Genomic DNA, 48697 nt, shown 5'->3' on the forward strand with positions numbered 1-48697 from the left:
TCCACCCCTTCTCCTTCTCATAGTCTATTGCTGTAAAGTTCAATATATGTATCGCTATCGTTCTCTTCAGATCTCTATACCTCCCTCTTGCTCCTATCTGATTAGAGTACACTCTTGCCCAACCATACAACCCTCTCTTGTGATAGTCCAGCTCATCTGCCAGCTGCATCTCTACCAAAAAGTACGTCCCAGTATGCTTGTTCCTCGCCTTAACATCTAAAATAGATAGCTTATCTTTCTTAAAGTTTCTTTCGTTGTACGGATTCAATATCTCTATTTCGCTTATCTGATCTTCCTCAGATACTATAGAGTTTAGCAATGATATCAGTATGTCAGAATTGGCCTCAACCCCAAAAATCTTCTTAAAGGCGACGTCAATGAGAGGATTGATCATGTACACGTCGTCGTACTTGAGCCGCTTTGTTTTGCTTGCTTTTTGCTTCACCTTGTCATCACTGTGTGTTTCTATGTAATGACATTATACATCATACGTCACTCCTTGCAATGGCTGTTGTGTGCCTTGGCTTGATTTCGTATGATGATCACTAGAGGGCCTAGAGTATAGTCTAGGGCCTAAATGCTATAGGACATCATTCCTGCCGCTTCTCACGCTTCTTGGTCAGCTTGCTCTCCTTGCTCTGCAGCTTCTTCTTTAGGAGGCTTCTTTGAAGTGATCGATGCCTTTGCTTTTACTGGATCGTATGGGTCCTGTTGAGGTACCTCGATGGCTGGAAGCAGACGCTTCTTGAAGAAATTGTCCTTAAAATGTACTATCTTCTTAGACTTTATAGGCGGACAAGACTCTATTAAAAGAATCTGCTCGTCCCTAGGAAGGGTAATCACTTCTTGTGGCAAAAGTAGTGCTCGCTGCGTTTTGGAAACGTTCAATGATCTAGAAGCTGGGTTGAAGTCCAGGTACTTTGGTTGGTTGGCAGAAACCTGATCAACAGTTTTATTGCCTATCAACTGTGAAATAAGATTGGCAGTTTCTACGTTGTTTGCTGCAAAAGTAATCCGATACGTTGAGTTAGATAAAAAGGAGTTCATCCCAGACTCCTCATATATTCCCTTTAGCTGCTCCGTATCCTGTACGACCAGAAACAAACGCACGTTATATCCCCTAAAAAATGCAATTCCAGTCATGAATTGTTCCATTTTACCCAACGTTGGAAACTCATCCATAAGAAAAAGCACACCATATGGTTCATCATCAGTTGGCAGCTTTCTTGATAAAAACTCCGTGGCCTGTTGGTAAAAAACCTGCATCAAAGGTTGCAACCTTTTGATGTTGTCAGGTGTTAATCCAACGTATACAGTTGTTTTGACTTTTTTAAACTCTAGTATATTAAAATCACTGTAAGCTGTAGCAGTGTCAATCAAAGGGTTCGACCATAACTCCAAGTTAGAGTTCATCGTTGAAACAACACCAGATCTCTCCTTGTCCGCTTTTTGTAGAAATGCAGCGATGTTCATATATGCTACAGGGTGGATGTCGTTCCCCATGGTATCCAAGACTACCGCTAAATTGTATACCACATCATCGCTACGCATTGTTCTAACGACTTCTCCAAACGACTTGATCTTGTCAGGTGCAGCGATGAGATACAATACCACTCCAACAAACAGTGCCCTTGCTTCGTTATTCCAAAACTCCTTCTCCGGCATTATTAAGTTTGCTATCTTTTGAACATCATCCACCATTTGACCAGACTTTTTACTCACCCAATCTATCGGATTATAACAGTGCGTGATTCCATCTGGATCGGCAGGGCTCCAACAAAATACCTTCTGACCCATTTTGGCACGCCAACCACTAGTTGCCATGAAGTTCTCAAGCTTAATGTCGTGCACAAATACCGAGTCCTCCCAAAATAGAAGATTTGGTATTACGAACCCAACACCCTTTCCAGATCCTGTTGGTGCAAACAAAAGTGCGTGTTGGTAACCGTCTGCTATCAGATAACCCTCATCGTCACGTCCTATCATCATACCCCTCTTGGAACGCAACCCAGCTTTTGCAATATCCGCTTCCGTAGCCCATCTTGCGTCTCCATGCAAAGATTCATCAGGTTTGAACGGTCTATGCTCGTAAATCTGGTGCCTGTACTTCCATATCAACCAAATCGTTAGCAAGCCAGGTAAAGTAGTGCACGCTAACAGTTTTGCAATTAAATAATTATTGTAGTCGATGCGTATGGTGCCAATATTGTGAAACCACCAGGCATAGTTGTTGTATACAGCAATGAGTGGTCCAGTCGACATGATGAAATCAATATCTAACGCACCGGTACCGTATTGCGATATACAAAATAAAGCGCTAGACGTTTGAATGACAAGTAGCGAAATAAAAACAATCGCTAAGACAGAAACTATGAAATTTTTGACAAAAAAAACTAATCTTTCCATAAAATTTAATTATACTAGCGCTACTGTTGATTATGAGCCTGACGGAAATATACCTCGGAAATGTATCTCTTGCCCTTTGCTCCACGCTTTAATTGCACTACAATATCAACTACATGCATAATGTAGTCTTTAATTTCGCTCGGTGGCATCCCTAGTCCTGCCTGCATTACCATTAGCTTTAACTGTTCTATAGCCATTAACGGGGTATCAGCATGAATTGTCGAGATTGAACCAGGGTGGCCAGTATTAATTGCGCGAAGAAAGCTAAATGCTTCACTACCTCTAAGCTCCCCGACTATGATTCTGTCAGGTCTTAAGCGCAAACAGGCCTCAATTAAATCTTGTATTGTCACTTTAGCACGCCCCTGTCCACCCTTGGAAGCTAATAGGTGCAGTCTATTTGGCTTTTCCTCTATTTCAATCTCCCTGGCATCCTCACATGTAATTAATCTTTCATCGTTTGGTATGGCTTTTAGCATCGCATTAGCAAATGTCGTCTTTCCGGTTGATGTTCCTCCACTTATGATGATGTTTTTTCTAGATATCACCGCTAACTCCAAAAACTCTTTCATCTTTTTCTGCTCCAAAAGCGATAGAAGCTTTTTATTGCTTTCGTCCTGAACCTCATCAATCGCCGTACTGTCAAAGGCACCAAATTTTTCGTAGTCGTTCAAATTCATCTTAAGCACAGACGGTTTACGGATTGACATACCTATAGTTCCAGGTTCACACGCTGGAGGAATCACTATCTGTATCCTGTATCCATTTGGTAAAGTTGCAGATAACAGTGGATTCTCTTCGCTAATCTTCTGTTCAGTTGATTGTGCAACGAGCAATGCTAAGCCATGTAGGTGCTGAAAATCTAGGACAGGCATATTTTCATATCTAATATCACCTAGTTTCTCTACCCAAGCCTCCAGAGGCCTATTAATGGAGATCTCATTCACACCATCTTCGCCAAATATGTTCTTTAAGGGCTCTAAATATGTTTCTAGTGCCGTTAAGCTCATTTAAGTACCCGCGTAGTATTTCCAGTATATGGTATGGCAAATACCAAGTCTTTTTGTACTAAAATCGTAATTTTTGTACCTTGTGGTACTCTAATCGTTGGATTAACGGGAAAAGCAGACGTGACAGCATCTTTAACGATATCCGAGAATTTCTTAGAGCTTTCCTGTGCCTGTTGGGCACTTACCGTGCCAGAAGATGTAGTAGTAGTTCCAGCTGCTCCCTGTGTGACAGTAGTGGTATTGGTTTGGTTACCCTTAACGTTCCCTATTCTGTTGGCTGCTATAGGTACGACATATGATACAAGAAAAGCTGTGCCAATTCTGGTCCAAAACTTGTTATCAAGTATACCTGACACACCCGCTCTACCTAACTGATCTGTACCTGCAGAGTCTACGGCAATATCGATACCATCTGGCCTCAATACTCTGTGCCATATAATACTGACCCTGGTTTGACCATCTTTGACAGATGAGTCATACGTACCAAATATTCTTGAGCCTTTTGGTATCAACACATCTTTTCCAGCTTCTGCGTATACGTCTCTTGAAATGATCGCTCTCAGATCTCCTGGTAGATCTGTATTAATCGCTGTTTCAAGAACACCTGAGATGATTTTGCCTTGAGCCACCATCTTGTTCAAGTTTCCCACTTTTGTGGCGCTTACTTGTACTGCAGCACTCTTAGCCATAGAAACGTCATCTAGTGTACCATCTCCAAAACCCATAAATTCTACGTTGTTTCTTTTGGTACCAGTCGAGTCTTGCGCTGTCCCAGATGCTTGTGCCTTGAGACTTTTCATACCACCAGCACCACCACCTGTGACAATAATATTTGCTTTCCTTCTAGCTTCTAACTTTTGTCTCTCCGCATCGCTCATACCTTTATTCTCTTTACCTTCCATCAGACTACTGCTCACTTGTTGTATTACCGAGCTTAAAGGAACAGCAGGGCTTGGTGCAAGTTGTGGAGGAGGAGGTGGCGGTGGCGGAGGTGGTGGCGGCGCTACAGGCTCATTCAAAGGTGGAGCCTCAGGGGGTTTGATAGATACCTCAGTAGGCTTTTGAATGTCAGTGTTTTGAGGTAGTGAGGACACAGATTTATCTTTTTCCTTTGAAGCTATAATCTCCTCACGTCTCTTTGCTGCAAGGTCCTTAGAACTAGGAGGACCACTAAAGAGCACGTAATACATCGCAGCTATTCCGCAAGATATTACGAGTAGTAACATCACCTTGTTGCGTTTTGGAGAAGTAGCTACAACCGAAAAACCCGAATTGCTTTTGCTACTGCCTACAGAGTCAGTAGAAGCACTATCTCTTTTATCTTCCAGTGACGTAGTAGTATTGCTTACATTAACGTCTACTACCCCTTTTTCCTGTTCATTTTGCATAATGGTACATTAACTATTGTTATGTATGCTGACCACATCTTTGTTAGATGTAATTTTCCACTCCTTGGCAATTTTACTGAATACAACGTATTTGCCTTTCTGTTTTGGAATCACTTCCACGTCATCACTACCGTTTCTTATAAAGAAGTGTAGCGGTCTTTGTACTTTTGGACCAAGTTCAAAAAAGGTGTTAATACCGTCGTCAAATACTTTAGTAATTTGCAAGCTGCCAACGTTTGTAAACTTATAATTAAAATTAAATGGCTGAATCACAGGCAAAGTCTTTTGATCGACTTCTGTCTTATCCTTTGGTAAAGGTGTCACTTGGTCTTCTTCATCGTCTGGATAAAAGAATCTGATCACAAAGACTAACTCTTCATCAACTGAGTTAGATAAATCCTTAGATTGCAACTCAAATTGATACGTTCTCAGGTTCGTTATGATCGTCATATTTGTTGCAATGTTTTCTTCGAGAGGCTTGATAAATAACCGCCTACCCACAGGATTAAGCTGCCACGCAAAACTATTGCCAACCGATATGGTCTGCACTTCTTCCCCGTTTGCAAATTCTATGCTCGTTTGGTATCCGTAGTGTAAAATGATCCTAAAAATTTCATTTTCACTGTACACAAAAGTCTTAATTCTGCTATCAATCGCAAGTGGTGTTTCTGCTCTTACGTGATTGCAGATAGATCCTAGAGATACCGATACTAATATCGATAATAGCAATGTCTTGGTCAAATTATACACCTGTTTACCCTCCCATTCTTTCATCTTCAATTCTATACAAATCCACCACAAATCCCAAAGGATTGATGAGCCTTTCATCATCGTTCATACTAAGATCCCTAAAGGCAAATTGTATGAAGACTATTTTATCAGTATGTCCTGCATTTTGCCCACCTGTTGCTTCAAGTGATATACGAACCTGTGCAGAGTGCTCTGTAGGAAAAATGATTGACTTCAGCAACACTTTTCTTGTGCCAATTTCACCAAATTGGTTATAGGGACTGTTGGGGTTAGACGATGTAAATTTGGGTCTGTAATCCCCGTAGTATACGTTATCGGATGAAAGAACTCTTACAACAGTGTAGTAATTCGTATCGTATGCCGCTCGAGAGTATTCTTCTCTTGCACGAATGTATTTCATAACAAAATACCGTTTGATCGCATCGTTTGAAGAATACGCTCTGATCGTCAAAGGATCGACAACAGTTGGGACGCCAGTTTTTGGCTCTATCTCTATGACAAATGGTTCAACTGTCCTCCCACTTTTGACATATCTGATCACTAAAACAGAAGCTGCGATGGTGATAATCGCAACAGTCATGACAAACACAAGAACATTTCGTTGAATCAGTACACTCTCGTATCTATCAGAATACCAGTTCCGCACAGACTCTAGGTCGTGCTGAACCTCTTCTGCTTTTTTAATACGACCTATGATACCGCTTAAAAATCTTAACATCCCTCCCCCTTATCATCTTGTACTAGTTATTCCTTTCCAGCTTTTAAATTCCCCTCAGCAAATGACCAATTTATCAATTTTTCAATGAAAACAGTTAAATAATCCGCTCTCTTATTTTGGTAATCAAGATAGTAAGAGTGCTCCCATACGTCAACTGTCAGAAGAGCCTTATAACCAAGGACAAGAGGTAAGTCTGCATTGCTTGTCTTGATTATCTGCAGTGCGTTTTGAGAATCCAGTACCAACCATGCCCAACCGCTTCCAAACTGCGAGAGAGCAGCCTCTTTGAAACGTGCGACAAAAGTCTCAAAGTCTCCAAAACCTTGAGCTATCAGTGCAGCCAACTCTCCAGATGGGCTGCCGCCACCATTTTTTTTCATCGAATGCCAAAAAAACGTATGATTCCAAACTTGAGCAGCGTTGTTGTACACAGAGACTTTGTCAGGCCTGTTATATGTATCAGTAATGATATCCTTCAAAGCCATATCACAATAATTGCTGTCGCGTATCAGCGTATTAAGGTTGGATACATATGACTGATGGTGCTTACCATAATGAAACGAAATGGTGTGTCCGGAGATATGAGGCTCCAGGGCGGACTGTTCATATGGCAAGTCAGGCAAAATAAAGATGCCGTTTTGCTTTTGAAAATCTTTTAACACTTTGCTATTACTCCTGAATCTAAGCGGCAGTTGAATTAACTACTGAACGCAATTAAACCACTATTTAATAGTTCTAATAGCCCTATAAAATTTTTGCAAGAGGTAAAAACAGTTTCGTTAAATTAACTGGATACAGGGCAATATCTTCCTTGTGATAAAGAAGTCGCGTCAAGCATTCTAACGTTGGATAATTTGCGCATTCAGGTTTTTATACTACGGCAATAAATATGCTCAAAGGTCTTGTGGGCAACTCTATGCCGCTCTGGCACCCCCTGTTCCTGACTTCCTGATATCCCTTATAAAAGATACTTGATTATATAGTACAACAAGTAGTACTATACGGTCATGAGATATCCTGTATAAGATAAAGTTATGGAAATATATACCACAAGTCAGGCAAGACATGATCTATTTAAATTGGTTGATTCAACGAACCAAACTCATCAACCGGTTTATATAGTTGGAAAGCGCAATGAGGCTGTGTTGCTTTCTAAAGCTGATTATGAAGCAATGGTTGAAACCATCCACATTATGTCTGTTCCAGGACTGAAGGAATCTATTCTTGAGATGAATAACAAACCCCTCGAAGAATACTCAGAAGACGTGGATTTGTGACATATCAGGTAATGTTTTCAAAAGCAGCCCAAAAAGATGCAGAAAAAATCAAAAATTCTAATTTGGCAGTCAAGTGTAAAGAATTAATCGCGGTTCTGAAAGCCGATCCGTTCACGATAATCCCGCCCTTTGAAAAGTTGATCGGAGATCTAGATGGCTTCTATTCTAGGCGGATCAACGTACAACATAGACTTGTTTACAGCATAGATCAAAAAAATAGAATAATCAGAGTACTCAGGATGTGGACTCATTATCAGTAACAAGTGCTTGCAATAAAATGCTGCTAATTTGACTCCTCATAGCAAAGGTCCTACTCATAATTATGAGTATGCGATAGTGTTTAGCTATTTTCTTGATGCTAATTTGGTGCTGTGGTTTACAAAAAATTTATGATATAGTCGAGCTTAAAATTTTATAAATTTTTATAAATTTGCAATGTTCAAAAAAGAACAAATTCTAGCTGGTTTAAGTAACGCATTGCTTACATCATTGATTTATACCCTTTTGTTTCATTTGCCAGTTGCTTATAATCGTGCAGTGCTTGGTTTGAATTTTCATAGCAGTGACAAAACGCTCTATGTTGCTGTTATTGAGGTTGTTGGCGCATTGTTCCTAAACTGGATATTCTTTTCATTACTCAGTGTTTTTAGATATTTTTACCTGGTTTTTATTCCAGTCTTTTTTTGTTTTGGTGCAGCTTCTGATTACTATGTATTAAATTTTGGCAAAAGCTTTGATATCGGTGTTTTGCAGGATATGATAGGCGTAGAATGGGATTTGGTTCGCGAATATTTAAGCGTCAGGCTAGTGCTTGGATTAATCGCTGCTTTATCCTTTGGAATCTTGCTAAGTCGTTATAGAACTAACCTGCTTATGCAAGCCAAAGGCAAAGCTTTAGCGCTTACCATCATAATCCTTTTTGGACTATCTGGGTACTATGATTATGCTAAATATGGATTCTATACAACTCGACTGGTAAGTCAGGCTTATATGCCATTTAGTGTTTTTTATAATTTAGATTTATACTTTAGAAAGTATGGAATCTTCAAGCAAGAAGTAAAAACTAAAAAAGATATCTCGCAGCTGTATAAGTTTAATTTAAAAAGAAAAAGTCAAGACCCGATAGTAGTAGTCATGGTAATCGGAGAATCTTTACGTGGCGATATGTTTTACCCCAATGGAAAAACTACATATGAAAATGCTCCTCACCTTATGCAACTTAAAGATTTTGTGAGTTTTAAAAATGCCACTTCTAGTTCTAGTTCTACCAGAGTGTCTATTCCATACATGATGACACGAGCAATCCCGAAAAACTGGGAGCAAGCAACTTCAGAAACAAGCATTATATCAATCTTTAAAAAACTAGGGTTTAAAACCGCTTGGATTGGGACACAAGGCGCATTTAGAACTTATGATTTTAGCTACGGTTCTATCGCGATGGAAGCAGACAAGACAATTATAAGAAGTGATATAAGAAGAGACTCTGGTGAAGAGAATGTGTATGATGAGTACTTGCTACCCTATTTAGATCAGTTTCTAAAGGATAACCAAGGCAATAACTTGTTTATTACTTTACACATGATGGGAAGTCATTGGATATTTGATCAGCGGTATCCTGAAGCTTTTAAAAAATTTCATCCTACCTGCAACTCTAAATCTCCCAGCAATTGTGAAAGAAATGAATTACTAAATTCTTACCATAATTCAGTTCTTTATTCCGACTGGGTGTTAAAGCAAGTTATTAATCGTCTTGAAGACCAGAAGGCATTCTTATTATTTGCTTCCGATCATGGCTATTCTTTATATGAAAAAGGTTATTTTGGTAATGCTTACGAAGGTGAAGAAGAATTAACAGAGCAATACGATATAGCGATGTTCGCATGGGCTTCTGAAAAATACTTACAAGAGTTCAAAGCCAATTACAATCAGCTAAGAAAGAAAGACAATGTTTCGCATAATAATTTGTTTCATTCCTTGCTTGGATGCGTTGATGTTCATTCTGATATACTTGAGCCCCATCTAAACCTTTGCCAATAACCTTTATAACTCTTATTATACTTGATCACAGAGATATAAGGCTAAATAAAGGCATCTTAGCTACAAAGGAAGCAAAGATTAAAAGCTTTGATTATTCTAATGTTTTTAAAGCCCGTATATGCATGTTTTAGAAACAGTCTTAATCAAAGCTATAAAAACTGTTGCCGGACTGCAAAAAATTCACAATAATCCCGTGTACAAAAGTGCCAACTCACATTGCACCACTTTAATGGTTCCAAAAAGTTTTTTATATGACAAGGACAAAACGTTTGAACAAGGCCACTACACTTATTTTAGTCACATTATGCTTGTTAAGCTTGCCTGCCTATTATTTCAAATCACAGCAAGTAAAAGATTATTTTTATGGAATATATTTTAGTTACATAAAAAAGAATAAAATAAAAAGTTGGTTTAATAATGAAGCTTTAAACCACCATCCCGAGAACTTGCACCATGGTTCAGCATGGGGTTATTTAACAGCAGAACAATTTAAAGAAATGGTGCTAGATGGTATCTCGAAAATGCACCCTCAAATTAATAAACATCACAAAATATTTGAGCTAGGTGTAGGGGTAGGAGCAGCACTAAAAGTGATAGAAAATCACATTGGCGATGATCAATTGGAAATGGGAGGATCAGATATTGCGGAAAATGCAATCGATCAGGTGAAGAAAGCTTTCCCAAAACAAGCTGATCATTTTTTTGTATGGGATATGACGCAAAAACATAATAATATTCCAGACAATTATTACGATCATGTATTAAGTTTTGGAGCTCTGGCGATGTATTTAACGAAAGATGATATGAAAAAAGCAATAAAAGAAGCCGTCAGAATGACGAAACCTGGTGGCTCTTTGTTATTTACCCATTTTATTGCACCCGGTGGAAAAAGTGTTGGTAGTATTGTATCAAAAATCGAACCATCTTTTTTTGAAGAAAACGCGAAAGAATGGGGCATAGAAGATATTAAAGTATATGGCATGCAACACCAAGGAGATAGGTACCAAGTTACGTGCAAAAAACAAGGCTAATTGACCCTAAGAGTACGTCCGCAAATTAATTGGAATGAAAAGGATTCGGGCAAAAGTAGTATGTTAAGTTGTTGGCAAAAGCAGATGGATGCCCGTTTTCACGGGCATCACAAAGGAGGGAGCGGGCATAACAAGGAAGTAGCGGAATGGTAGAGCAGAGAAGCGGCAAAGGAGGAGAGGCGTAGGATGGAGGAGAGATGGGCACGACAAAGGAGAGGAGCCTGGATGTTTGTCTCAACACCATCCAGACCCACCAACATATCTCATACCAAATTTCAGATTAAATCAGGCAAATGGATTTGAGGATGAGGCTGCATAAGCGTATTGAAATATCTGCCCAGAGCCGAGTTTCACAAAATCCGTTTTGAATCATTTAAAAATGAGATTTGGCCCTAAGATCTTCTAACGTTCTTCCAACGTATTTACATTCCGCAAAATTGGTATAAGTGAGTGCGTGAATTCCATCAGGACAGCCACTCTGAACTTACCACTGCTGCTGGAATGCTTTAAGAATCTGCAGTAATGGGGATGCAGATTAGGCTGATATAGATGACGTTGTAGCAATCGCTTTCTGCTCCTTAGATAATCTCTCCATAGCGTAGCGCAGCGTGGTCTTAGGCATTTGTTTCCCATGAGCAGCAAGGAAAGAGATTAGTTGAGCCTCATCTTTCTTGCCTGCTTCGCGGAGCATCCAGCCAACAGCTTTATGGATCAGATCATGCAGATCATGTCCCAACAACTTGGCGATCCTAAATGTCCATTCTAAGTCAGATTTTTGAATAAAGTACCAGGTCGCCACAATTGCTATTCTGCGCTCCCATAACACATCAGATGCTGCAATTTTAGTGAGCATCGATCTGTCCTTATCCCATAGATGATGCCCTAGAATATGGTGAGCTGAGCTATCCACAAGGTTCCAATTATTAACACGATCAAGGTTGTTAATGTAAAATGAACACATCTTTTCTTGAAGATTAACGTCACCTTTTTGATATTGATGCACCAGTATCAGAAGTGCTAATAAGCGCTCTTCGTTATATTTGGAATGAAGTAGCTCTTTGATGACTTCTAGCTCAATATTCTTATATATTTTTGCAATTCTTCGTAAATTAGGTACAGTAACGCCTAAAAACGCATCACCAGCCCCATAGCTGCCTTCCGATACTTTAAAGAATCTTTTTGCGGCTACAGGGTCCAATGTTATATTTGCAGCGCATTCAGTTCTTATCTCTTCAACGATTTTCAGCACAACAAGATTAGACATTTCCGGCGCTTAATAAAGGATTAAATTCAAGCATGTGATGCGCAATGATTTCAAATGATTCTTGGTCGATTTCTAAAAAACCATAGCGAAAAACATAGCCCCATGAATTTTTATTTTTGATAAAGGGCAGACACGGCACAAGCGGTTTGATATCTGTATGCTTTGCCTCAAAATAACGGATACCGCGCCTAAATGGTTTGAATCCACTTCCCATATCTACCTGGTATGATGTATCGTCAATGACCTCGCCAATTGCAGTAAATTTTTGACAAAGCTCAGCTCCCGTCATGGTAATTTTAGACGAATAATAAATGAGGAAATCACGACGTGATAAGCGTTTGCTAGGGGCAGATTTACCGTGGCAAAATTGGCAAATGCCTAGCTTAACTCCGTTTTCTACATGCTCTTGACAGGCGACACCAATCCAAAACTTCACTGCTTTATTTATGTGCGATTACTTTGCGGTTAGCTTCCTTAAAATATGTACATTGACTATAAGAGTCAATGATTATCCATTTCAACACATTTTAGTGCATGTCCGCAAATTAATTGGAATAAAAAGAATTCGGACAATAGTTGTCTGTGAAATTGTTGGCAAAGTGGAGGTGCTTTCGAATCAATCTCTATCGCTAGTCCGGTTGTTGTTAAGTAAGGTATTATGTAAATCGCGTAATGTTTTGCAGATATTTGTTATGAAGTATAATTGGTAATGATAATTAATTGATTTTTTGGCAAGATGTGGTACCTTGTCATGATGGGGCACAATGTGTCGCAAACTATTCTTAGCTGCAATCCTATGAATTAAGCTTTTTAGAGCACTTATCATGGTTAAGCTCAGAACAAATATGAGGCACGGCTCTGTCGTCAACAGCTGTGGTGTATCATTAATGTCAAATATATGATATGCTATATACATATGATACAAGATGTTTATGAAAAATAAGTTTTATAGTTTTGCGACGTTTCCGTTCAAAATATCAACAAGAATTAATCGCTTTGGTTTTATCATCAATACCGTCTTAAACACCCTATTAATGTTGTTGTCCACGCTATTGATCGTTACGTTATGCGTGGTAATGTGTCTATCTGACGGTTGTCATGCTCAAGATGGGCTCCGTCTATTTACAACTCAATCATGGCTTTTTGGTATATTATACGCCGCGACATTCATTCGCTATTTCACCACTTCAATCGTGCTTCATATATCAAGGTTACATGATATAGGTTACAGTGGATATTGGCTGCTTTTATCCTTGATTCCATTTGTTGTTATCATCTTCAGCTTGATACTTTGTCTTGCTCCAGGAACAAAAGGTCAGAATATATTTGGCGAACAACCAGCCCCGCCTAGTAATATTGCAGTAGCGTTTATAATAGGGACCATTGCACTCTGTTTCCTTCTATTCCTAGTGGGTTCGCTCGTGTTCCATATCAAAACATTATCGCATTATATTGGGTAATCCTGCGGTATAATCAACTAGATTCACCATTCCCAAGATTCGGAGCCCCAAGTAAAAATGTGTCCATCTATACCATCAGCTCCTATAGAGTTATCTAAAGCACATTGTTGGTACATGTCTTTTTGATGAATTATACCAAGTTTCAGATTAAATCAGGCGAATGGATTTGAGGATGAGGCTGCGTAAGCGTATTGAAATACCTGCGCAGAGCCGAGTTTCACAAAATCCGTTTTGAATCATTTAAAAATGAGATTTGGTATGATACCCCTTTAATCATCAATACGTACATTATACAATAAAATTGTATAAACAATCAACGAACATGCGACAAAAATAAAGATTTATTTACAAAAGCGACAAAAGTGGCGCTGGTATGTAGAAAATGAACTGGAGAGATACGATATTGGATGAAGACGGTGCTAATCTAAGGGAGGATGGTTTAGTGCGGTATTTAAGAGAACGTTGCACCACAATAACAACCGATTGGTATCGTTGTCTTGCGGGGGAACACATACAACCGCTCCATTTACCTTTGCTAACAACTTAACAGACCACTTTTGCCCAAATTTTTTCCAATTCATTTGCCGATAGGCTCTTAATCGCAAAACAACCTTTCCAACACTCTTGGGAAACAGTCCCTACATATGACTCGCAAAAACGATAATATCGTCTGCATAACGATCGTATTTTTTCACGTTTTGGACTTTGGCTGAATTATGGTTAATATGTTTCAAAGGAATCGTAGTCTGTGAGGTCGAGTATTTGGGGTCTTTGGCAATGCTTTGCCATCTAGCAAATACTTTGTTGATGTACACCTTGGCTTTTTGGGAGCGACACGAGTGATATCGACCAACTGCAGATGCCCAATCGTTTGTTCTTTGAAAATGGGACTTCAAAAACTGTGCGGCATATCTGGAATTGTGTTTTGGATTAATTATTTGATCAATATTTGAAAAATTTTCACCATGATGCCGTATACTAATCTGATTACAGCCTACATCTATATTTTTCACTCCACTTTTTAACTTTTCTTTTATAAAGTTAACTGCTTCACGCTTATTGGAAAAAAAGTGGGAAATTCCATCTATATTGACGGTCCAAGGCCACGGATACCATTTCTTCGTGGTACGGTCCCACTGACCAGATTCTACTATCGCTATTGAACGAAGAAGGTTAGTGGGTATACCGTATTCCTTTTCGTATTTGCTAATTGCGTTCACACACTGTTCTCCATCCACTACTCTTGCTTCTGCAAACACAGTATTAGCAACAAGGACCAAAAAAAATGCACACACTAGGCTGTTTAACACAACTTGACTCACTTTGTAAGATTTTAAATTCCTGGCAGTATACCCTAAGTGCATTATAAAGTCATCGACAAACTGCATAGCAAAAATTTAAAGTGATCAAAGCCTACTTAAAGCTCACCTAGATTGATACGATCTTGCTTATACTCACTGACTGAGCCCACTGAATTCTGTAAAGCAGCCAAGTGTATCAATTAAGAATATTAGTGAGCTTCTTTTTAATACTATCCAATGTTTGCTCTACTTTAATTTTTAGTCCCATATTAGATTTTATAAAACTAGGGTATAACTGATTGAAAATCGCATACATCATGCTTGATGTATCAGATGACCTCAGATCTTTAAGGTGTAGTTCTGGTATAGTTGCATCTAACTCCAATGCACCAGGAGCTTTCATGTGAACAGCTGTATTGTTAAGCTTGAGCAGTCCAACGCTAACATTCCATTCCTTAGTAGCATGTTGGTGCTGGTGTTGATGAGACGACTGCCCATGTCCATCATGATGGTCTACGTGATTATCATGATGATGATCATCATCAGCAACCTTGGAACTATCGTGAAGATTTTGCATAATGTCCATATAGTTCCCACCATTTTGATTAAGCTCTAAATTGATCTTTAATGAGTCAATTTCTATCAAGTTAATCTCTAGATTTGATGTCAAGATCGACAATGGTTCCAATACAACACGCATAGATGGTGCTTCCAAGAAGTGTGGCGCACTATACGTTTTAGGGTTATGAACGATTATATTTGTTATCTTCACCTCACCACTGAAGAACGATACGCTGAGGTCATCTAGAGTCACTGGCACTTGCATTAGTTGGTTTGCCTTTCGAACGACCAAAGTCTTTGCAACGTAACCAAAGGAGAAAACACCTACTGCGGTTACTAGCCCTACAACTACCAAAGAAACACCAAGGCATTTTGTCATCTTACACATAATAGCGCATATTTGTACGGTTATAATTTATGATATATAGTGTGCCAACAAATTGCTTTCTAAGTCAATCTTTTCTTTTAGGAGTTTTAGGAGCTGGCGTTGATCAGTAGAATGTGATATGGGTTCTAGAAACTTTATCGTCACAGTTCCTGGTTTGATCAAGAGTCCTTTTGGCCAAAACACACCAGAGTTTAGAGCGACTGGAACAATTGGAATCTCGCGGTTTACCTTATGGATCGCCAAAATACCAGACTTATACTCTACACTCTCCAGTGGTTTAGTTCTTGTACCTTCGGGGAATATCACTACTACGTTGTCGCTTTTGTTTAATGCGGTGGCCACATCCCTTGCGATTCTTTTCAAAGAATGTATTCCCGACTTCCTATCGATCCAAATCATACCTACAAGGATGATGTACCAGCCAAAAAAAGGAATATAGGTAAGTTCTTTTTTTAAGATAAACTTGGAGTTTTTGAAACATGAAGATAAAAAAATCGTTTCCCAAGCGGACTGATGCTTACAAGCTATTATAAAAGGTGTATCTGGTACAGTATCTAGCCCCTCTACTTGATAGCTCAGACCGCAGCATGCTTTTAACATCAACAGCATCACTTTTGCCCATAGCAAGCCTACATAACTAATGATATTGCTGTTGAAAGTAACAAAAATGGGCAATGCAGCAAAAAAAAGCAATGCAGTCCATATCACGGCGATAGCATAAAAGAGGGCTGATCTGACTACGATCACTGTCGACGACAATTTTGATATGACCTCATAGTAGTTTGTATACAACAGTTGAAGCAATTATTCAAACTACTCTTGTAAATTTACAAATGTTTGTAACAAAACGTTAAAATGAATTGACCGACATTGCCAATAATGTTACTTAAATAGTATTAACCTTATTCACTGCGTATAAATAAATATGGTAGTGTTTTATTCATTTTCCATTTGAAAACATATAAAAGGTCAGGAGGTCCTCGTAGACATGAAAGTTTTAAAATCTACAATTGCTGCTTTTGCGCTTCTTTTCTTTACAGCCTGTTGCAGTCATCACAAAACACCTGGAGAGACTGTTGAGACTGCCGATGCCACTTCAGTCCAAGAGTTAGAAGGCAAAATAGGAGATAGGGTGTTCTTTGCTTTGAATGAGTCTACATTATCTACGGAAGCTAAAAACACGTTAGCTCGCCAATCAGAGTTTATGAAATCTCATCCAGATCTCAAGTTTGTTATTGAGGGACACTGTGATGAGCGTGGAACCCGTGAGTATAACTTGGCATTGGGCGAACGCAGAGCGAACTCAGCGATGAACTACTTGATCAGCATCGGCGCTGATCCTAGCAAGATGACTCCTATTAGTTACGGTAAGGAGAGACCAGCTGTTGTTGGACATGATGAAGAGTCATGGAAACAAAACAGAAGAGCTGTCACAGTCATTAAATAGGCGTCTTTGCCTTATCTGTATACGAGAATCTTGCTCTTCATCGGGGTGAGATTCTTTTCTTTATAAAAGCAAAGGAAGTGTTTTTGGTATGCCTTTGATGGTTCGTTACTTCGCACAGTTGTCCTGCACTGCGGTATTTTTGTATTCTGTAATTGCAAGCTCTGTCTCTTTTGCATTGGTTCAGATCGACATTACTCAGGGTAACGTTGAGCCTGTTCCGATCGCTATAGATGCATTTACTGGGAATAACAACAAAACAAAGGAGCTGGGACATCAAATTACAGAGGTTATAGCGTCTAACCTTCAAAACTCTGGATTATTTAGAAGCGTTAGTAAAATCGCCTTTCTAGAGGAAACTGGTTTTGACAAAACTCCTGTATTTGCAAATTGGAGGAAACTCAATGCAACGGCCTTAATAGTAGGAGTTGTTGAGGAGGTTTCGCATGACAACATCGTCGTACATTTCAAGATGTGGGACGTCTTTAGTGAAGTACTGGTAGAGGACACAAGGTATCAAACCAGTTACAAGGCCTGGAGAAGGATCGCACATAAGATATCTGACAAGATATACAGTCGTACAACTGGAGAGACTGGATATTTTGACACGAGGGTAGTGTTTATATCTGAGGATGGTCCTCCTAAAAAGCGTGTAAAAAGGCTTGCTGTCATGGATCAAGACGGTGAAAATGTCAAATTTTTAACTAATGGTAAGTATCTTGTCTTGACCCCTAGATTTGACATGAAAAATCACAAAATTATATACATGTCATATCAAAATCTTGTACCAAAGGTATATACCCTAGATATACACACTGGCGTGCAAAAGCTTATAGGGCATTTCCCTGGAATGTCGTTTGCGCCAAGATTTTCTCCAGATGGGCATTATGCTGTTATGTCAGTGGCAAAACATGGGGCTACCAACCTTTACCAGGTTGACTTACGAAGCGGTGTTATGACGCAACTGACTTATGATCGTGCTATTATCAACACCTCACCATCTTATTCTCCGGATGGTAGTCGCATCGTGTTCAACTCGGACAGAGGTGGTAGTAGGCAGTTGTACGTTATGAACAGGGACGGGTCTGACGTCAAGAGGATAAGCTTTGGCACTGGTGTATATGCCACACCAGTATGGTCTCCTAGAGGAGACTACATTGCCTTTACAAAGTTTGACGCTCAAGCTTTTTACATAGGCATCATGCGTACTGACGGAAGTGGGGAAAGATTGTTAACGACCAGTTGGCTGGATGAGGGACCAACATGGTCACCTAACGGAAGAGTTATCATGTTTACAAGGCGAAGAATGGACGGCCATAGCAATCTCTATGCTATTGACATCACGGGATACCACGAGCGCTTGATTAGAACGCCCCAGGACGCCTCCGATCCAGCGTGGTCTCACCTTCTTCAATGATCCGCATTTATATAGCCGCCTTTCTCGCTCCTTCATTCCTCCTTTGTCATACCAAATCCCAGATTAAATCAGGGAAATGGATTTGAGGATCAGGCTGATTTCTCAGGGCCCATGCTTTCTTCTAACCACTCTTCTACGCTTTTTTGATCCATCACACCTGGCTTCATCTTGACGTATTGCCCGTCTTTAAACAGCACCATAGTAGGCATACCTCTTACACCAAGCTTAGTAGCCATTTGCATTTCGGTACTCATGTTAATTTTCAAGATTTGCAACCTGTGCGCCATCTTTTCGTCTACTTTTTCCAGAACCTCAGACAGCTCTCTACATGGCACACACCATGCAGCCCAGAAATGTACCAAGACATATCCTTTCGACTGTCCAACTACCTGATCAAAAGCATCATCAGTAACGTGTCCTATCATTGTTTTATACCTATTTAAGTTTGACCATAGACATGGTACACACTAATCGCAATTAGTGCCAGTAAAATTTTATATCTTCACTCTCACTTCTCCTAAAATAACGTGTGCACCGCTCTTTTTTATACCATGTAGCTCTTGAACATTTACTCCATGATATACACGATATCTGTAACCTATACCGGTCCTGATCCTTTCAGATACTACAAAATCGATACCAAATCCTATCTGGTGAATAAAACCATTTTTTGTCTTAGATACGCCTGTAGCGATCGAGCCAACATCTACAGCATGATTTTTCACAAATTCTACCGCATCGTAACTACTTGTGACCTTATATCTGGTGTTACCGTACCCTATACCAAACATTACATACGGTGACATACAACGCCATGGTTTGAAGTCAAAGTAACCGTTCAACATCAGGCTTAAAGCAGTAGATTTGAAGCCTAAAACGTGACTTGCAGAACCATTTGGTGGTGTAATAGCGCAATATGTATCATTACATGGCAATGAAGCTGTAAACACCGGTCCAGAATTGTCATATTGAGCTGTTCCAAAACTTTGATCTATAGGAGCGGCAGCATTTAGCGAACTACTGACCGATCTGCTACCGTTACTTCGCACATGAGCAACAGCAATCTCCCCCCTGACGTTCTCGGTGATATACCTACCAACACCAATTTCTATTGTGGCATTATTTGAGATCATTCTTTTTCTCAAATAATCATCGGTATTTAAAACATAAGTTGCTGAACCGTCATCAGTAGGGCGGTTACCGGCTGTATAGCCAGATGGCAAATTCGGCTTCGGCTCTACGTGCAACCCTTGAAATGTGACGTTTTCTGAACCGCTCAAATTGCTTTTGACTTTTTCGCTACTCACTCCTACTGAACCAACGACATAAAACGATTCTTCAGCAATAGATACCGAAGGTACTAATAACAGAACCGCCAAGTACTTTCTCATTGTTACCTCACCTTAAGCACATTAACATATTTTAAGGTATTTGGATTTTTCAGAGGTTGCAACACGAACATCTACTGTATTTCACAAATCATCGCTTCCATTAGATTCATACTTTGCATGTAGCTCAAAGTATTCACCTTTTTTATCCATGAGCTCTTCATGCGTACCAAATTCCGACACTTTACCGTTTGAAATAACGTATATTAGATCGGCATTTTCAATAGTTGATAGTCGATGTGCAATTGTAATTGTAGTTCTACCCTTCTTTAAGTACTCAAGCGCTATCTGAACTTGCTTTTCAGAAATGGAATCCAATGCAGAAGTCGCCTCATCCATTAAAAGAATCGGAGCATTTTTCAATATCGCTCTCGCTATTGCGATCCTCTGTTTCTGCCCACCCGATAGCTTGATCCCTCTCTGCCCAATGTGAGTATCATACCCATCAGGTAGACCGGTAATAAAATCATGGGCCGCTGCTATCATGGCCGCTTCCATCACATCATCGTCGGTAGCGCTTAATCTACCATAGCGTATATTCTCCTTTACCGTGTCGTCAAATAGGGCAACATCTTGACTCACTAAACCCATAGCGCCCCTCAATGAGCTCAGTCGTATCTTACTAATGTCGTATCCGCCTATGTGAACCGTGCCATAATCTGGATTATATAGTCTCTGCAACAAGCTAAAAATCGTCGTCTTACCTGCACCAGAACTACCTACTAAAGCTACAGTAGAACCATCTGGTATTTTCATATTTAGACCATCAAGTATTTTCACACCGTCATCATACGAGAAGAAAATATTTTGAAATTCTACATCGTAGCTCTTCACCGCCACATCTGGTAGCAGACGATCATCCTCAATCACAGGACAATGATCCAATATGGCAAATAACCTCTTAGATGCTGATAAACCTTCTTGCATAGAAGTATTTAGCTGTGACAGCGTCTTTAATGGCTTGTACAACATCAACAGTGCCGCAATAAATGAAAAAAAAGCACCTGGAGTTGTATGTCCTGATATGACTTCCATGCCCCCGTACCATACTATTACTGCCACAGCTACACCCCCTAAAAATTCCATAATAGGAGAGGAGGCAGACTCAACGTACGAGGCTTTTCTATACAACTCAAGAAACCTGTTTATTCCACGCCTTGCTCTTGATATCTCGTATTCCTCACGACAGTATGACTTAATGATCCTGAAGTTTTGAAATGTTTCATCCAATCTCACAACAAACATACCCAATTCTTCTTGTATGTTTTTTGCTATCTTTCTCATTCTTCGGCTTAGCTTTATTATTGGAAAGAATGCAATCGGTATCATCAACATCACTATACATGCGAGATGATAACTTTGATAAAACATCAAGCCTATCAAACCGATCACAGTTAGCAGCTCCATAGTCATACTGGTAACAGCATCCGACAAGATCTTACGCATTGCATTAATATCATTTGTAAACCTGGAAATCAGGTTACCTGAATGAAATTTATTTAAAAAATGCATATCTGCGTAAATCAGGTGTGAATACAACCTCAGCTGAATATCGGTCACGATCTTTTGACCTATTCTTTTCATAATGGCGGTTTGAAAGAATGCAGCGATTCCTTTTATCAGTGCGTTCAAAATAACCCCGCAGGGTATGACGTAAAGCAAGCCAACGTTCTTTTTGACAAAGATGTCATCTAGTATCGGTTGTAATAACCATGCGTTTATAGCGGTCGTCATTGCGATTAAGATCATACAACAAATCGCAATTATGAACCCTTTCCTCTGGGAGGATACATGCTCTTTCACTAAACGAACTAGTAACAGTATACTATCCATACACTTAATATCATTGCCAAAAACATCGATAGCTCAACACATCACTTGATCGTCATACTGGGTTAATGAGATACACACGATACCACAAACGGTTATAAAGTCACACCACATCTATTCTGGCAGAAGAAGAAACAAGGCATACTCCCATCAACTTCCTAGTGATGCCTTGTGACAGGCATAGTCGACTACTTTATAATCTTTCTCCAAATTTCTTTCAACAGTGAGTAATTTTCCTCTCTCTTAGTCGCCATGTTTTCCTCAAAACCGTCTTCATCATCAGCGTTTGATGGTACGTGAGACGAGTGGGATTGCTCTACATCTTGCGCCCTCTTGTTCTTGTGCCCTTTTTTATAGCGTTTACTTTGGCGGACCCGCTCCCCACGCTCTACTGGTTCTTCGGGAGTTGGAGTCTCTTTGGGAGGCTCTTGTGTGCTCTTCTCTTTCCATCTCTTACGATAACCAGAGTCATTTGCATCGCTCTGTTGCTGGGATAAGGCATACGGCTCCGAATCAATTACAGAGAGTGCTGTAGGTGCGCCTACAATATCCTCTGACTTCTCATCAATTGCTTCCAAAAAGAAACCATCTTCACCTGCTTCCTCATCTATATAGAAGGTAATCTTGGACTTAGATGCCTTTTCTAATCTTATGATTTCATTTCTCTTGTTGTTCAGTATGTACAATATCAACTTGCTACTGCCCGAGACCTTCACTTCCTTAGAAGATTCTGCGCTAACTTCGGCATCTAAAGCTCTAAAGACAGCGACTGCGGTAGCCTCAACTGGCCTGATTCTTCCTCTACCGTTACAACTTGTACATATTTGGGTATTAGATTCCATGAAACTGGTTCGCAACCTTTGCCTGGTCATTTCCATCAACCCAAACATTCCTATTCTGCCTATTTGAACCTTAGCTCTGTCATCGCTTACAGCCTTCATGAAAGCTCTTTCGACAGTTTTCTTGTTTTTCAAACCATCCATGTCTATAAAGTCTATGACTATCAGACCGCTTAAATCCCTTAACTTCAGTTGTCTGGCGATTTCAGATACAGCTTCTAGGTTTGTCTTTAAGGCAGTACCTTCTATATCTCTTTCCGTCACTGCTCTTCCGGAGTTAACATCTATCGCCACCAGGGCCTCGGTGTGGTTAATGACGAGGTAACCGCCGGACTTTAGGGTGACAACATTGTCGTACAGCGCGCTGAGTTGCTTTTCCACCTCATACTTCACAAACAGCGGAGGCCTACCCTTATAAGGCTTAATTTTACTGACATGTGTTGGCAACAAGGATTCCATGAACTGCTTGACACTTTTATAAGCTTCTTCCCCAGAGACGAGGATCTGCTCTATGTCGCTTGAATAGATGTCACGTATCGACTTCTTTACTACATCTCCTTCCTCATGAATGAATGTAGGTGCGCTAGACGCAAGAGTATGCTCCCTAATGTTGTTCCACAGTCTAGTCAGATAGTTAAAATCACGCTTAATCTCTGCTCGAGTTTTATAAGAACCGGCAGTTCTTATTATTATGCTAGCTACCTTCCCAGCCTTATTGCTTAGCTCTTCTGCGATCAATTTTAATCTTTGACGTTCTCCAGCATCCAGCAACTTGCGGGACACTCCGCTTGCACCAAAGGAATTTGGCATCAGTACGCAATAACGACCAGCCAGACCTATGTACGTAGTCACGGAGGCTCCTTTATTTCCTCTTTCTTCCTTTGTGACTTGTACAAGCATTATTTGATCCTTTTTAATAACTTCTTGTATCTTATAATTCTTGTAAAAGTCGGGCTTAGAATAAAGCACCTCGTCCTGTATTTTCTCTGACATAGTATCGTCGCCAGGACTCTTTTCAAACAAAGGACCTTCCAAGCCATCCTCTCCTTCAGATGCAGTGGAGGCCATGTCATTTGGGACAACTATCTCCTCGTTATCCTTTTCATCTTCGTCAATTTCAAACTCCTCCATTTTTTGATCGCTGCTAAGCACGATGTCCTTACTTTGCTCACTACTGATCAGCGAACGAAGCAGCACCTCCTTATCCGCAGTAGGGATATGATAATATGAAGGTTCTATCTCTGAGAAAGGTAAGAAACCAAGTTTATCACCGCCATAGTCTACAAAGGCAGCTTGCAAAGCAGGTTCTACCCTCATAACCTTTGCTAAATAAATATTGCCCTTAATGGACTTTTTGTAAGTATTTTGGTACTCAAATTCTTCAATAACTTTATTATTTAGTACTACTACCCTGGTCTCCTCGGCGTGTGCAGCATCTATTAACATTAACTTTGACATCGATTTTACATCCTCTTAGCATAGTTCTTTGATCGTCAGAACGGACAGAAAGAGCGTTCAATTGCTCTCTGTATTTCTAGAAGTTCCGTCTAGTCTATATAACTTGACAAAAGTAGACGAACTTAACACTGATGGACGTATTTAATAGTATATTGTTCACTTAGTCAATATGTTTTAGCATCATATCATTGACTATGCTTTGAACTGGGGCTCAGGGTACGGATGATGGTAGTACCGTTCTAGCTTTCTCTGACTACCATGCACCAGCTATTTAGGATATACTATTGTTGAGCATTATCATGTTCATCTCGCCACTGCACGTAATACCCTGTGGTTCTATGAGGAAAAATAATGCCTAATACCAACAGTAAATGTGTGTGCTCTAAGGCTTGTATGCGGCGCGACGACAGTACCAGCGCCTGGTATCAATCTATTTCTCCCATTTATTAGTGCTTCCTTGGAATTTTGGACCTTATGTAGATCAAAATATCTGTAAGCAAAGTCTATGGTTTTATTGTCGCAAATTTTGTAGGTGATACCAGCTCCAATACTCCATGCTAAAGCAAACTTTCCATTTCCTTTGATATCTGTTCTTGAAGTAATGTTTCCGCTGCCATCCAATACTCTGACACTATATGTATCGCTTTTGTTGTAGACTACACCAATACCAGCAGTGATATAGGGTATAAACCTTTCATGTCTTTTGAAGTCTACATAACCATTCATCATCATGGCAGTACTGTATATGCTTTGACTATCTCCATGCCTCAACCTACAAGTACTATTGCTGTCTTCCCTGGTCTTTGAAACCTTTAACCTATCAAGCCTCAACAACATGATATCGCTTCTCAGATAATCATTATAGTTGTATCCAACTGCAGCATCAAACATTGCGGTACTTGGGACCTTTGTATCGTACATGGTTATGGGGGCACAATTTTCACCAGGGATTTGAAATCTACTTAACTTGTTTGGCATAGCCACACCCACATCCCCCCTCACGTACCACTTAGATATTCTTTCATTAGCATATGCGCCAGACGACAGAGAAGACACAATACCGATCATCACTGCCTTATTGATAATACTTTTCATCATCACATCACCTTTCATTATTGTTGTTGTCTTACTCACTCCAGAAAGCGTCACCACTCCCACATTTACGGCCATACTGCGGCTGACATTCATGCCATTCACCCCAAAATTCCGATACTATACCCATCTCATCATCAGGTACAATCTGGTCAAACACCTTACAAATCTCCTTACATAAGTTTTGTGTATATGGATCCAAATCACAAGCATCTCTAGTCCTCGCACCTTGACCTCCTACCTCTTGCATTTTGCCGATATAACATAGCTTTGCAGACGCAGTAAATAAATGATAATATAATTGTCCTGCGTCATCTGGACTTAAGATCGAAAGCTTTGTGGAGTCTATTTTTGTATTCTTTAGATCATCACAACACTTTGCAGGGTCTATTTTTGTATTCCTTGGGTCAGCACAACCATCCAGCACCCTTCTTTGGGAACCCTTACAAACCTGAACGTTAATCATTTGGTGTTGTATAGAAACCATATTGGCGGCGATTTCCGGTCCAGGATGTGGCAGATTTGGGAAAAACGATATTTGTCCCAACTTATAGTCACTTAGCGTTCCCAAGGCATAATTAAACCTGTTTGCATCACATAATAGCGCGCTATTTATTAGATGGTTGTTTTGAGAGATAGGATCCAAATTGCACTTTACCAGTTCGTCGTTGAAAAGCTTTAATGTACACAAAGAATCACCGTGATTCGATTCTGTGTTTGAATCAAGTTGAGACAACCCACAATTTGATACAATCCCATTTAACACCGGAGCTACCACCGGCGCTACCACCGGCGGTATGATTGGACTGCTAGCACACAAGGCTTGGCCGTATTGACCAACGTTATTCACATCCAGAGGCGGTTTGCTGCAAACCTTCAATGCTGCGTTCAGTCCACTAGCAAGACATACCTTTGTAGCATAATCTGCTAGATTAGCGCTAGAAAACGCAGTGCCCCCACACGTTCTTTGCAAATCAGCGTTAAAAGCGCTAACATCACATACCGTCTGCGCATAGGTCGCTGCATTAGCTGCATCAGCTAATGCATTTAACGCTTTAGGTGTACACTTAACACCTACATCATCGAAGTTCTTTACCGCACACACTTTCTTAGCGTAATCTTCTGCACTAGCTGCAGATAACCCAGTAGCCGAACATGTCGTTTGCAACTTAGTGTTGAAAGTGCCAGCATCACATACCGTCTGTGCATAGGTCGCTGCATTTGATGCGTCGATATTAAGTCCACAAGCCTTTAATGGGTTACTTAACATCGTTACAATTGGACCACCTGCCTTCATATCATCATCCACAGTACGTATCACCGTATCAAGATTTCCCAGATCCATACCTGGGTTCTTTTTTTCTATACTCTTGAGTACATACTCTCCTATCGCATCTGATACATCTTGCCTTGCAAAAGGATCACACGTCATTATCACCTCCCCCTTAAACTGTTTATCAGCATAAATTTGCTAGTTATACTTTATAGTCAAGATTGTTATTGAGAATATGTCAATATTAATTTTATTACATACATTTTGATGATTAATCGCCAAATTCTTCTTTATTTACAATGCCTATAAAATATTCTGTACAAAGCAAGTATCAGGAGTATAAATGGGCTGTTTAACAAATATTAGTAGCTGTATGAGTAAATTTGTGGCAGTTCTTTTCCTTGTTCTGTTCTCAAGCTTTGTGCCGATGCAGTGTCTAGCCACAGCGCAACCCAGTGAATCTGACACATTCCAAGCCCATGACGCTGCTCCGCACACTGCTCGCGCCCGTTACCAGTCGCGACAAAACAGCATGATGCCCATACCGTCCAAATACTTGACTCGATCATTTTTGCTTTACGCTCTTTTGCACAACACTTTTAACGATCAAGAGCATGCAGAGAGCGGTGGCTATAGCATGCTCACCAACCCATTTTTCTTGTTGTATGCTGCAAGAACAGTGAGTGCCTTTAGGCATGCACTTTTACAGACTCCACAGGCCAAAAATCTTCTTCAATTACAACATCAACAGTTCAGGATGATTAAAGGTAGCCTAAAACCCTATCACAAAGCAATCATGGCACTTAGGAACGACTACAAGGAACGGTTTGATGTCATCTCCGCGGAGGTCACCGACAAGGCGACGGAGACGTTTCAGTCTTTCAAAAAATCCTTACAGGGCTATCTAAACTAGAGCCCTGCGTGCATTTCTTTGTTGTGCTAAGAATCATTATGTTACTGCTTTTTTCACGCTTTCCACCCTATTTTTAACGATAACCAAGGAACTCCCCTTATACTCGTTCAAACACCTTCTTTAAATCATCTAGAGAAAGCTTAGTAAAAGTAGGCCTACCGTGATTACATTGCGCACCAAATCCTGTTTTTTCCACTTCCCTCAACATAGCGTTCATCTCTTCGACACTTAATTTCCTTCCGGCTCTCACACTTGAATAACAAGCAATCTTACTACATATCTCGTTCAATTTTTCGTGTATGAATGTCTCCGGATCGACACTTCCACCCTCATAGTCCGACATCACCTGTGACGAGAAATCCGTAAGAAATCCTTTGATATCAAGTTCCCCAAAAGTCAGCGGCACGGCTGTGATCACAATCTGTGATATACCATTCCTTTCGATCAAGATGCCAAATCGGCTTAGCACATTTGCTAGTCCCAGGATATCATTGGTACCACGCGCACCCAACTCCAATACTTCTGGAATTAACAGATGCTGAGACTTGATGTACTTGCCCTCGATTATTTGCTCTTTAATACCCTCCAACACTAACCTTTCATGGGCTGCATGTTGATCCAAAATCACCATGCCATCTTCACTCTCCGCTATAATATACAAATTCCCAATCTGGCATTTGGCGTATCCCAAAGGATAGTGAACATCAAAAGCCTTCTGCTTTTGGACAGCATGTGCATTTCGCTCAACAACGACATTATCTTCAATAGGTACTGGCTCTACTCTATCAGAACTTTTGTGCATCTCCTTTCTATCAGACAGCACGACTCCTTTGTTCACACGATAATCTTTGTTATCACTTGATGGAGAAACAGCGTTGCTATTCCATGTCCGATTTCGTTCTTCATCTCTTGGAATTCCAACAAATCTGTTGTACGTGCCGTGGGTCTCACCCTCCAGCTCCTTCCTTTTGATCGCTTCAGACTGTCCTGACAACTCTAAATTTCTAGAAAGCGACACTTTGGAAGCATCAGCCACGGTCGTTGAATGTACGGTATTATTTGCTGCAATAGCTTTTCTTATAGAGGAGATTATTAAACCACGAGCAGAAGACTCGTCCCTAAACCTCACTTCAGCTTTTGTCGGATGGACGTTCACGTCTACCATTTGTGGCTCAATATCTATAAAGAGCACAACTACAGGAAACCTATCCCTAGGCAATAGCCCCTGATAAGCAACCCTTATCGCTGTTGATAATACCTTATCCTTGACTATTCTGCTATTGACATAGGTATAAAAATTGGTGGAAACGCCTCTCGAATAAGTTGGCAGAGACACATAACCTCTGACTGCCATATTTTTGTGAACAGCATCCACAGGTATGGAATTTTTTATAAAATCATCACCTAATACGTCTTTGATTCTCTCATCATTGGCTTCACCTTGTATACATTTGTAATCCAACACAGTCTTTCCGTCAGATACGAGTTTAAATGCAATATGAGGGTGAACAATTGCAAAACGCTCTATCAGTGACGTACAGGCACTGACCTCTTGAACTTCCCCTTTGAGAAATTTTAATCTATTTGGAGTGAAACAAAACAGATTACAAACCTCAACAGTGGTCCCTTGCCTATGGCTGGCAGGCTTCATTCTGCTGTTCTCACCGTCATACACCTCAATCTCCCATGCTTCATCTTCATCTCGGCTCTTGCTAACGATCTTAAGTTGTCCAACAGCACCTATTGAGGGCAACGCTTCACCCCTGAAGCCATTGTATGCGATTTGGGATATATCTTCTTCCAATAGCTTGGATGTAGCATGCCTTTCTATAGCGACGGCCAGATCGTCTTTGCATATTCCTATTCCGTCGTCACTTACCACTATTGCATTTCTACCGCCTCTTTGTATAGATACGATAATATTGTGGGCTTGAGCGTCTATGGAGTTCTCAACCAGCTCTTTCACAACAGACATTGGGCGCTCGATCACTTCGCCAGCCGCGATCTTGTTAATGGTACTGTCTGATAGCCTTTTGATTCTCATAACCTATACACCTAATAAATTTATCACCTCGCATACCACTATTCCCCAACCACACACGCCGACTATCAACCAAACCAGTTGATACTGAAGTTCTTGATACACGAAATTCTTAATTCGTGCACGGTATACAAGGTATACAGGTAACAGTACACCTATTACCACTGATATCACACCTGCAAACCTTAAAAGCACGATGAACGCATTTGGTGTAACAAGAGCCACAAAATATGGTGGTAGGACTGTCACCACCAAGGACAATAGCCTACAAACTTGGTAGCTTTTTACATATTTATGTAGTTTGTGGTTTATAGCATCAATCATACCTATGCCAACCCCTATCATAGATGTTATGATCGCTAAAATTGATATTACCCACCACATTATTCTCATGATCTCCCCACCGTATGTTTGGCTTAAAGCACTGATCATGTCTCCGACTTCAACTCTACCTTCTATCATCCGCTGATAGAAAGTACTATCATACTGACATATTGCTGTTAGGACCGTGCAAACCCAAATGCCATATACCAATGCTGGAATTATGGTCCCGTAAAAGAACACTCGCTTTAACAAAGCAGAGTCCCCTTTACAATAATCCACAACGGTATGAATAATAGGCTGAAATCCAAACGCGGTAAAAACGAGTGGAATTGACATGCGCCATACCGCAATATCACTTGACGTATGCTCATAAAGTGGAAGATGACTCCAGTCTATCTTAAAAATCAATACGGCCAAAAGCAAAGCTATGGAAGACAGTAGTCCGACAAAAAGAAGCCTATTGACATAATCCACTAATCTTATCGATATTGCCAAGATTGCAGCAACGATGCTCACGTATAACGAAGCAATACTGTCGAAACTGTATTTTACACCAGCAACATCCACAAGAAGCTCTACAATGATTGAAGTAGCTCCGTATATGTACACTGCAAGTAATACGTATGATAGTAGCTTCAAACTCACTACACCGATGAATTTTGCCATCGGACCGGCAAATCTTGCCGATAGGTCACCGATTGAAAGAGCCTGGCCTATTTGGAGATTTAACTCAACATTCATTAGTACGCTGTAATATATCAGAAGCCATGTTCCAAACATCAGCAATACACTTAAAATCACACCCAGCTTTGCAAGCATCAGAGGCAGCGCAAGCATACCCACCCCTATTGCGGTAGATGCAACCAAAGAGACAGGACCGATGTGTCTACGCATATTACTAAACTTTTTTAGATTAAAGTATTGTTTTATTATTTATCCAATCACGTTTTCTCTTCTATCACAGACGATATAGGCTTTCTACAATTAATTTATAGCTATGCGCCAGATTTTACAGACTTCATAGGCGTCATATCTCACAAAATCCATAGTAACACCTGGTTCCCAAAAGGAAAATTTTTTGTGATATGCAAAAAACCTCTTGCAAGGAAGCATTCCATGCAATAGGGTGAAATTGTGATTTTGATCAACGTCTAAAAAGAGGATTAAAGTGAACAAATCAGAATTTGTAGCTGCTATTGCTGATGAAATGAAATCTACAAAGGCAGAAGCTTCTAGAGCACTAGATGCACTACTGAAAGTTGTCAAAAAAGTTTTAAAAAAGGGACAAGAACTAAGACTTGTTGGTTTTGGTACTTTTAAAGTAGTTAGCGTACCAGCTAAAGAAGTACGCAATCCGCAGAATGGACAAAAAATCAAGGTACCTGCTTGCAAGAGACCAAAATTCATTGCTGGTAAGGATCTGAAAAAAGTAGTCAATTCTTAGCAAAAACTTCGCATTCAATGAAGGGCTCGGTTTCGGGCCTTTTTTGTATTTACCTAAGTGTTTCTGAAAGTTCTTTTCTCATCTTTCTTTTTTTTTCTTCCGGCTCTTTGTTTTTCATCAGACGGGTGTTTTCAAATTTTTGCACCTGATTCCTCTGCCTTTCGCACCTTCAACAAGGAAGTATCTGAAATCGGTCCACAGCAGAAGCTAGTGATAACAAGCTCGCTATACTCAGCCCCAGGGCGACAGTGCCAGCAGTGCTCTGCTTTTTTGGCTATAAAGTTGTCTACTGCTACCAGAACGTATTTAGTGTCTCAAGGCATCCCGGTACATAACCTACAGATACGTGCAATCGTTCACAATGACGCCACACAACCGCAGCACACTATCAGCATATGCAGAAAGGACTAGAGCGCGAGCATCGTCATGAATTATACCAATTCTCATTTTTAGATGATTCAAAACGGATTTTGTGAAACTCGGCTCTGCGCACCTATTTCAATACGCTTACGCAGCCTGATCCTCAAATCCATTTGGCTGATTTAATCTGAAACTTGGTATTACTTCTTTTCAGTTATCACAACTTCGGACAGTTATGGCAAAAGCGGGAATCCATCTGCCTTTGACAACAACTTAACAGACAACTTTTGCCCGAATTCTTTTCATTCTAATTAATTTGCGGGCAGGCTCTAAGAATGAGTTTTCTTGTGATATGGATTGAAACTTTTGATAAGATGAAGCTGTATCGGCACTCCGTATAAACTAAACTTCTCCCTTAATGTGTTTTTAAGATATCTAATGTATGAACCTGGAATATCTTCGACTATATTACAAAACAGATTAAAAGTGGGCGGGCGTGTTTTGATTTGAGTGATATACTTGAATTTTAGCCGTCTACCGTGACGTGAAATAGGAGGAATATGATTCGCAGTGCTTTGAGCCAACCATTTGTTGAGCTTATGTGTACCTATCTTAGTGTTCCATAGCCTGTAGGTATGAACAACGTCGTCTAAGATACGCTTAATGTCCTCTTTCTTCTTTAAAGCTGAAATGTAGGATATTTTAAGTCCATCAACATCAGATAAGGTTTTGGAAGTCAAATATTTCATCTCTGCTTCAAATTCTTTGTAATCATTGACCAAATCAATTTTGTTAAACACTAAAATAAGGGGTTTGCCATAATCTATAGCGGTTTTTGCAATTGTGAGGTCTTGCTTTTCCATTGGTTGTTCCGCAGAGACAACAAGGAGTATTACATCGCTTCTCTTGATCGCATTAATACTCTCTGTGACCGAGAGTTCTTCAATACTGTCTTGTATGTTCGTCCTTTTTCTAATTCCTGCAGTATCTACCAATTTGATTAGAGTATCTTTGTATGTGAATGTGTAAGCGATCGAATCTCTTGTCGTACCTGGTATGTTTGACGTAATCACTCTCTCAAATCCTACCATGTTGTTGAACAGCGTTGATTTACCAACATTAGGCCTGCCAATTATAGAGAGACTGATGCTTCTTGTGTCACTTGTTATGCCAGGAGACTCCACATCTTCCTGGGGGACAGTGAGCCATGAGACGTGATTGAAGATCGCAGCACGTATTTCATGAATTCCAATTCCATGGGCTGCAGATACAAATATTCGAGCCTCAAATCCAAAACCGCAAATATCATTGATGTTGATGTGGTGTTTACCTTCTGATTTGTTGACTATAACGATCACCTTTTTACCAGACTTTCTGAGCATCGTTGCGATGTCCAAATCATCAGATGTTAATGCGCTTCTAGCATCTATAGTGAATAGTATTAAATCTGCTGTATTGATCAGATTGAGTAGGTTCCGTGTGATGATACTTTCAAGCCCAGAGGCAGTGGTAGTTACGTTGTTTTGAAACCCAGCCGTATCGACCAAGGAGACGTAGCAGGAGTCCTCCAAATGTAGTGTTGACTCCACATGATCTCTGGTGACACCAGCATGATCATCTACTATCGCAACTTTACGGCCCACCAGTCTGTTAAACAGAGACGATTTGCCCACATTCGGTCTTCCTGCTATTACAATACGTTTCATCTAACACAACCTCAACCTATCTGGATGGTAAGCGCCAACAAAACCACCGCTGGGGTGCGAGGACATCGGCGAAGCAAAGATGCAAAAAAGACAAAAGGAAAGTAAGCTCAAAACAGACGGAGGAAAGATGAAACACAAAAGCCAACAAGGGGCCAGTGTGTAATGCAGTCAATCGTATTCTAGCTGCTCAGACGCTTCTCCTCAAACAGAACATGCTTTCTAAGTACTGGATCATACTTTCGAAAACTCAGTTTTCGAACCAGCTTCTTAGGATTCTTACGCTTCACCAGAAAATATCCGGTCCCGCCACTGCTTGCTAGTTTGAATAATACGAGATTTTTTTTGGCCATGTTTTTGACTTAATATACACTGTATCTTTGAATCATGTTTAGTCTTTCCCTTTACATAAGTCAAGTAAAAATACGGTCGATTTGAAAGCAATTGTTGCTGTTTTTTTTGTCATCAACTATGTTTTAAATGCATTTGCAATCCTGACACTTCACCCTGCCTTCGGCATTCTCCCCTTTTTGTCACTTCCGCACTCCTCCTCTGCCACTACATGCACCTCTTCTTTGCCACTTCGGTCCTCCTCTTTTGCCATTCCGGCATCCCCCTGTGTCGCTCCCCTCCTGCGTCATGCCCCTGAAAGCGGGAATCCATCTCCCTTTGCTAACAACTTAACAGACAACTTTTGCGAAGATTCTTTTCATTCCAATTAAATTAGTGGACAGGCTCTTATGCGACCATGATCACAGATAAATACTTCGTTGAAGGTCCAGTCAAGTTTAGGAGGCTCTGTAGTATAGGGCTTTGTCAAAAGCCCCTTTACTCGTACCATATTTCTACGGTGAGGGGCTTTGTAGGCTCCTATTTACAGTTCTGAGTGCTGATGAAACAAGGCGGCAAATTCTAAATCGTAAGAAGACACCGAAGTTTCTGGGCAACCTTTTAGGTCCACTTCTAGTGTATATAGTTCATCAGGGTACCTTAATGGACGGACCTGTTCTAGGAGCTTCTCCCTTGGCTCTTGTGTAAAGAACTTATGGCAATTGACATTAAGTGCACGTAAATATGGTAGTATATTTTTCTCAATCGCCTTGACAAGCTCATCGCGAAGTAATTGTGGGAAGACATCCTGTATTCCATTGAGTTGTTCGAGAGGGGGCGAGTAGGGTGATAACGAAGCATCAAATTGATATCCACCAGAGATTGGGCAATTTATAACCTTTCCAGACGTCCTTATAACACCCTCATGGTGTTGTTGATATGATGCTTGATGATCTGGTGCACGAGCTATCACATATCCCAGAAATTGGAGTGTTACTGGTGTAAATCTTACAGGTAGGTTTTCTAAGCAGCCTTGTAGCTCCACTTCTGTTGTATATATTGTGTGATTTACGTAAGCTTCATAAGATGCTCTAATTGCATCTTCTGATCTTACTTGAAAGAACTCTTCGCAGGTGATATTCCTTGGCAGTAAAGCTGGTACTACCTGTGCATTCATCCTGAATGCTAGTTCACGCACAAGATCTTCCGGTAAGGAGGTGGCATTCTTATCTATCATGTTCTGCATAAGCCTGCAGTACGTGTCTGCGATATTGGTATTGTACCCTGTTGCTTTTTGGTTACTCAGATCTATAACGTTCAACACGCATATATCCCCCTTGTAATCTTTTGGCATAACTTGCAATTTTACTTTCTTACTCATTCGTATGACCTTTTCATTTAAATTTAAGTTCAAGATTTTAAGTTTTGTACGTATTCTCGGACGAAACGATCGCAATCGTATACCTTTCACATCAATGCTGCAAGATTTATTTGTGCTTCTATATTTGTGTGTAGACGTTTGAGCAGAACCTAGTCTTGAATATGCCTGTGTGGTTTGCCTGTACAGAGGTATGGTAAAGTCACATCAAGCGCAAATAAGTCAAGGGTGCCCCAGAAATGTCGATTGCGATCGATTTATGATACATAAGTGCATTTTTATTTGATAAAATTCAAGAAATATAATATTTTAATGAAGTGTTATTTTGGCGGTAAATTTTATATAAAAAGCTTTGCAGACTTTGTATAAATGCGGTATAGAATATCTCGTTTCTTTTTAAGAAAGTACAAACGCAAAATGCAAGTGGTAAAACGCTCTCAGTAGTGTGTTATCCGTCTTGCCTACTGTGTGAATGTTGTGTGTTTAAGGTTCTTCAAACGTTGCCTTAACAAAAGAATTTGTTGACATGAATTTTATGCTAGGAATATTTGTGAAATGGAAAAATATAAAGATGCACTTTCAGTAGTGGCCGATAAGAACCCACATGCCGTCCAGTATGTGTTTAGGCCACATCTCGTCGAGATCGCTTCCCGCTTCTTTCTAAACAGGTTTAGAGGCAAGGTAGCATATGCTGTGAAGGCAAACTCTGAAGAGTATGTCTTGAGAAGCATGTATAATGCTGGCGTCAACTGTTTTGATGTCGCATCGATAAGTGAAGTGCGCCTTATCCGTTCCCTTTTTCCCGATGCTTTTCTGTACTTTATGCACACCGTCAAATCTAGGCATGCTGTTGCCAGCGCATATCATGACTATGGTGTGAGGCACTTCTCCCTAGACAGCATTGAGGAGCTTGACAAAATCGTAGAAGAAACAAATTCCGCTAAGGATTTGGCCTTGTATGTCAGAATTGCCATTCCGAATACATACGCAAAGGTTAGTCTTGCTGGTAAATTTGGAATTGGAGGTGCAGAAGCTATTGAACTTTTGAGAAAGACTCGCAAAGTTGCTCTCAAACTTGGTATATCATTCCATGTCGGCTCACAGTGTATGAACCCGGAAGCTTATAGGGTGGCGATAAGGACGGCTTCTGAATTGATAAAAGATGCAGGTGTTGAGGCTGATATCATCGATGTTGGTGGAGGTTTTCCATCAATATATTCAAGCATGCAATGTCCTCCATTGGAGAGGTACTTCGACGTTATTCATGACGAATTTAACGCTATGCCAGGTAGTGCAAACATGGAGCTAATGTGCGAGCCTGGAAGAGCCTTGGTAGCCGAAAGTGGTGCCGAGATTGTAAGAGTGGAGTTGATAAAGGGTAAGCACCTGTATATTAACGATGGAACGTATGGTGGGCTTTTTGACGCTGGCATATTTAAGTTGCCATATCCTGTGCAGATATTGAGGGAAGACTTCAACCATGGAGAGATGAGGCAGTATAGTTTTTTCGGACCAACATGTGACGCAGTTGACTTCATGCCTGGACCGTTTCTACTACCCGTTGATATTAAAGCGGGCGAGTACTTTGAGATAGGTCAGCTTGGCGCATATAGTAGAGCGCTTGCTACATCTTTTAATGGATTCACTGCAGAGAATGAAATAGTGGCAGTGGAGGATATGCCCCTGTTATCTCTATATACAGAAGGAAGACTCAAGGATATTGACAACACGACAATAAAGGAGTGAAAAAATGACACGTAGTACCAATGGCGCAGACCAGTCTGTAAATGCGAAGCTAAAGATGCTGTCTGAAGAGGTCAAGCATATAGATGTTACATCGTTTGATGCGCGTCCTATTGTCGATGCGATGAGTAAAATGTCTTTTACGTCTCGAGATTTGGGTAAGGCAGCCCAGATTTTTAACGATATGTTGAGAGATCAGAGCTGTAGTATCATCTTGACACTTGCTGGTTCAACATCCGCTGGGGGCTGTATGAAAATATATGCGGATATGGTGAAGTATAATATGGTGGATGCCATAGTCGCCACCGGTGCTTCAATAGTTGATATGGACTTTTTTGAAGCACTAGGATTCAAGCACTATAGAGGGAATCAGTTTGAAGATGATAATAAATTGAGGGAAATGCTGATTGACAGAATTTATGATACATATATTGATGAGAACGACTTAAAGGCATGTGACGAGACCATCTGCAATATCGCCGATCAGTTAAAGCATAAGGCTTATACTTCTCGTGCTTTCATTAAGGAGATGGGTAGATTTTTAAGTGAAGGTAAGGCGAAGAAGCCTGATTCTCTTGTGCAGCTTGCGTACGAGCATGACGTGCCGATCTTCTGTCCTGCGTTCACCGACTCTTCCGCTGGTTTTGGGCTAGTGTTGCATCAGACTAAAAATCCACACAGCTGCATTACGATAGACTCGATCGGCGACTTTAGAGAGCTTACCGATATTAAAGTAAATGCTAAAAAAACAGGCCTATTTATGATAGGAGGTGGTGTACCCAAGAATTTTGCACAAGATACAGTAGTGTGTGCTGAGATTCTTGGGCATGATGTGAGCATGCACGAGTATGCCATTCAAATTACCGTTGCAGATAGTAGGGATGGCGCATGCTCCAGTTCGACTTTGAAGGAAGCTTCATCTTGGGGCAAGGTCAGTACTCAGATGGAACAAATGGTATATGCCGAAGCAACATCTGTACTTCCACTTTTGGTCAGCGATGCTTATCATCGTGGTCATTGGAAAAGTAGGGAGCGCAAAAAGTATAGTCAACTATTTGGAGTATAAAGATGATGTCTTCATGGCCTGTGCTAAGCACGAAGAAAGGTTTCTTGGGTATACCAGAGGAGGACGCTGTCACGCATCCTCGTAACAAAGTAGTTGTAGTTCCATTTGGTTTGGAGAGTTCCGTTAGTTATGGTAAGGGTACGGCAAATGGACCTCAGGCGATTATAGATGCTTCACATGAAGTTGAGTTATTTGATGAAGTATTGTGGTCGGAACCGTTTAGATACTTTGAAATGAAAACGCTGACTCCATCTCCTGTTTCCTCAAATACTGAAGAAGCGCTCAATAGTCTGACTGAGCTTGTGTCTAGTGCGCTTGCGCTAGGTGCTTTCCCTATGGTGTTGGGTGGTGAGCATTCTATAACGCCTGGAATTATTAGGTCATTTCAAGAAAGATTTGACGACATAGCTATACTCCAGTTTGATGCCCATGCTGATTTGAGGGACGGATACATGGGCAACCGTTTTTCTCATGCAGCTGCCATGAGGCGCTGTTTGGATTATGGAAATATTCGGCTGGTATCTGTAGGAATTAGAAACATATCCGCGGAAGAAGCCAGATTCATTGAGGCGAATCCTGACAGAATCTCGATATTCTGGGCCAAGGATAAGGTGAAATGGAACATTGAAGAGATATTATCAAAGCTAGGCAACAGAAAGGTATACCTAACGTTTGATGTAGATGCGTTTGATATGAGTATCATGCTGGCTACAGGAACTCCAGAGCCGAACGGTTTAATGTGGCAAGAAGCAATGGATATCATATCTGCCGTATCTGAGCGTCACGAAATTATAGGGGCTGACGTCAACGAGCTTTCCCCGATTGATGGCTTGCATGCTTGTAATTTCGTTGCGGCAAAGCTTGTATATAAGATCTTGTCTTACGCCTTTAAAAACAGAAAGTAGTTTAAGAAATTACTGTGTTAAAGTAGCTACAAGATGTCTTGACCGAGTGGGGATATTTGTAGTAAGTGTATCCTAGTCACTTATTATTGAGAGGTTCCATTTTTCCATGAAACAAGCTGTATACCTGTTGTCTTGTATAATCGTTGCATGCATACCAATGTTGGTAAATGCAGAAGAACCGTATTGTAAAGTGGACAGCGACAAGTCACTCTATTATCGTCTCGAGTTGTCTGTGCCCGCTACATTTTGCAAATTCTCAAAGGTCAAAGATCCCACTTGTGAATCCTTTCCAAAAGAAGAGTTGGTGCAGTTACATGGTTTGTGGCCTAATTATACATCGTCTGGCTTTCCAGAAGGCAAGTGTAGTGAGAAGGGCTGCCCAAAACCAAAGCCAGGCCAGGGGAAGTTTTGTGCTTTACCGATTCCGAAAGGCCTATACAACTCCCAAATTTGGAAGTTACACAGTAAGTATATGGGGGGCCGTGAGAAGTGTTTAGAGAGACACGAGTGGATTAAGCACGGACTCTGTACTCCAATGAAAGATAAGCCAATGAAATACTTTGGGTTTGCATTGAAAACTACTAAAAATATAGTTGACGCACTAAGTATTGAAGGCGACAAACCTATGTCGCAGAGTGACATCAGTTTACGAATTAAAGAGAAGCTTCCTGAGTTAGATGGTGCCGTACAGATTACCTGCAGAGGAAAGTATGCAAGTGCTATATCTGTAATGTACTCATGGGGTAACGAACCTGGAGCTGTTATCTTGAATTCCGATAATGCAAATCACTTTGTAGGTTGTAAGGACACCATAATATTTCCAAGCAAGCCATGATGTCGCATATTGACCACCGAAGTTGCGATCCGTATGAACGGAGATCGAGATTGTGTTAGCACTAATGTTACTTGAAGTGGATCAAAATGTTAGAGGCAGGACATTCAAATACAAGCTTTAGAAATAACTAGTTGATCTGTGGTTTCAAGACTATTGATGTCGTAGTGGGCGACTAAAGTTTGATGCCGTTGATATCGTAATGGTCATAAGAATATCTTGCAATAACTGTATTATGATCTATACAGGTTCGAGTCATGACATTAACGATTTAGTATGTTCAAAAAAAGCATAATATTGTCCTTTTGCTTGTGGCTCTCCTGTATGAATGCAGAAGCGGCGTTCTTCCGTCCTGAGACATTTACCTTGAAAAACGGTATGCAGGTGGTGCTAGTCACCGATACTTCAACGCCCGTTATCTTTCATGCTGTGTGGTATAAGGTTGGTAGAGGAGATGAAGCACCAGAAGAGCCATCCGGAATCGCTCATTTTTGTGAGCATATGATGTTCAAAGGCACCTCAAATATTACAAGAGATGAGTTGAATTCTACCTTGTTTAAAATAGGTGCTATCAAAAACGCTATGACTAGCTTTGATTATACCACCTACTATGAGTTGATAGAGTCTTCAAGCATAGAGACAGTGATGAGGCTTGAAGCTGATCGCATGGTCAATTTGCTGATCAAAGAAGAAGACGTAGCATCAGAGCGTGGCGTAGTAATGGAAGAAAGAAAAACGAATATAGAAAGCTCGCCAGAAGGCCGAATAATGGAGGCTTCTATCTCTGCCTTTTTTACAAATCATCCATATCGCATACTACCTATTGGGTTGATGGATGATATAGCTAGCTACTCTTCAAAGGACGTTAAAAGCTTTTATAAAAAATGGTATCACCCCAATAATGCTATTTTGGTAGTAGTGGGCGACATCAGCTTGGAGAGGCTAAAGGAATTGACGCAAAAGTATTACGGTGTTTTACCCGCTGGTCCAACTTTGGTTAGAAATCGTCTCAAAGAACCACAACGCACCGATGTTCTGAAAGATGTCAACCTCGGTGCTAATGAAGTGGGTTTACCATCTGTAAAATTGTACTACGATGCTCCCTCTGTGCGTTCCGACCCAAAAAAAGCTTATGCTCTGCAAGTGGGCTTGGAGGCTGTATTTGGTAGTTCTGTAGATTATTTTAAACGCGCCATGATTACAGAGAGAAAAGCTCTTAGCGGGATGAGTACTAGTTATGATGGTTTTTCGTACGATCCTATGTGGCTGTCAATAAGTCTACAGCCGTTGCCAGGTATAAAATGGAAACAGCTTAGTGTGATACTTGAGGAAGTCCTAAATAAAGCTTTAAAGAGCATTTCTCCTGAAGACGTCAAGCTTGCAAAAGCTAGAATACTGGGAAGGTTAGAGTATGACAGAGCTGATATTTTTGAGGTCGGCATGATTATTGGTAATGTGCTGGCTTCAGGGTATACTTTAGAGGATTTGGAGTCATATCCTGATAAAGTCAATGATGTGAAGCACGAGGAAGTGTTAGATGTTATGATGGATGTGTTGAAAATGCCCAAGGTTAGATCGTTTTTAGCACCTCTTTCTAAAAAGGGGGCAAAATGAACCTTAGAATTCTTTTATATCAATTTTTCACAGTACTTGCTTTAGTAGCTTTTGATGCTGCTGCGGAAGTTAACGTGCAGGAGATAACTACGAAAAGCGGCATTAAAGCTTGGTTGGTACAGTCTCAGAGCAATATTCTTTCCTTGAGGTTTGCTTTTAAAGGTGCTGGCGGTGTTTCTGAAAAGCCAGGGCTGGAGGGAGCCACCACATTCTTGGCTAAGGCTTTGAACACAGTTGGTACGAAAGGATTATCAAGAACTGACTTAACAAAAAAATTGGAAAATATGTCCAGCTCTGTGTCTTTTAGTGCTGACATAGATCATTTTTATGGTGATATTGAGTGTATTCAAGGAAACACAGAAGATACAGTCTCCATTGCCAGTCAGTTGATTTACCATCCTGTGTTTAAACAGCAAGATATCGATGAGGTTCGTAGAGGATTGATCGCATCCTTTAGAAGATCTAAAGCTAGGCCAGGATATCTATTAGGGGCAAAACTTAATCTGTTAACATCCGGGCCCAACCATCGTTACAGTAGTCGCCCAACTGAGAAAAGTTACAAAAGTATCAGTGTGTCAGATCTACTAAAGCATATGAAGATGTGGTCCAAAGACAATTTGGAGCTGGTCATTGTTGGCAACGTTACATCAGAAAAAGCTAACGAGATCATTGACGCTTTGTTTAAGGATTTGCCAAGCAAGAGCAATCATCTAAGTGTGAAGAATCCTGTGATGACCAGTAAACGGGGCACATATCTCATCAACTATGACATGCCTCAAAGCATCGTAGATTTTGCGCATGAAGGTGTAGATGCAACTTCTGTTGATAGTATGATGCTGCGTTTGATTATGAAGGTCTTGGGTGGAGGCATATCGTCAAGGTTGGGGAAAGAGTTAAGGGAAAAACGTGGCTTAGTGTACTCGATAGACGCTAGTTGCTCCTACTGGAACTTACAAAGCTCAGTAGATGGTAGTCTGGAAACTGACAATAGTAACGTTGGAGAGGTGATAGAGGAAATCAAAAAACAGTGGGAAGTGATGAAAAGCGGCGGCATGACATCAGAGGAGCTGGAGCATGTCAAATCCTATACTATAGGCTATTTGGCTGTAGGTTTGACCAATAGTAAGGAGATCTCAAGATACATTTTAGGTCTCAAGATATTTGATTTTAGTCTAGACTATCTCCAAAACAGGCGGAAATTAGTTGAAAGTATCACGCTTGAGCAAATTAACGATGCTGCTAGCCGGTTGTTAAAACCCGAAAGTTTGATTTTCGTTGTAGTTGGCTCTCCTAAGGATCTTAAAGCTGTAAGTGTGGAGTGATAGACGGATGTGTTATCAGTTATTTGGTTTGAAGGAATAATAATCAATTGATCAAGAGGTGAAATGGTCGAGAGGATAAGCACAATAGATACTTTTATTGTAATTTGTTACTTCGTGGGTTGTTTGGCTGTGGCGTTTTGGAAATCCCACAGAATCAAAACAATAAGGGAGTATACACTTGGTAGTGGTAGTGTTTCAACAACGGTGTTGGTCTGTACAATATTTGCTACCGCTATTGGTGCTGGGTCGACTATTGGAACAGTCTCTGAAGTCTACAGATTGGGTTTGCTATCTATCGTGGCATGTTGTTTTCTTCCTGGGTTTTGGCTGATTAGTTGCTATATCTTTTCCGATATTAGACAATTTAAGGGATGTCTGTCAGTCAGTGACATAATGTCTGTACTTTATGGTGAACCTGGTAGATGGGTAACCAACATTTGTGCTATCATTTTTTCTGTGGGCATTGTTGGAGCACAAGCAATGGTGGTAGCAAACATTCTGGATTATTTCTTTCATGTTGGTCCGTTTGTAGGTGCCATAATAGGTGTTGGTGTACTGACATTTTATTCGGCATTTGGTGGTATTAGAGCCGTTGCTTTGACTGACGTGTTTCAGTTTTTCATATTTTATATCGCTATCCCATTGGCATTTGCAACAGCCTTGCATGAATTGGGTGGGTTCTCAACAATGTGGAGCAAGCTCCCAGAATCCCATGCAGTTCTGGATCTTAGTGGCGATAACTTATACGTATTTTTAGGTTTGTTGGTTTTTATACTAAGACCAGAGACGGCAGGTACATCTATACAAAGATTCTTAATGTCTGGCAATCCACTTCAATTAAGAAAAGCCTTGCTCATAGTGTCGATGATCACAATACCATTGACTATCATAATATCGTTCATAGGTGTGATTATGAAGCTAAAAGAACCAGATTTAGCTCCAGATGACGCATTTATTGCATTTATAGCGCACCACCTATCAGATGGTGTAAAAGGATTCATGATTGCAGCTATTACGGCTGTGATTATGTCTACTGCAGATTCCTGGCTGAACACCACATCAGTTCTTGTAGCTCATGATATTTGCAAGAGAATATGGTCTAAGATGAGCGACAGAACGGAGTTGACTATAGCAAGACTTGCCACATTTGTTATTGGTGCAATGTCTGTGAGTGTCACACTAATGGGCAAGGGTCTTATAGAGGTATTATTTGCGATTATCAATTTTTGGTCTCCTTTGGTGGATGTTCAGATTGCTGCCGGTTTTCTAAAGTTTAGAACTAATTCACTTTCATACATATGTTCGGTAGTTTTAGGTTCTATAGGTGTGTCTGTAGCAGCTTACTTTAAAGGCGAATTTGGTACGCTTAGTCTGTCAGCCGGCTTGATCGGTAGTACTGTTGGACTGTTCGGCAGTCACTTTTTGCAGTTATGCCTTGCCGTAAGTATGCCAAGACGTGAACAAAGACTGAAGGAAAAAGCAGAAGAGATGAAGCTAAGGCACAAGCGTTTTTCGATCACCGGTGTGTTTGTGTCCCTGATACGTAACATGAGGTTAAGTAATCTGTTAAAGTTAGCAAAACAACACACAAGCAATTATAAGCCACGATATGAGTTGTCCGGTATTGGTATGGTGCTCTGTCTTTCAGTGGCGTTTTTAGCGGATAGTAAGATAAGTTTCGTGACGTACAATATCATCTCTTTAAAGCTGATATTGGGATACGGTATAGCCTCACTTTTAGTATGTTTTCAAGAGGAGTTGCCACATAAATGGAAGACAAACTACTTGCCGCTGTATTGGTATGCCACAATGTTGTTTGCGTTTCCAGTGACCTCAATACACATGTTGTTGCTCACACATGGCTCAATATTTTGGGGTGTACATCTTGTCGTGAGTACCTTTATCATGTCTGTGTTCCTGGATTATGGTGCGTTCATGACACTATCTCTGCTAGGAATGTTAATAGGTGGAGGACTCGCCTATATACTACCGCCATTGGAGAGTGTACATGCGCTTTCTATTGAATCTGTATACGGGTTAGGTGTCGCGATGGTTGGCTTTATAGCGATATCGATTGTAAAACGTATGCAAGATGCCACTCTTGGTAAGGTAGAATTAGTGAACAGTAGAATAGTGCATGAGCTGAGAAGTCCATTATCTGTCGTAATGTCGGCTTCTGAGTTTCTGGACACTATAATGGCAGATGCTATTTTAAGAGCTAAAGATAAGCCCGTCGCTCTTACTAATGATGAGATAGACAAGATCAAGGAACTATGCGATGCAATAAAGGATACCTCGGCTAGAGGGCTAAACACGGTTAGCGTCTTTCTTGCAAGAGTAAGGCAAGAGCCGGAAGACAATGGTAAATACCTCATGAGAAAGTGCATTACAAGCGTTTTAAGTGAGTATAAAGTAGATCAAAAGCTATACGAGCGTATCGATTTTCAAGGTGGTGAGGACTTTACGTTTGAAGGCTCCTGGTTACTAGTAAAGAACGTGATATTTAACATTGTCGAGAACGCTTTAAAGTATTCAGGTGAAGACGTGAAAGTAGAGATTAGAACTGAAAACAACAGACTCCACATCAAAGATTATGGTAAAGGAATACCAGATACAATTCTTCCCCGTATCTTTGATGAGGCGTATAGTGGTGAGGTAGGTGGAACAGGTCTTGGTCTTGCCTTGTGTAAAGAAATTATAGAAGAACTAGGTGGTGGAATATACTGTATGTCAGAAGTTGGACATTATACGGAATTCGTGCTCGTATTTCCAAGGGTCAGATAAAGGAATGAGGTAATGTTGTGACTGTTGTAAACAAAGACACCAAGATACGTGAGATTCTAGGCCGGCTAAAAGAGCAACGTATAGAGTTTGTTGATTTTAGATTTACGGATACTCTAGGTCGTTGCGGTACCTCGAGTCACAGCGTGAGCGCAATCCGAGAGCACGAGTTGCTATACGGTGTTTCGTTTAAAGAGCTCTCAGAATGTTCATCTGGTGGGCGACACTTGGTATTGCGTCCAGATCTTGGATCTTATTGGGTTGATCCGGTAGCATCTCGCCCTACCGTCTGCTTTATGTGCGATATTACTGATGGAGCTAGCAATGTTCCCAGTATTATTGATGCAAGAGCTGTAGCCTATACGCTCTCAAAGCATTTAGTATCAAGTGAAATTCCTGAAGCTGCGAACTTCACACCAACCATACAGTTTCTGATCTTTGACGATAGAGATTGGACCAATGTTTTCAATGGATATGCTGAGCAACTCTTTGTGGGAGCCCGTGCACCTCATGTGGTCAAAGACAGGAATATAGAAGCGCTCCACAAACATGCCAGTCACATATCTTTAGACCATCTGAAAGACATTAGGATGGAAATCATATCTGTGCTTGAAAACATGGGTGTTAGAACAAGAAGGCATAGTGGTACTGATAATAGGTGCGAGATTACCTTAGATACAAACAATATACTTAGTAGTTGTGACGATCTACAAAAAGCCAAGTACGTTATCAGAAATATCGTAAGTTCTTACGGTAAGAGCGTAACATTTATGCCACAACCTTTTATGTCCGTTACGAAGTCTGGAATGCTTATAGAGCACCCTATACCGCAATATAAGGAGTCCACGCTTGGTGGAGATGTGGTGATGAATTTAAAAAAGCATGAAAGCTTTTATATAGGTGGTATTTTAAAGCACATTAATGCAATATGCGCATTTGCGAGGCCTGCTACCAACAGCTACAAAGGACTACAAGATGATGCGACTAGGGCCAGGATGCTGATCCACCAAGAAGCAAATAAGTTGGAGCTAGCGTTTGTAGACTCTATAGCAAACCCTTATCTTACCTTTGCTGCTATAGTGATGGCAGGGTTAGACGGTATTATTAATAAAGTAGAGCCGACTTTTCAAATAGACCCAACTTTTGAAAACGTGTGTGATGGGATCCTGGAGGTACAGCTGGAGTTACCTACATGTTTTCAAGGGGCTTTGGATGCTCTTAAAGACGATCAGGAATTTTTAAAGCGGGGCAACGTCTTTAGCAGTGACATGATGGAAACATTTATCAGGCTAAAAGAACTTGAGATCGTGGCCATTCAGCGAGTCCCCCATCCTGAAGAGCTTCGTATGTACTATAACATATAATACCAAGTTTCAGATTAAATCAGGCAAATGGATTTGAGGATCAGGCTGCGTAAGCCTATTGAAATAGGTGCGCAAAGCAGAGTTACTATAAATCAGTTTCGAAAGAGGTCTATTGAACTACAGTCAGTATACACATATATTAAAGTTTCGAAAGAAGTCTATTGTATACATGCCGATTGAGACATTGCATAGACAGTTAAGCGAAATCAAAGAAGTGAGGATGCAGACAACCGAAAACATGGCGCTGATTGCCACAGACATCCCAGCAGAAATAAGCCATATTTTCACCGCATTACAGCTCACACCACCACAACGCTACCTGTCAAAAAGTCGTGTCTGAATCTCACCAAAGCAAGCAATTACACCCATCACAACCACCCAATTGATGAAGTCGAGAAACAGATCAGTCTACCTTAGTACAGTGTTACGGCGCTATTCCAATCCATTGTCATATGCCAACATGTAGAATCCATACTCCATTGTTCTCCCGATTCAAGCTGATATTCTGTCACATAATCAGTCGCTCTTGCGTTTTGAACAGTGTACGGCACAGCGTCATATTTAGTAAAGTCAACGTATTGACCCTCTAAGCCCCTTCTTACGTCACCTAATATGAACCTATTGCCGTCACCAACTAACTCCATCAGTCTTGCTACTAAATGCAAGCTCATCATGTGCTCCTGAAGCCATACCGGTAATGTCGATATCCATCTTAGCATCTCATTTAAAAGCACTGCAGCTTGTTGATCATTTCCTGAAATCCCTGCAGTAGAGCTATAGCATACCTCTGAATTACTCACTACAACTGCTGTCTCATTTGACAAAGTGTTGTCTTGATCGCTACATGAGTCTGCTGTTGAGTGTGTCTCTCCTACTTGTGAGAAAGTGTCTGTATTTGAGCAAGCGATAGACTCTCGTCCGTCATTATTTGCTTGTGAATCAGCCAAGTCCCTCTCTCTAGCTCCATACTTCAAAAGTTTTTGACAATGTGTAGGCAATACCACTTCCCTAAGCTTATCGATATCTTCAGTATTAAACTTTTCGCACCAATACGGACTTTCATAATATGTCCATACTTCCTTAATCATTTCAAATGGAAGTAAAAACCTTGAAAGGGCTAAGCTATAAGCAACCATCTCTAACATACTTCTACCATTATGCTCTAATATCTCAAAAGCCTCTTGTGAAAGATCTGTAAAAAACTTTGTGGCTGTTAATTTTACTCTACAGAGATTTGGATCAGCTCCATACTGCAATAACAAGATGCAGTTCTCTTTATGCCTATGCTCTATAGCAATGTCAAGGGGTGGCAACTCTGCACAATTGAGAATGTTAACGTCAGCACCAGCTTCCAGCAGTAACAATGTAGTATCAGAATCTCCCTGTACAGCAATATGTAAAGGTGCTCCACTATTTTCAGACATGAGATTCACATTTGCTCTATGCTTTATAAGTACCTCTATGATGTCAAGTGCACCACGATAGACAGCATTATGTAACGGTGTATATCCAACATGATCAAACGCACTGATTTGAACATCATGATGAGCGAGCAGCAGTTGACACATTTCAAGATCACCTATGTCAGACGCTTTATGAAGAGCAGTCTCACCAAGTATGCCCCTGAAGTTAACGTCTCCTCCATTTTCCAAATACTCTCTTACTTTATCTATTCTTCTTGATTCGACGTGAATTAGAAATGATCTACCGTCATTGTTATCTTGCATTTTTTAGCTTGAACCTATCAATTTAACTACAGCCATAATAACTCTACATCACTTTACGTTATAACACCAACACCTCCTCACGATGGTTAATAAAGAATGAGAGATTGAAAACCAGAGCGTACAATGGAGGTCTTGCTAAGATCATTTTTGTGACACCAGTTATCAATTCTAGGGATTAAATTGAACCTCCAGTTTTTCCCGACGCACAAGCTCCTACAACGAGCCTGATTTTACATCCATCCTCACTTGCCAATTAGCTCACTCACCTCTTCCTCGCTCAAACCAGTCGCTTCACTTATCCTATTTACCTCCAATCCCATGCTCAGCAGATACTTGGCTATCGACAATGCTTTCTCTCGCTCACCTTGCGCTACGCCTTGCGCTATGCCTTCCTCTCTTCCTTCTTTTCTTCCCTTTTCCATAGCATCCTGACGCTTCTTTTCAAATGCTGAGTCCTCAAACCTCCAAAATGCTAAGTGCGACTCATATATCTCCCTCTCTATTGTCGTCATCTGTAG

General features: G+C 40.6%; 43 protein-coding genes and 1 pseudogene. 19 read left to right on the forward strand and 25 right to left on the reverse strand.

Going from position 1 to position 48697, the window contains the following annotated elements; genetic code table 11:
• The 7 genes from EDM53_RS02675 to EDM53_RS02710 form a co-directional block, all read right to left on the reverse strand.
• A partial coding sequence (locus tag EDM53_RS02675; protein ID WP_242507852.1) for an Rpn family recombination-promoting nuclease/putative transposase occupies nucleotides 1-445 on the reverse strand: 445 nt, incomplete at its 3' end.
• A gap of 161 nt (nucleotides 446-606) precedes the next feature.
• Complete coding sequence (locus EDM53_RS02680) at nucleotides 607-2406, reverse strand: type IV secretory system conjugative DNA transfer family protein (protein WP_130122148.1); 1800 nt, start codon at nucleotides 2404-2406, stop codon at nucleotides 607-609.
• A gap of 20 nt (nucleotides 2407-2426) precedes the next feature.
• Nucleotides 2427-3416 (reverse strand): P-type DNA transfer ATPase VirB11, encoded by a 990-nt coding sequence (gene virB11 / locus EDM53_RS02685; RefSeq protein ID WP_130122149.1) that lies wholly within the window; start codon nucleotides 3414-3416, stop codon nucleotides 2427-2429.
• The gene (locus EDM53_RS06335; protein WP_207215438.1) at nucleotides 3413-4804 is read right to left on the reverse strand and encodes a TraB/TrbI/VirB10 family type IV secretion system protein; all 1392 of its coding nucleotides are present in this window, start codon (nucleotides 4802-4804) and stop codon (nucleotides 3413-3415) included. Before EDM53_RS06335 ends, virB11 begins: the two co-directional genes overlap by 4 nt.
• Nucleotides 4805-4813: 9 nt before the next feature.
• Entirely contained in the window at nucleotides 4814-5578 is a 765-nt protein-coding gene (locus EDM53_RS02700; protein ID WP_165379582.1) for a TrbG/VirB9 family P-type conjugative transfer protein, read from the reverse strand.
• Nucleotides 5559-6272: a VirB8 family type IV secretion system protein gene (locus EDM53_RS02705; protein WP_130122153.1), complete on the reverse strand. Its 714-nt coding sequence runs from the start codon at nucleotides 6270-6272 to the stop codon at nucleotides 5559-5561. Before EDM53_RS02705 ends, EDM53_RS02700 begins: the two co-directional genes overlap by 20 nt.
• Before the next feature lie 26 nt (nucleotides 6273-6298).
• Entirely contained in the window at nucleotides 6299-6934 is a 636-nt protein-coding gene (locus EDM53_RS02710) for a superoxide dismutase (protein WP_242507853.1), read from the reverse strand.
• 372 nt (nucleotides 6935-7306) lie between these two features.
• Between EDM53_RS02710 and EDM53_RS02715 the strand changes: the two genes are divergently transcribed.
• The 5 genes from EDM53_RS02715 (at nucleotide 7307) to EDM53_RS06140 (ending at nucleotide 10770) form a co-directional block, all read left to right on the forward strand.
• Nucleotides 7307-7549: a type II toxin-antitoxin system Phd/YefM family antitoxin gene (locus EDM53_RS02715; RefSeq protein WP_130122154.1), complete on the forward strand. Its 243-nt coding sequence runs from the start codon at nucleotides 7307-7309 to the stop codon at nucleotides 7547-7549.
• The gene (locus EDM53_RS02720) at nucleotides 7546-7809 is read left to right on the forward strand and encodes a Txe/YoeB family addiction module toxin (RefSeq protein WP_130122155.1); all 264 of its coding nucleotides are present in this window, start codon (nucleotides 7546-7548) and stop codon (nucleotides 7807-7809) included. The genes EDM53_RS02715 and EDM53_RS02720 overlap by 4 nt, the downstream gene beginning before the upstream one ends.
• 175 nt (nucleotides 7810-7984) lie before the next feature.
• Complete coding sequence (locus EDM53_RS02725) at nucleotides 7985-9586, forward strand: phosphoethanolamine transferase (RefSeq protein ID WP_130122156.1); 1602 nt, start codon at nucleotides 7985-7987, stop codon at nucleotides 9584-9586.
• A gap of 251 nt (nucleotides 9587-9837) precedes the next feature.
• The gene (locus EDM53_RS02730) at nucleotides 9838-10617 is read left to right on the forward strand and encodes a class I SAM-dependent methyltransferase (RefSeq protein WP_130122157.1); all 780 of its coding nucleotides are present in this window, start codon (nucleotides 9838-9840) and stop codon (nucleotides 10615-10617) included.
• A complete protein-coding gene (locus EDM53_RS06140; RefSeq protein WP_165379583.1) occupies nucleotides 10618-10770 on the forward strand; it encodes a hypothetical protein in 153 nt (50 codons plus the stop codon).
• A 382-nt stretch (nucleotides 10771-11152) separates the two neighbouring features.
• Here EDM53_RS06140 and EDM53_RS02735 read toward each other — a convergent pair whose 3' ends face one another.
• Nucleotides 11153-11881 carry a DNA alkylation repair protein gene (locus EDM53_RS02735; RefSeq protein WP_130122158.1) on the reverse strand — a complete coding sequence of 243 codons (729 nt, stop codon included), beginning with the start codon at nucleotides 11879-11881 and terminating at the stop codon, nucleotides 11153-11155.
• Entirely contained in the window at nucleotides 11874-12317 is a 444-nt protein-coding gene (locus EDM53_RS02740; protein ID WP_207215441.1) for an EVE domain-containing protein, read from the reverse strand. Before EDM53_RS02740 ends, EDM53_RS02735 begins: the two co-directional genes overlap by 8 nt.
• 496 nt (nucleotides 12318-12813) lie before the next feature.
• On the opposite strand from EDM53_RS02740, the gene EDM53_RS06565 reads away from it, so the two are divergent.
• Nucleotides 12814-13341, forward strand: coding sequence for a DUF805 domain-containing protein (locus EDM53_RS06565; protein ID WP_207215443.1), 528 nt, complete (start codon nucleotides 12814-12816; stop codon nucleotides 13339-13341).
• A gap of 638 nt (nucleotides 13342-13979) precedes the next feature.
• Here EDM53_RS06565 and EDM53_RS02750 read toward each other — a convergent pair.
• The 3 genes from EDM53_RS02750 to EDM53_RS02760 all read right to left on the reverse strand — a co-directional run bounded on the left by EDM53_RS02750 (nucleotide 13980) and on the right by EDM53_RS02760 (nucleotide 16350).
• Nucleotides 13980-14729: a transglycosylase SLT domain-containing protein gene (locus EDM53_RS02750; protein ID WP_130122161.1), complete on the reverse strand. Its 750-nt coding sequence runs from the start codon at nucleotides 14727-14729 to the stop codon at nucleotides 13980-13982.
• A 109-nt stretch (nucleotides 14730-14838) separates the two neighbouring features.
• Entirely contained in the window at nucleotides 14839-15582 is a 744-nt protein-coding gene (locus tag EDM53_RS02755; protein ID WP_165379585.1) for an AsmA family protein, read from the reverse strand.
• A 36-nt stretch (nucleotides 15583-15618) separates the two neighbouring features.
• Nucleotides 15619-16350 carry a lysophospholipid acyltransferase family protein gene (locus tag EDM53_RS02760; protein WP_130122163.1) on the reverse strand — a complete coding sequence of 244 codons (732 nt, stop codon included), beginning with the start codon at nucleotides 16348-16350 and terminating at the stop codon, nucleotides 15619-15621.
• A gap of 229 nt (nucleotides 16351-16579) precedes the next feature.
• On the opposite strand from EDM53_RS02760, the gene pal reads away from it, so the two are divergent.
• Both pal and tolB read left to right on the forward strand, forming a co-directional pair.
• A complete protein-coding gene (gene pal, locus EDM53_RS02765) occupies nucleotides 16580-17038 on the forward strand; it encodes a peptidoglycan-associated lipoprotein Pal (protein ID WP_130122164.1) in 459 nt (152 codons plus the stop codon).
• 97 nt (nucleotides 17039-17135) lie between these two features.
• Complete coding sequence (gene tolB, locus EDM53_RS02770) at nucleotides 17136-18452, forward strand: Tol-Pal system beta propeller repeat protein TolB (protein WP_207215447.1); 1317 nt, start codon at nucleotides 17136-17138, stop codon at nucleotides 18450-18452.
• Nucleotides 18453-18541: 89 nt separating this feature from the next.
• On the opposite strand, the gene trxA is transcribed toward tolB, so the two are convergent.
• The 6 genes from trxA to EDM53_RS02800 form a co-directional block, all read right to left on the reverse strand.
• Nucleotides 18542-18877 carry a thioredoxin gene (gene trxA, locus EDM53_RS02775; protein WP_130122166.1) on the reverse strand — a complete coding sequence of 112 codons (336 nt, stop codon included), beginning with the start codon at nucleotides 18875-18877 and terminating at the stop codon, nucleotides 18542-18544.
• Nucleotides 18878-18946: 69 nt separating this feature from the next.
• Complete coding sequence (locus tag EDM53_RS02780; protein ID WP_130122167.1) at nucleotides 18947-19843, reverse strand: outer membrane protein; 897 nt, start codon at nucleotides 19841-19843, stop codon at nucleotides 18947-18949.
• 81 nt (nucleotides 19844-19924) lie between these two features.
• Nucleotides 19925-21673 (reverse strand): ABC transporter ATP-binding protein, encoded by a 1749-nt coding sequence (locus EDM53_RS02785; RefSeq protein WP_130122168.1) that lies wholly within the window; start codon nucleotides 21671-21673, stop codon nucleotides 19925-19927.
• Between the two features lie 185 nt (nucleotides 21674-21858).
• Complete coding sequence (locus tag EDM53_RS02790) at nucleotides 21859-23967, reverse strand: Rne/Rng family ribonuclease (protein WP_130122169.1); 2109 nt, start codon at nucleotides 23965-23967, stop codon at nucleotides 21859-21861.
• Between the two features lie 336 nt (nucleotides 23968-24303).
• Entirely contained in the window at nucleotides 24304-25155 is an 852-nt protein-coding gene (locus EDM53_RS02795; protein ID WP_130122170.1) for an outer membrane protein, read from the reverse strand.
• Nucleotides 25094-26491 carry a hypothetical protein gene (locus tag EDM53_RS02800; RefSeq protein ID WP_130122171.1) on the reverse strand — a complete coding sequence of 466 codons (1398 nt, stop codon included), beginning with the start codon at nucleotides 26489-26491 and terminating at the stop codon, nucleotides 25094-25096. The genes EDM53_RS02795 and EDM53_RS02800 overlap by 62 nt, the downstream gene beginning before the upstream one ends.
• A gap of 214 nt (nucleotides 26492-26705) precedes the next feature.
• Here EDM53_RS02800 and EDM53_RS02805 point away from each other — a divergent pair, with 214 nt between their 5' ends.
• Complete coding sequence (locus tag EDM53_RS02805) at nucleotides 26706-27245, forward strand: hypothetical protein (protein WP_130122172.1); 540 nt, start codon at nucleotides 26706-26708, stop codon at nucleotides 27243-27245.
• Nucleotides 27246-27342: 97 nt separating this feature from the next.
• Here EDM53_RS02805 and mutL read toward each other — a convergent pair whose 3' ends face one another.
• Together mutL and EDM53_RS02815 are read right to left on the reverse strand one after the other, a co-directional pair.
• Nucleotides 27343-29289, reverse strand: coding sequence for a DNA mismatch repair endonuclease MutL (gene mutL, locus EDM53_RS02810; RefSeq protein ID WP_130122173.1), 1947 nt, complete (start codon nucleotides 29287-29289; stop codon nucleotides 27343-27345).
• Between the two features lie 3 nt (nucleotides 29290-29292).
• Nucleotides 29293-30504, reverse strand: coding sequence for an amino acid permease (locus tag EDM53_RS02815; RefSeq protein WP_130122174.1), 1212 nt, complete (start codon nucleotides 30502-30504; stop codon nucleotides 29293-29295).
• Between the two features lie 274 nt (nucleotides 30505-30778).
• Between EDM53_RS02815 and EDM53_RS02820 the strand changes: the two genes are divergently transcribed.
• A complete protein-coding gene (locus EDM53_RS02820; protein ID WP_130122175.1) occupies nucleotides 30779-31054 on the forward strand; it encodes an HU family DNA-binding protein in 276 nt (91 codons plus the stop codon).
• A gap of 689 nt (nucleotides 31055-31743) precedes the next feature.
• Here the strand turns inward: EDM53_RS02820 and der are convergent.
• The 3 genes from der to EDM53_RS02835 form a co-directional block, all read right to left on the reverse strand.
• Complete coding sequence (der, locus tag EDM53_RS02825) at nucleotides 31744-33120, reverse strand: ribosome biogenesis GTPase Der (RefSeq protein WP_130122176.1); 1377 nt, start codon at nucleotides 33118-33120, stop codon at nucleotides 31744-31746.
• Between the two features lie 179 nt (nucleotides 33121-33299).
• A complete protein-coding gene (gene rpmG / locus EDM53_RS02830; RefSeq protein WP_130122177.1) occupies nucleotides 33300-33470 on the reverse strand; it encodes a 50S ribosomal protein L33 in 171 nt (56 codons plus the stop codon).
• 521 nt (nucleotides 33471-33991) lie between these two features.
• Nucleotides 33992-34828, reverse strand: a complete 837-nt coding sequence (locus tag EDM53_RS02835; RefSeq protein WP_130122178.1) for a hypothetical protein — start codon at nucleotides 34826-34828, stop codon at nucleotides 33992-33994.
• A 552-nt stretch (nucleotides 34829-35380) separates the two neighbouring features.
• Between EDM53_RS02835 and EDM53_RS02840 the strand changes: the two genes are divergently transcribed.
• The 9 genes from EDM53_RS02840 to EDM53_RS02880 all read left to right on the forward strand — a co-directional run bounded on the left by EDM53_RS02840 (nucleotide 35381) and on the right by EDM53_RS02880 (nucleotide 46792).
• Nucleotides 35381-36571, forward strand: a complete 1191-nt coding sequence (locus tag EDM53_RS02840; RefSeq protein ID WP_130122179.1) for a type III PLP-dependent enzyme — start codon at nucleotides 35381-35383, stop codon at nucleotides 36569-36571.
• Nucleotides 36572-36575: 4 nt separating this feature from the next.
• Nucleotides 36576-37634, forward strand: coding sequence for a 1,9-bis(guanidino)-5-aza-nonane synthase (locus EDM53_RS02845; RefSeq protein WP_130122180.1), 1059 nt, complete (start codon nucleotides 36576-36578; stop codon nucleotides 37632-37634).
• A 5-nt stretch (nucleotides 37635-37639) separates the two neighbouring features.
• Nucleotides 37640-38539: an agmatinase gene (gene speB / locus EDM53_RS02850; RefSeq protein WP_130122190.1), complete on the forward strand. Its 900-nt coding sequence runs from the start codon at nucleotides 37640-37642 to the stop codon at nucleotides 38537-38539.
• Between the two features lie 106 nt (nucleotides 38540-38645).
• Entirely contained in the window at nucleotides 38646-39374 is a 729-nt protein-coding gene (locus tag EDM53_RS02855) for a ribonuclease T2 family protein (protein ID WP_130122181.1), read from the forward strand.
• Nucleotides 39375-39695: 321 nt separating this feature from the next.
• A complete protein-coding gene (locus tag EDM53_RS02860; RefSeq protein ID WP_165379588.1) occupies nucleotides 39696-40985 on the forward strand; it encodes a M16 family metallopeptidase in 1290 nt (429 codons plus the stop codon).
• Nucleotides 40982-42307, forward strand: coding sequence for a M16 family metallopeptidase (locus tag EDM53_RS02865; RefSeq protein WP_130122183.1), 1326 nt, complete (start codon nucleotides 40982-40984; stop codon nucleotides 42305-42307). The genes EDM53_RS02860 and EDM53_RS02865 overlap by 4 nt, the downstream gene beginning before the upstream one ends.
• A 63-nt stretch (nucleotides 42308-42370) precedes the next feature.
• Nucleotides 42371-45091 (forward strand): sodium:solute symporter family transporter, encoded by a 2721-nt coding sequence (locus EDM53_RS02870; protein WP_130122184.1) that lies wholly within the window; start codon nucleotides 42371-42373, stop codon nucleotides 45089-45091.
• Between the two features lie 17 nt (nucleotides 45092-45108).
• A complete protein-coding gene (locus EDM53_RS02875; protein WP_130122185.1) occupies nucleotides 45109-46452 on the forward strand; it encodes a type I glutamate--ammonia ligase in 1344 nt (447 codons plus the stop codon).
• A 112-nt stretch (nucleotides 46453-46564) separates the two neighbouring features.
• The gene (locus EDM53_RS02880; RefSeq protein WP_130122186.1) at nucleotides 46565-46792 is read left to right on the forward strand and encodes a hypothetical protein; all 228 of its coding nucleotides are present in this window, start codon (nucleotides 46565-46567) and stop codon (nucleotides 46790-46792) included.
• A gap of 73 nt (nucleotides 46793-46865) precedes the next feature.
• Here the strand turns inward: EDM53_RS02880 and EDM53_RS02885 are convergent, their stop codons facing one another.
• The gene (locus tag EDM53_RS02885) at nucleotides 46866-48179 is read right to left on the reverse strand and encodes an ankyrin repeat domain-containing protein (RefSeq protein ID WP_130122187.1); all 1314 of its coding nucleotides are present in this window, start codon (nucleotides 48177-48179) and stop codon (nucleotides 46866-46868) included.
• Nucleotides 48180-48421: 242 nt separating this feature from the next.
• Nucleotides 48422-48697, reverse strand: a pseudogene (locus EDM53_RS06150) (hypothetical protein); the annotation flags it as partial.

Source organism: Rickettsiales endosymbiont of Peranema trichophorum, from assembly GCF_004210275.1.
Lineage (GTDB): Bacteria > Pseudomonadota > Alphaproteobacteria > Rickettsiales > Midichloriaceae > RICK02.

Coding starts and splice junctions, on each gene's coding strand:
- EDM53_RS02680 (WP_130122148.1), bottom strand. CDS start 2,406: ATGGAAAGATTAGTTTTTTTTGTCAAAAATTTCATAGTTTCTGTCTTA.
- virB11 (WP_130122149.1), bottom strand. CDS start 3,416: ATGAGCTTAACGGCACTAGAAACATATTTAGAGCCCTTAAAGAACATA.
- EDM53_RS06335 (WP_207215438.1), bottom strand. CDS start 4,804: ATGCAAAATGAACAGGAAAAAGGGGTAGTAGACGTTAATGTAAGCAAT.
- EDM53_RS02700 (WP_165379582.1), bottom strand. CDS start 5,578: ATGAAAGAATGGGAGGGTAAACAGGTGTATAATTTGACCAAGACATTG.
- EDM53_RS02705 (WP_130122153.1), bottom strand. CDS start 6,272: ATGTTAAGATTTTTAAGCGGTATCATAGGTCGTATTAAAAAAGCAGAA.
- EDM53_RS02715 (WP_130122154.1), top strand. CDS start 7,307: ATGGAAATATATACCACAAGTCAGGCAAGACATGATCTATTTAAATTG.
- EDM53_RS02725 (WP_130122156.1), top strand. CDS start 7,985: ATGTTCAAAAAAGAACAAATTCTAGCTGGTTTAAGTAACGCATTGCTT.
- EDM53_RS02730 (WP_130122157.1), top strand. CDS start 9,838: ATGACAAGGACAAAACGTTTGAACAAGGCCACTACACTTATTTTAGTC.
- EDM53_RS02735 (WP_130122158.1), bottom strand. CDS start 11,881: ATGTCTAATCTTGTTGTGCTGAAAATCGTTGAAGAGATAAGAACTGAA.
- EDM53_RS06565 (WP_207215443.1), top strand. CDS start 12,814: ATGAAAAATAAGTTTTATAGTTTTGCGACGTTTCCGTTCAAAATATCA.
- EDM53_RS02750 (WP_130122161.1), bottom strand. CDS start 14,729: ATGCAGTTTGTCGATGACTTTATAATGCACTTAGGGTATACTGCCAGG.
- EDM53_RS02755 (WP_165379585.1), bottom strand. CDS start 15,582: ATGACAAAATGCCTTGGTGTTTCTTTGGTAGTTGTAGGGCTAGTAACC.
- pal (WP_130122164.1), top strand. CDS start 16,580: ATGAAAGTTTTAAAATCTACAATTGCTGCTTTTGCGCTTCTTTTCTTT.
- tolB (WP_207215447.1), top strand. CDS start 17,136: ATGGTTCGTTACTTCGCACAGTTGTCCTGCACTGCGGTATTTTTGTAT.
- trxA (WP_130122166.1), bottom strand. CDS start 18,877: ATGATAGGACACGTTACTGATGATGCTTTTGATCAGGTAGTTGGACAG.
- EDM53_RS02780 (WP_130122167.1), bottom strand. CDS start 19,843: ATGAGAAAGTACTTGGCGGTTCTGTTATTAGTACCTTCGGTATCTATT.
- EDM53_RS02785 (WP_130122168.1), bottom strand. CDS start 21,673: ATGGATAGTATACTGTTACTAGTTCGTTTAGTGAAAGAGCATGTATCC.
- EDM53_RS02790 (WP_130122169.1), bottom strand. CDS start 23,967: ATGTCAAAGTTAATGTTAATAGATGCTGCACACGCCGAGGAGACCAGG.
- EDM53_RS02795 (WP_130122170.1), bottom strand. CDS start 25,155: ATGAATGTCAGCCGCAGTATGGCCGTAAATGTGGGAGTGGTGACGCTT.
- EDM53_RS02800 (WP_130122171.1), bottom strand. CDS start 26,491: ATGACGTGTGATCCTTTTGCAAGGCAAGATGTATCAGATGCGATAGGA.
- EDM53_RS02805 (WP_130122172.1), top strand. CDS start 26,706: ATGAGTAAATTTGTGGCAGTTCTTTTCCTTGTTCTGTTCTCAAGCTTT.
- mutL (WP_130122173.1), bottom strand. CDS start 29,289: ATGAGAATCAAAAGGCTATCAGACAGTACCATTAACAAGATCGCGGCT.
- EDM53_RS02815 (WP_130122174.1), bottom strand. CDS start 30,504: ATGCGTAGACACATCGGTCCTGTCTCTTTGGTTGCATCTACCGCAATA.
- der (WP_130122176.1), bottom strand. CDS start 33,120: ATGAAACGTATTGTAATAGCAGGAAGACCGAATGTGGGCAAATCGTCT.
- rpmG (WP_130122177.1), bottom strand. CDS start 33,470: ATGGCCAAAAAAAATCTCGTATTATTCAAACTAGCAAGCAGTGGCGGG.
- EDM53_RS02835 (WP_130122178.1), bottom strand. CDS start 34,828: ATGAGTAAGAAAGTAAAATTGCAAGTTATGCCAAAAGATTACAAGGGG.
- EDM53_RS02840 (WP_130122179.1), top strand. CDS start 35,381: ATGGAAAAATATAAAGATGCACTTTCAGTAGTGGCCGATAAGAACCCA.
- EDM53_RS02845 (WP_130122180.1), top strand. CDS start 36,576: ATGACACGTAGTACCAATGGCGCAGACCAGTCTGTAAATGCGAAGCTA.
- speB (WP_130122190.1), top strand. CDS start 37,640: ATGTCTTCATGGCCTGTGCTAAGCACGAAGAAAGGTTTCTTGGGTATA.
- EDM53_RS02855 (WP_130122181.1), top strand. CDS start 38,646: ATGAAACAAGCTGTATACCTGTTGTCTTGTATAATCGTTGCATGCATA.
- EDM53_RS02860 (WP_165379588.1), top strand. CDS start 39,696: ATGAATGCAGAAGCGGCGTTCTTCCGTCCTGAGACATTTACCTTGAAA.
- EDM53_RS02865 (WP_130122183.1), top strand. CDS start 40,982: ATGAACCTTAGAATTCTTTTATATCAATTTTTCACAGTACTTGCTTTA.
- EDM53_RS02870 (WP_130122184.1), top strand. CDS start 42,371: ATGGTCGAGAGGATAAGCACAATAGATACTTTTATTGTAATTTGTTAC.
- EDM53_RS02885 (WP_130122187.1), bottom strand. CDS start 48,179: ATGCAAGATAACAATGACGGTAGATCATTTCTAATTCACGTCGAATCA.